This is a genomic window from Saccharothrix sp. AJ9571 (genome assembly GCF_021725495.1).
GTDB classification, from domain to species: domain Bacteria; phylum Actinomycetota; class Actinomycetes; order Mycobacteriales; family Pseudonocardiaceae; genus Amycolatopsis; species Amycolatopsis magusensis.
The window spans coordinates 7097101-7154771 of record NZ_CP091382.1; the positions used below are offsets into that span (position 1 = coordinate 7097101).

Sequence of the window (57671 nt, forward strand, 5' to 3'; positions counted from 1 at the left end):
ATCACGTGATGGCGATCATCCACGGCGAGGACAACCCCCACGGGGCGCACGAGGTACTGCTGCAAGCGATGGAGGTCGCCGAGGCCCTCGGCAACGCCCACTACACCACGACGATCACCCAGTTCCTCGGCGCGGCGAAATCGTTCTGCGGTGACACCACCGGCGGGCGGCAACTGCTGGAGACCTCCCTCGACATGGCGAGGCGGTTGAACTACCGCTACCTGGAGACGTTCTCGCTGCTCTACCTTTCGAAGCTGTTCGCCGCGATCGGGGACGAGCGGGCCAGAGCGACCGCCGAACTCACGCTGGCCCACAGCGAAGACGGCAACTTCGGCCACTACCTCGCCGACGCGCTCAGCGTTCTCGGGCAACTCGACCTGGCCGAAGGACACCTGCCCGCCGCCATCGCCACCCTCGAACGCTCGGTCCGGATGTGGCGGACCCGCGGCTCGATCCCCTACCTGGCGCGAACACTCCGCGCCCTCGGCGACGCCCACAACGCCGCCCGCGACCACCACACAGCCAGGACCGTATGGGAAGAAGCCCGCGAACTGTTCCGCGGCATCTCGCACGAAGAGGGCATGAAAACCCTGGACGCCCGACTCGACTGAAAAGCGGTCACGCGCTGACAGGCCGTCACGACAGCCCATCTCCCGGTAACGCCGGAAAGCAGGGTTGCGCGCTGGCGGCGACGTCGAGAACCCGCACCACAGTTACTGCTTTCATGAACCAGTGCGACAAGCCTGGGCTCAGCCCAAGCCACCTGCTGGCCTCCCCGACCGAATCGAGGCCGGTCAGGGCACGCACCTGTCACCCGAGGAGGTTACGGCTCGATCTCCGACCGGACCTCGGACACGTCAGCGCGCTGGATAACTTCACGTCGCCGAACGCCTGGATCGTCGCGATGACCGCGCCACCGATCTCGACCGGCGCGGACACGGGCTTCGCACCTCTGCGCACCGATTCGGCGGAGGCGCGGCGGGCGCCCGAGGTGGAATCGCGATGCCCGCCATGCCGTCGCCGTGGGCCTGGACGTAGGCGGCCGCCGGCGTTTGGTGGGCCATTGGCCCGGTCAGCACCACCGAGATGTCCCGTTCGCCAACGGTGACCGAGTACTCCTTCGCCATTCCTTCGGTACGTCGGACCGCGCACGGATGTCGATCCCGTAGCCATGCAGAACTCCGCGGCACGCGCCTCCGCGTCCGTCACGTTCAACACCGCGTAGTCGATGGGTCACGCGATACCTGTTCTCGGTCTCCGTCGACGAAGGACGGGCGATCCCGTGGGGACTCTTCGAGGAGTCCGGCGTGCTCGAGACAGGCGGTGCCGCCCGAGCGGGCGAACATCGCGGGAGGAGACGAACCGCGGCTGTATTCCATATTCCATCGATATTCCAGCTGTGTACCCGCCGTCCTTAGAGTCTGGATCAACTGCGCCGGCCGGATGGGCGTGGAGATGGAAGGGCTGGAAGCCTTCATGGGGAGAACTCTTGTTGGCGGCATGGGCACCGCCAGCGCGGCGGAGACGACCAGCGCCGCTGGCCTGCCCTCGCGCGAACCAACTACTCGCGCACCCCTTCACACGTTGATCTGTCTTGGCACAGCGTCGACTTCAGGTCGTCCCCGCACCCGTCCCACAAAGGTGGGACGGGTGCTCGGAGCACACGGGGCACTGAGGTCTCGGCACGTGTCCAGCGGCCTCGCCGAACGAGCGCAGCATCGCGAGACGCGTCAGTTCGGCCTTGTTGCCTGCGCCGAGCTTGGCGCGGATCCGTTTGATGTGGGTGTCCACCGTGTAGCGGTTGATGCCCAGCCGCAGCGCACGTCCCGCGGCGATGGCGCGAACGGCCGCGATCAAGGCCTCGCGTGGCTCCAGCTTGCTGACCACCCCACCAGGCACGGAGCCCGCTTCCCCCAGCGCGGCCGCCGCCTCCTCACCCGGTCCGTGTCCGACGACGAGGAGAACGGCGCCCAGCGGGATGGCCGAACTGATGTGCGCCAGCAGGTTTGCCTTCACCGCCATCGGATCGATCGTGAAAACGTCGGCCAGCCACTTCTGCGGGGAGTGATCATCCAGGGTGGTCCGTGCGTCGACGACACGGATGCCGCCGTCGGACAACACCTGGGGCAGGCCTCGAAGGAAGACCGGGCTGCTGTCGAGGATATCGACCCGGATCACGTCAGGTCCCTGATCGCCCGACGACGGGCACGGACAAGACCGACCGGAACGAATCTCGAGAAGCTTCAAGCAGAGGTAGGCCATCGCGTCCCATGTCGTCACTCCGCTCATCCGCATGAACCTTCTGCGTGTTCACTCAGTCACGATCCGTCGATGACGACGGTGACAGCAGGGCCTGGCCGGGACCTGGCCGGAACCTGGCCGGACTCCGGTAGCGACCTGGTCGCCGAGGTCGGCATCGGGGAATCACCGCAGAGAAGACCCGGGGCAGCCGGGACACGAGTGGCCTGGTCCCAGGGAAGCGAGGCGGAGTTTCGACTTTTGGGTCCCGTCGAGGTCCGTAGCGGTGGCCGCGCGTTGCCTCTTGGCACGTCCCGCGAGCGGACGATCCTGTTGATCCGGCCGGGCGCTTTGACCGGCATCGCCCAGATCATCGACGAGCTGTGGCCCCACGATCCCCCGGCCGACGCACGAACGCTGGTGCACGAATACGTGTCGCGCTTGCGGCGAAGTTTTCGCGGGGACGGTGAGGCCGCTGGACAACTCCTCAGCCGAAAGCCTGGCTCCCTGCTTCGAGCCGACAGCTTCGAGCTGGGCCTCAGCCGATTCAACCGCTTGTGCGCCGACGCCCGCGCGGCACGGCGAGACGGGAAACCTCGGCTTCGCCATTCCTTGCTCAGTCAGGCCCATCAGCTCTGGCGGGGCGGACCGTACGCCGGCATCACCACGATCCCCGCCAGCGCTGCGACCGTCGCCAGGCTGACCGGGCTCCGGTTGACGATGCTCGAAGAGCTGTTCGACGTGGCGCTCGACTTCGGGCAGGACGCGGAGGTGACTGCCGAGCTCACCGAGCTGGTCGCTGTGCATCCGTTCCGAAAACGTCTGGGCGGCCAGCCTCGGGCGGGGCGGACCGCTGACGCGCTCACCATCTATCGCGAAGCCAGACACCGGCTGACGACCGCGCTCAGCATCGAACCGGGAACCGAACTCGTCAACCTTGAGAGCACTCTGCTGAACGGTGGCCAAGAGCAGAAACGGACGACCACCGTGCCAGGTGCGCCAGATCATTCCACCACGGCGCTCGGGCACCTTCTGCGCGGCCGGGGTGCCCGACGACCGAATGCCCGTCGGCCGGACCGCGCGGGTCGCGTTGTACCGCAGCCAGGTCGCCAACCGGCATCCGCTCCTGCTCTTCGACAACGTCGGGACGAGTGGCAGGTCCGGGATCTGATCCACGCCTCCGCGAGGAGCCTCGCCGACCGTGGCTCGGCTTACACCGACTTCTGTCACAACCTCGATACCCGGCAATCGATGGGTTGCCGATTTGTTCTACTTTGCATTCAGTCGCCAAGTATTGGTCCGATATTACTTTCAAATCCAAACCGAACAGCAATCAGTTGTTGTCGATTGGGTCGCCGATTTCCATAGTCGACGGCCCATGGTTCCGGTTGCTTTTAGTACGTGAACCGCTCCGAGGTCAAGTGTGTGGATAGTCGGGTCGCATGGAGGAGTTCTCTGTGATCCGAGGGGGTTCAACTGCGCGGTCGAATAAACTACGCGACACGCTGCTCAGTCTGGAAGAAGGTAGAAATTCGTGCTTCCGTTGTCGTTTGCGCAGCGTCGGTTGTGGTTTTTGCATAAGTTGGAGGGTAGTTCGGCGACGTACAACATGCCGTTGGTGTTGCGGTTGTCGGGTGGGCTTGATCGGGTGGCGTTGCGGGCTGCGCTGGTGGATGTGGTGGGCTCAGCATGAGTCGTTGCGGACGGTGTTTCCCGAGGTGGGCGGGGAGCCGTATCAGTTGGTGCTGGGTGCGGATGAGTGTGTGCTGGGGTGGGAGGAGCGGGCTGTTCCGGCTGGCGAGCTGGATGGCATGCTGGATTTAGCAGTGCGGTATGAGTTTGATCTGTCGGTGGAGTTGCCGGTTCGGGTGTGGTTGTTTGAGTGTGGGCCGGATGAGCATGTTCTGTTGGTGTTGTTGCATCACATTGCTGGTGATGGGTGGTCGATGGGGCCGTTGTCGCGTGATGTGCTGGTGGCGTATTCGGCTCGTCGGGATGGGGTTGCTCCGTCGTGGGCGGATCTGCCGGTGCAGTATGCGGATTATACGTTGTGGCAGCGTGAGTTGCTGGGTGACGAGTCTGATCCGGACAGTGTTTTCACCAGGCAGGTGGGGTACTGGCGGGAGCGGCTGGCGGGATTACCGGAGTTGGTGAGTGTGCCGGCGGATCGGCCGCGTCCGCCGGTGTCGTCGTATCGGGGTTCGGTGGTGCGGTTCGATATTGGTGCGGGGTTGCACGCTCGGCTGGGTGAGCTGGCGCGCCGGTCGAATGCGACGGTGTTCATGGTGTTGCAGGCGGGGATGGCGGCGTTGCTGAGCCGGTTGGGTGCGGGTATGGATGTTCCGCTGGGTAGTGGTGTGGCGGGGCGGACGGACACGGCACTGGACGATTTGGTCGGGTTTTTTGTGAATACGTTCGTGTTGCGCACGGATGTGTCGGGTGATCCCTCGTTTGCGGAGTTGGTGGCTCGGGTTCGGGAGGCGAGCCTGGAGGCGTATGCGCATCAGGATGTGCCGTTCGAGCATTTGGTGGAGGTTCTCAATCCGCAGCGGTCGGCGGCTTATCATCCGTTGTTCCAGGTCGCGCTGGTGGTGCAGAGTGCGCCGCGAGGGGAGTTCAGCCTGCCTGGGCTGGATGTGCGTGCCGAGATTCTGAGTACTGGTGCCTCGCGTTTCGATTTGCTGTTTTCGTTGGTGGAAAACCACGACGATACTGGTGCCGCGGCCGGTATTGACGCTTTTATCGAGTATTCGACGGATTTGTTCGATCAGTCGACGGTGGAAACTGTGCTGGCGCGTTGGGTGGGTTTGCTGGAGCAGGTTGTGGTGGCGCCGGAGCGTCGGGTTGGTGCGCTGGAGATTTTGGTGGGTGGTGAGCGGGAGCGGTTGTTGCTGGAGTGGAATGACTCTGCGGTAGACGTTGCCGACGTGGGTGAGACCGCGGTGGGTGGTGCTGTGGTGGATAACGCCGCGGTGGGTGACTCGGCGGTGGGTGTTGCGGGGTTGTTCGCGGAGTGGGTTGTGAGGTCGCCGGGTTCGGTGGCTGTGGTGGGTGGTGGTGGGTGGTTGTCGTATGGGGAGTTGGATGTTCGGGCGAATCGGTTGGCGTGGTGGTTGGTGGAGCGGGGTGTGGGCCCGGACGTGGTTGTGGGGGTGGGCTTCGCACGGTCGGTGGAGTGGGTCGTAGCGGTGCTGGCGGTGTTGAAGGCTGGTGGCGTGTATTTGCCGTTGGATCCGGCGTATCCGGCGGAGCGGATCGGGTTCATGGTCGCTGATGCCGCGCCGGCCTTGGTGCTGGATGCGGACGTCCTGGCCCAGGATTTCTCGCGGTTCCCGGGTACTGCTCCGCCGGTTCGGGCGGGGTCGGGCAGTGCGGCGTATGTGATTTATACGTCGGGTTCGACTGGGGTGCCGAAGGGTGTGGTGGTGTCGCATTCTGGTGTGGCGAGTTTGGTGTTGTCTCAGCGGGAGCGGCTGGGGGTGGATCAGGCCAGTAGGGTGTTGCAGTTTGCGTCGCCGAGTTTTGATGCGGCGGTGTGGGAGTTAGTGATGGCGTTGTGTTCGGGTGCGGCGTTGGTGCTTGCTGACGATGCGGATGGTCCGGATGCTCTGGTGGGCGCGGGGCTGGTGGGGCTGCTGGAGCGGTGTGAGGTTACGCATGTGACGGTGCCGCCTTCGGTGTTAGCGACGGTCCCAGTTGAAGCGGCAGCGTTGTCTGGGTTGGGCACGGTGGTGGTTGCGGGTGAGGTGTGTTCGCCGGAGTTGGTGGCGCGGTGGTCTTCGGGTCGGCGGTTGGTGAATGCGTATGGGCCGACGGAGACGACGGTGTGCGCGACGATGAGCGATCCGCTGTCACTGGATGCGGTGACTGGTGGTGTGGTGCCGGTGGGTGGGCCGGTGGCTAATTCGCGGGTGTATGTACTGGATTCGGGGTTGTGTCCGGTGCCGGTGGGTGTGGTGGGTGAGTTGTATGTGACTGGCGCCAGTCTCGCGCGCGGTTACCTGGGGCGTCCTGCCCTCACGGCGGAGCGGTTTGTGGCGTGTCCGTTTGAGGTGGGTGTGCGGATGTATCGCACGGGTGATGTGGTGCGGTGGCGTGTGGATGGGCAGTTGGAGTTTGTGGGTCGGGCGGATGAGCAGGTGAAGGTGCGGGGTTTCCGGATCGAGCCTGGAGAAATCGAAACTGTTCTCGCTGAGGATCCCGCCGTGCAACAGGCGGTGGTGATCGCCAGGGAAGATACCCCCGGGGATGTTCGCCTGGTGGGGTACGTTGTGCCCGATACTGATGTTCTTGCCGTGTCTGCTCCTGCCGTGGAATCTGCTGGTGTGGTGCAGGTGGGGGAGTGGCGGGATATTTATGAGTCCGTGTACTCGGATTCGGACGGGGTTTTGGGGGAGGATTTTGAGGGGTGGGAGTCGTCGTATTCGAGTGAGCCGATTCCGTTGGCGGAGATGGTGGAGTGGCGGGATGCGGTGGTGGACCGGGTCCGGGAGTTCGGCGCCCGGCGGGTGCTGGAAATTGGCGTGGGGTCGGGGTTGCTGTTGGCGAAGTTGGCCCCTGCGTGTGAGGCGTATTGGGGTACTGATTTTTCGGGTGTGGTGATTGATCGGCTGCGTGGTCAGGTGGCGCAGGCGGGCTTGGGTGATCGGGTGCGGTTGCGGTGTCAGGCCGCGGACGTGGTCGATGGGCTGCCGGTGGGTGTGTTCGACACGGTGGTGATCAACTCGGTGGTGCAGTACTTCCCCGATGGTGGGTATCTGGCCAAGGTGGTGTCGGCCGCGGCGGGGTTGCTGGCCCCGGGTGGGCGGGTGGTGGTCGGGGATGTGCGTCATGCCGGGACGGTACGGTCCCTGCATACCGCGGTTCAGCTGGCCCGCCATCCCGGGATGGACGCGGGTCGGGTGCGGGCGGCGGTGGAGCATGCGGTGATGGTGGAGAAGGAACTGGTGGTGGCACCGGAGTTCTTCACCAGCCTCGCGGAATCTGATTCGCGGATCAGCGGGGTCGATATCCAATTGAAGCGTGGCGAAGCGCACAACGAATTGACCCGCCACCGTTACGAGGTCGTCCTTCACACCACCGACACCCTCACCGACCTGTCTGGTGCACCTCAGCTGCAGTGGGGCGACGATGTGGTTGACGAGGATGCGCTGCGCCAGTTGATCACCACGGCGCAGGGGTCAGTGCGGATTGGCGGGATTCCGAACGCGAGGCTGGCCAGTGAGGCCGCTATCGGAACCATGGACGTGTGGGGTGTGGATCCCGAGGCCATTGTCGAGTGGGGCGAGCGGCAGGGGCGACGGGTGCTGGCGACCTGGTCACCGCAGGCGTCCGATCGGTTCGACGTTGTGGTCATACCTCACGACGACGACGGTGTGGTGGGTGGGGTGTATGTGCCCCGGGATGGTCGTGGTCCGTGGGTGAACAACCCCGCCGGCGCTCGGGGTATCGGCGCGTTGATGACGGCGGCCAAGGCCCGGGTGGCGCGGCAGCTGCCGGAGTTCATGGTGCCCTCGGCGGTGGTCGCGATCGGCGCGGTGCCGCTGACTCCGAACGGCAAACTCGACCGCCGGGCCCTGCCCGCACCCGACTACACGCCCACCCAAGGTGGGCGGGCACCACGCACCCCGCGTGAAGAAATTCTGTGCGGGCTGTTCGCCGAAGTCCTCGGCATCGACCACCTCACCATCGACGACAACTTCTTCGACCTCGGCGGACATTCGTTGCTGACGACCCGGCTCGTCAGCCGCATCCGGACCGTTCTCGGAGCGGAGGTTCCGATCGGTGGAATCTTCGAAAATCCGACCGTCGCGGATCTGACCGAGCACATTGACAAAGTAGGCAAAGCGCGAACCGCCCTGGTGCGAGTGCAACGCCCGGATCTGGTCCCCTTGTCGTTCGCTCAGCAGCGGTTGTGGTTTCTGTACAAGCTCGAGGGTCGTTCGGCGACCTATAACATGCCGCTTGCGCTTCGCCTGAGTGGGGTTCTTGATCGGGAGGCGTTGCGGGCTGCTCTGGTCGATGTGGTTGATCGGCATGAGAGTCTTCGGACGGTGTTTCCCGAGGTTGATGGGGTGCCGTGTCAGAGGGTTCTTGATGTTGGGTGTGGTGAGCTGGTGTGGGAGGCTCGGGCGGTATCGGAGGTGGAGCTTCCGGGAGTGTTGGAGTCTGCCGCGCGGTATGGGTTTGATTTGTCGGTGGAGTTGCCGGTTCGGGTGTGGTTGTTTGAGTGTGGGCCGGATGAGCATGTTTTGTTGGTGTTGTTGCATCACATTGCGGGTGATGGGTGGTCGATGAGGCCGTTGTCGCGTGATGTGCTGGTGGCGTATTCGGCTCGTCGGGATGGGGTTGTTCCGTCGTGGGTGGGGTTGCCGGTGCAGTATGCGGATTATGCGTTGTGGCAGCGTGAGTTGCTGGGTGATGAGTCTGATCCGGATAGTGTGTTCGCGCGGCAGGTGGGGTATTGGGCGGAGCAGTTGGCGGGGTTGCCTGAGCAGATTGTTTTGCCGGCTGATCGGCCGCGTCCGGCGGTGGCGTCGTATCGGGGTTCGTATGTGACGTTTGAGTTGGATGCGTCGTTGCATCGGGGTTTGGCTGGGTTGGCGCGGGAGTCCGGTGCGACGGTGTTCATGGTGTTGCAGGCGGCGATGGCGGCGTTTTTGACCAGGTTGGGTGCGGGTACGGATATTCCGTTGGGGTCGCCGATCGCGGGTCGGATGGATGACGCTCTTGATGATCTTGTCGGGTTTTTTGTCAATACGCTGGTGTTGCGGACCGATACTTCGGGGGATCCGACGTTCGCTGAGCTTGTTGAGCGTGTGCGTCAGACCAGTCTTGCTGCGTATGCCAATCAGGATGTGCCTTTCGAGCATCTGGTCGAGGTACTCAACCCCGCACGGTCCACCGCACACCACCCCCTCTTCCAGGTGATGTTCGCCCTGCAGAACGCGCCAGGTACGAGTTTCCAGCTGCCTGGATTGGACATCACCGCCGAAGGCATCGACCTCGGTGTATCCAAAGTCGACCTCTCGATTCACGTGACCGAGCGCGAGGGCGGCGACGGCGATCCGGCAGGTGTCGCGGTCTTGGCGGAATACGACACGGACCTGTTCGACGAGGAGACGGTGAAGGGATTACTGATTCGGTGGGCCCATTCGATCGAACAGTTCGCCGCGTCCCCTGGACAGCCGATCGGGCGGGCCGACCTCTTCATTGCGGACGAGCGAAACCAAATACTTTCAGCCTGGAACAATACGACGGCCGAGCTGACTCAGAACTCGCTGCTGGGCTTGTTCGCGGAACGAGTTAACCGTGCGCCGGGCGCGACCGCGCTGGTGTGTGGCCCGGATTCGCTGACGTACGGAGAACTGAACACCAGGGCGAACCAGGTCGCGCACTGGCTCATCGACCAGGGCGTGGTGCCCGAGGACGTGGTGGCGGTCCTGCTGCCGAGGTCGGCAGACTTGGTGGTAGCGGTGCTCGCGGTGTTGAAATCCGGTGCCGCCTATCTGCCGGTAGACCCCGGATACCCCGCAGAGCGCATCGAGTTCATGCTCGCCGACGCTAAACCGGTTCTCACACTAGATGAGGCGTCGATCCATCAGGATCTCACTGACTATTCGAACATCGATCCGTCGGTGCCGACCGAGTTGACGAATCCCGCGTATGTGATCTACACATCGGGGTCGACCGGTATGCCCAAGGGCGTTGTGGTTTCGCACACGGGTATCGCGAGCCTGGCGATCACGCAGATCGATCGACTCGGAGTCACCGAGAACAGCCGGATCATGCAAGCGTCATCGCCGAGTTTCGATGTCTCGTTCGCGGATCTGTGCACGGCGTTGTGTGCCGGTGCGGCGCTGGTTCTCCCAGAGTCGGCTTGGGCGGCAGGCGAAGAACTCACGACGACGCTGGCGGACCAGTCAGTGACCCACGTGCAGCTGCCGGTGTCTTTGCTAGCCACGATTCCCGCGGGGGTCGCTCTGCCCGATCTGACGACCGTGGTCATGGGCGGCGAAGTGTGCCCGCCGGACTTGGTGGCGCGATGGTCGGCTGGGCGCCGGCTGGTCAACGCGTACGGGCCGACCGAGACCACGGTGTGCGTGACGATGAGTGAGTCGCTGGCGGGTATGGCGGCGCCGATCGGCCGGCCGGGTGTCAACTGCCGGGTGTACGTGTTGGATTCGGGGTTGTGTCCGGTGCCGGTGGGTGTGGTGGGTGAGTTGTATGTGGCTGGTGTGCAGTTGGCTCGCGGTTACTTGGGCCGTGCTGCGCTGACGGCGGAGCGGTTTGTGGCGTGTCCGTTTGAGGTGGGTGTGCGGATGTATCGCACGGGTGATGTGGTGCGGTGGCGTGCGGACGGGCAGTTGGAGTTCGTGGGTCGGGCTGATGATCAGGTCAAGGTGCGCGGTTTCCGGATCGAGCCTGGGGAAGTCGAAGCGGTTCTCGCTGAAGACCCCACCGTGCGCCAGGCGGTGGTGATCGCACGAGAAGACACCGTCGGTGATGTCCGTCTGGTGGCGTATGTGGTGCCGGAGTCGGGGGTGGGTGTGGATGGGCGGGGGCTGTTGGGGTCGGTGGCGGGTCGGTTGCCGGAGTACATGGTGCCGTCGGTGGTGGTGGAGATTGAGTCGGTGCCGTTGACGCCGAACGGGAAGCTGGATCGGCGGGCGTTGCCGGTGCCGGAGGTTTCCGGCGTGGGTGGGGGTCGTGCGCCGGGGACGCCGCAGGAAGAAGTGCTGTGTGGACTGTTCGCCGAGGTGCTCGGAGTGGACCGCGTTGGTGTGGACGACAGCTTTTTCGACCTGGGTGGGCATTCACTGCTGGCGACGCGGCTGGTGAGCCGGGTCCGTAGCGTGCTTGATACCGAGCTGCCCATCGCCGCGGTTTTCGACACCCCTACCGTCGCTACCCTCGCACCCCGACTCGACTCCGCCAGCCGGGTCCGGACAGCGCTCACCCCGATGCCACGACCGGATCTCATTCCACTCTCGTTCGCTCAGCAGCGATTGTGGTTCCTCCACAAACTCGAAGGCCGTTCGGCGACTTATAACATGCCGCTGGCCCTGCGGCTCTCGGGCGAGGTGGATCGGGAGGCATTGCGGACGGCGCTGACGGATGTGGTTGGTCGGCATGAGTCGTTGCGGACCGTATTCGCCGAAGTTGACGGCGTGTCGCGGCAGGTGATTGTGCCGGCGGGCGAGTTCGAGCTGGATTGGGAGTCCCGGCAGGTGCGCGAGGTCGAGTTGGCCGGAGCGCTGCACGAGGTGGCTGGGTATGGGTTCGATCTTTCTGTTGAGTTGCCGGTGCGGGGCCGGTTGTTCGAGTTGCCCGGTGGGGATTGTGTGTTGTTGGTGTTGTTGCATCACATTGCGGGTGATGGGTGGTCGATGGGGCCGTTGTCGCGTGATGTGCTGGTGGCGTATTCGGCGAGGGTGAGTGGGGTTGCTCCGTCGTGGGTGGGGTTGCCGGTGCAGTATGCGGATTATGCGTTGTGGCAGCGTGAGTTGCTGGGTGATGAGTCTGATCCGGATAGTGTGTTCGCGCGGCAGGTGGGGTATTGGGCGGGGCAGTTGGCGGGGTTGCCTGAGCAGATTGTTTTGCCGGCTGATCGGCCGCGTCCGGCGGTGGCGTCGTATCGGGGTTCGTATGTGACGTTTGAGTTGGGTGCGTCGTTGCATCGGGGTTTGGTTGGGTTGGCGCGGGAGTCCGGTGCGACGGTGTTCATGGTGTTGCAGGCGGCGATGGCGGCGTTTTTGACCAGGTTGGGTGCGGGTACGGATATTCCGTTGGGTTCGCCGATCGCGGGTCGGATGGATGACGCTCTTGATGATCTTGTCGGGTTTTTTGTCAATACGCTGGTGTTGCGGACCGATACTTCGGGGGATCCGACGTTTGCTGAGCTTGTTGAGCGGGTGCGTCAGACCAGTCTTGCTGCTTATGCCAATCAGGATGTGCCTTTCGAGCATCTGGTCGAGGTACTCAACCCCGCACGGTCCACCGCACACCACCCCCTCTTCCAAGTGATTCTTGGGTTGCAGAACGTGCCGGAGGCGAACTTCGAACTTCCCGGTCTGCGGATCAGCGCTGAACCGGTGGATCTGGACATGGCCAAGGTGGACTTGGAGATCAGCGTCGTCGAGCGCCGGGGCGACGCGGGCCCTGCGGGCGTCGAGCTGATGGTGGAGTATTCGTCGGACTTGTTTGATCGGTCGACGGTCGAGGGGTTTCTGGCTCGTTGGGTGGGTTTGTTGGAGCAGGTTGTGGTGGCGCCGGATCGCCAGGTTGGTGCGCTGGATGTTTTGGTGGCGGGTGAGCGGGATCGGTTGTTGTTGGGTTGGAATGACACCGCGGTGGATGTTGGTGGTCGCGGTCTGGTGGGGTTGTTTGGGGAGTGGGTTGTGAGGTCGCCGGGTTCGGTGGCGGTGGTGTGTGGTGGTGGGTGGTTGTCGTATGGGGAGTTGGATGTTCGGGCGAATCGGCTGGCGTGGTGGTTGGTGGAGCGGGGTGTGGGCCCGGACGTGGTTGTGGGGGTGGGCTTCGCGCGGTCGGTGGAGTGGGTCGTAGCGGTGCTGGCGGTGTTGAAGGCTGGTGGCGTGTATTTGCCGTTGGATCCGGCGTATCCGGCGGAGCGGATCGGGTTCATGGTCGCTGATGCCGCGCCGGCCTTGGTGCTGGATGCGGACGTCCTGGCCCAGGATTTCTCGCGGTTCCCGGAGGGTGCTCCGCGGGTGCGGGCCGGTTTGGATAGTGCGGCGTATGTGATTTATACGTCGGGTTCGACTGGTGTGCCGAAGGGTGTGGTGGTGTCGCATTCTGGTGTGGCGAGTTTGGTGTTGTCTCAGCGGGAGCGGCTGGGGGTGGATCAGGCCAGTAGGGTGTTGCAGTTCGCGTCGCCGAGTTTTGATGCGGCGGTGTGGGAACTGATGATGGCGCTGTGTTCGGGTGCGGCGCTGGTGGTCGTCGACGATCCGGATGCTCTGGTGGGTGGGGGGCTGGCTGGGCTGCTGGAGCGGTGTGAGGTTACGCATGTGACGGTGCCGCCTTCGGTGTTGGCGACGGTCCCAGTTGAAGCGGCAGCGTTGTCTGGGTTGGGCACGGTGGTGGTTGCGGGTGAGGTGTGTTCGCCGGAGTTGGTGGCGCGGTGGTCGACCGGACGCAGGTTGATTAACGCGTATGGGCCGACGGAGACGACGGTGTGCGCGACGATGAGCGACCCGTTGTCTCCGGAGACGGCTGGTGTGGTGCCGGTGGGCGCCCCGGTCAGCAACTCGCGGGTGTATGTGCTGGATGCGGGGTTGTGTCCGGTGCCGGTGGGTGTGCTGGGTGAGTTGTATGTGACTGGTGCGAGCCTGGCCCGGGGTTATCTGGGGCGTCCTGCCCTCACGGCGGAGCGGTTTGTGGCGTGTCCGTTTGAGGTGGGTGTGCGGATGTATCGCACGGGTGATGTGGTGCGCTGGCGTGCGGATGGGCAGTTGGAGTTCGCAGGCCGCGCGGACGAGCAGGTCAAGGTCCGGGGTTTCCGGATTGAGCCTGGTGAGGTCGAGGCGGTGCTGGCTGAGGATCCGGCGGTGCGCCAGGCGGTGGTGATCGCACGAGAAGACACCGTCGGTGATGTCCGGCTGGTGGCGTATGTGGTGCCGGAGTCCGGGGTGGGTGTGGATGGGCTGGGGCTGTTGGGGTCGGTGGCGGGTCGGTTGCCGGAGTACATGGTGCCGTCGGCAGTGGTGGAGATCGGTGCGGTGCCGTTGACGCCGAACGGGAAGCTGGACCGGCGCGCATTGCCTGTCCCTGACTTCTCGACCGAGGAGGCGAGTCGAGCCCCTTCGACCGCGGCTGAGAAGGTCCTTTGTGGACTTTTCGCCGAGGTGCTGGGGGTGGAGCGGGTCGGCGTTGATGACAGCTTTTTCGATCTGGGTGGGCATTCGCTGCTGGCGACGCGGCTGGTGAGCCGGGTCCGTAGCGTGCTCGATACCGAACTGCCATTCGGGTTGCTGTTCGAATCACCGACGGTGGGCGAATTGGCCCGCCGGTTGGACCTGGGTGACCGGGTCCGCGCCGCGCTCACCCCGATGCGGCGACCGGAATTCGTTCCACTCTCGTTCGCTCAGCAGCGGTTGTGGTTTCTGTACAAGCTCGAGGGTCGTTCGGCGACCTATAACATGCCGCTTGCGCTTCGCCTGAGTGGGGTTCTTGATCGGGAGGCGTTGCGGGCTGCTCTGGTCGATGTGGTTGATCGGCATGAGAGTCTTCGGACGGTGTTTCCCGAGGTTGATGGGGTGCCGTGTCAGAGGGTTCTTGATGTTGGGTGTGGTGAGCTGGTGTGGGAGGCTCGGGCGGTATCGGAGGTGGAGCTTCCGGGAGTGTTGGAGTCTGCCGCGCGGTATGGGTTTGATTTGTCGGTGGAGTTGCCGGTTCGGGTGTGGTTGTTTGAGTGTGGGCCGGATGAGCATGTTTTGTTGGTGTTGTTGCATCACATTGCGGGTGATGGGTGGTCGATGGGGCCGTTGTCGCGTGATGTGCTGGTGGCGTATTCGGCGAGGGTGAGTGGGGTTGCTCCGTCGTGGGTGGGGTTGCCGGTGCAGTATGCGGATTATGCGTTGTGGCAGCGTGAGTTGCTGGGTGATGAGTCTGATCCGGATAGTGTGTTCGCCCGGCAGGTGGGGTATTGGGCGGAGCAGTTGGCGGGGTTGCCTGAGCAGATTGTTTTGCCGGCTGATCGGCCGCGTCCGGCGGTGGCGTCGTATCGGGGTTCGTATGTGACGTTTGAGTTGGATGCGTCGTTGCATCGGGGTTTGGCTGGGTTGGCGCGGGAGTCCGGTGCGACGGTGTTCATGGTGTTGCAGGCGGCGATGGCGGCGTTTTTGACCAGGTTGGGTGCGGGTACGGATATTCCGTTGGGTTCGCCGATCGCGGGTCGGATGGATGACGCTCTTGATGATCTTGTCGGGTTTTTTGTCAATACGCTGGTGTTGCGGACCGATACTTCGGGGGATCCGACGTTCGCTGAGCTTGTTGAGCGGGTGCGTCAGACCAGTCTTGCTGCTTATGCCAATCAGGATGTGCCTTTCGAGCATCTGGTCGAGGTACTCAACCCCGCACGGTCCACCGCACACCACCCCCTCTTCCAAGTGATGCTGGTGCTGCAGGACAACCCGAGCGGTCAGTTCGAGTTCCCTGGCTTGCGGGTCGGCGAGGAACAGATCGGAATCGACGTCGCCAAGGTCGATCTCTCGGTCAATCTGATTGAGCACTACGACGCCGAGGGCGTGGCCGCAGGGGTCAGCGGCTCGATGAAATACGCCGTGGACCTTTTCGACGAGAAGACGATCGAGGGACTGCTGGCGCGCTGGACGCGTCTGCTCGAGCAGTTCGCGGCGTCGCCTTCGCGACCGATCGGGCAGACGGAAGTCCTGACCATCGCTGAGCAGACGCAATTGATCACCGGCTGGAACGACACCACCGTCGGCACACCGGACGAGTCACTGGCCGAACTGTTCCAGGTGCAGGTTCGGCGCGCTCCGGATGCCGGCGCACTGATCTGCGGCCAGGAGTCGGTGACCTATGGGGAACTGAACGCCAGGGCCAACCGGCTGGCGCACTGGCTCATCGAGCAAGGTGTCGGCCCGGAGCAGGTAGTTGCCGTGCTGCTGCCGCGATCGGTCGATGTGGTCGTCGCCTTGCTCGCAGTGCTGAAGGCCGGTGGCGCCTACCTCCCGGTGGATCCGGCTTACCCGCCGGCCCGCGTGCGATTCATGTTCGAGGACGCGCAACCGGTTCTGGTTCTGGACGAGGACACGCTGCGTCAGGACTTCAGTGGCTATTCGGCAACCAACCCGCCCCGCCGGAGCAGACCGTCGCACCCCGCCTACGTGATCTACACCTCCGGATCGACCGGCACGCCCAAGGGCGTCGTGGTGGAGCACCGCGCGGTGATGAACTACCTCAATTGGTCGGCACATCACTACCCGGCGGCGCGCGGCACCACGTTGGTCCCTTCACCGATCGCCTTCGACCTCACGATCACGGGCTTGTTCACCACGCTCGTCGTCGGCGGGCGGGTTCACCTCGCCGGGCTGGACGAGCGGCCCGCCGGCGACGCGAGTATTCCGTTGTCGCTGCTCAAGGTCACCCCGTCGCACCTTCCGCTGCTGAACGAACTGCCGGACGGCCGATCGCCGGGTGAGACGCTCATTCTCGGTGGTGAGGCCTTGACCGTCGAAATGCTCGCGTCGTGGCGTGAGCGGCATCCGGACGTGACCGTCGTGAACGCGTACGGGCCGACGGAACTGACCGTCAACTGCACCGAATACCGGATCAAGCCACACGAGCGGCTGCCGTCCGGCCGGGTGCCGATCGGCCGCCCGTTCTGGAACATGCGCACCTACGTGCTGGATTCGGGGTTGTGTCCGGTGCCGGTGGGTGTGGTGGGTGAGTTGTATGTGGCTGGTGTGCAGTTGGCGCGGGGTTACCTGGGCCGTGCTGCGCTGACGGCGGAGCGGTTTGTGGCGTGTCCGTTTGAGTCGGGCGTGCGGATGTATCGCACGGGTGATGTGGTGCGGTGGCGTGCGGACGGGCAGTTGGAGTTCGTGGGTCGGGCTGATGATCAGATCAAAGTGCGCGGTTTCCGGATCGAACCTGGGGAAATCGAAGCGGTTCTCGCTGAAGACCCCGCCGTGCGCCAGGTGGTGGTGATCGCGCGGGAGGACGTTCCCGGTGATGTCCGTCTGGTGGCGTATGTGGTGCCGGAGTCGGGGGTGGGTGTGGATGGGCGGGGGCTGTTGGGGTCGGTGGCGGGTCGGTTGCCGGAGTACATGGTGCCGTCGGCAGTGGTGGAGATTGAGTCGGTGCCGTTGACGCCGAACGGGAAGCTGGATCGGCGGGCGTTGCCGGTGCCGGAGGTTTCCGGGGTGGGTGGGGGTCGTGCGCCGGGGACGCCGCAGGAAGAAGTGCTGTGTGGACTGTTCGCCGAGGTGCTCGGAGTGGACCGCGTCGGTGTGGACGACAGCTTTTTCGACCTGGGTGGGCATTCACTGCTGGCGACGCGGCTGGTGAGCCGGGTCCGTAGCGTGCTTGATACCGAGCTGCCCATCGCCGCGGTTTTCGATACCCCTACCGTCGCTACCCTCGCCCCCCGACTCGACTCCGCCAGCCGGGTCCGGACAGCGCTCACCCCGATGCCACGACCGGATCTCATCCCACTCTCGTTCGCCCAGCAGCGATTGTGGTTCCTCCACAAACTCGAAGGCCGGTCCGCGACCTACAACTGGCCGCTGGCCCTGCGGTTGTCCGCGAAGGTCGACCACCAAGCCTTGAGCGAGGCATTGCGCGACGTGGTGGGCAGGCACGAGCCCCTGCGCACCATCTTCCCCGAGGTCGACGGCCAGCCGCACCAGGTGGTACTCGCTCTCGCCGAAGCGCAACCGGAACTGCGGGTTACCACCGTCCACCCGGCCCAGCTCGATAGCGCCGTGCGCCAGGCCTTGAGTCACACGTTCGACCTGCTCACCGAGCCACCCGTGCGCGCCTGGCTGTTCGTGCCGGAGGCGGAAGCGGCCGAGCCCGTGCTCGTCGTGCTCACGCACCACATCGCGGGTGACGGAGCGTCAAGGGCTCCCTTGATGCGTGATCTCGCCGAGGCCTACCGGGCCCGGCTGAGCGGTACCGACCCAACTTGGCCCGCGCTTCCCGTGCAGTACGTCGATTACGCGATCTGGCAACAGGAACTCTTCGGCCGGATCGAGGACGAGGACAGCCTGGTGTCGCGTCAGCTGTCGTACTGGACGAGCGCGCTCGACGGTATCCCGGCGCAACTCGAACTGCCCGCCGATCACCCGAGGCCAACGATCGCGAGCTACCACGGCGATCGGGTGAGCTTCGAACTCGACGCCCGATTGCACACGGCGCTGCGCGAGGTGGCGGCGAAGAACCAAGCCACGGTCTTCATGGTCCTGCAGGCCGGCTTCGCCGCGCTGCTCACCCGCGTCGGTGCGGGGACCGATGTGCCGATCGGCGTCCCGGTGGCGGGCCGGACCGACGACGGTCTTCGCGACATGGTCGGCTTCTTCGTCAACACGTTGGTGCTCCGTTCGGACACCGCGGGCAATCCGCGGTTCACGGAACTCATCGAACGGACCCGGGCGAGAGCCCTCGGTGCGTACGCCAACCAGGACCTCCCCTTCGAATACCTGGTGGAGGCGATCAACCCGACCCGGTCCCTGGCCAGCAACGCCCTGTTCCAGGTGATGTTCGCGCTCCAGAACGTGGACACCCCGGCGGCCGGGACCGGAGACTTCGTGGCCGCGCCCTACCCGCTGGAAAGTGACAACGCCAAGTTCGACCTGTTCTTGAGCATGGTCGAGCGGAACGACGACAGCGGTTCCCCGGACGGCCTGCTCGGTTCACTGGAATACGCCACCGAACTCTTCGAACGCGAAACCGTCGAGCGACTCGTCGAGTGGTTCGGCAACGTCCTCCGCGCGCTGGTGCTGGATCCCTCCACCAGGATCGGGCAGGTCGACCTGCTCTCGCCGGAGGAATGCCACGAATTGCTGGTCGCCAGGAACGCCACCGTCGCCGTGGCACCAAAAGGGTGGACGCACGAGCGGTTCGAGTGGCAGGCGGCGCGGACCCCGGACGCGCTGGCGGTGCGCTGCGGCGGCGAGGAACTCACCTACACCCGACTCAACGATCGAGCCAACCGGCTCGCCCGGTACCTGATCGGCGAGCGGATCGGCAGTGAGCAGATCGTCGCGCTGGCCACGCCGCGGTCGGTGGACATGGTCGTGGCGATGCTGGCCGTGCTGAAGTCGGGCGCCGGCTACCTGCCGATCGACTTCAGCCAGCCCGCCGAGCGACTGGCGTTCCTGCTCGGTGACGCGGCTCCGGCAGCACTGATCACGACCGAGGCCGTGCGTCGCGGACTGCCGGAACTGGCCACCACACCCGCCATCGTGCTCGGTGACGCCGCCATGGAGCGGACCCTGGCCGGGTTCGGCACGGCCGATGTGACCGATGCCGAGCGGTTGATGCCGATCTCGCCCGGTAACGCCGCGTACGTCATTTACACCTCCGGTTCTACTGGACGCCCCAAGGGAGTGGTGATCTCGCACGCGAGCCTCGCCAACTTCCTCGACGGCCTCGATGCCCGCATTCCGTTGACCGCGCGGGACCTGGTGGTGGCGGCGACCACGATCGCCTTCGACATCGCGGCGGTGGAGATCTACTCCCCGTTGCTGTGCGGTGGCAGTGTCGTGGTCGCGGGCACGGAAGTCGTGAAGGACCCGGACGCGCTGTCCGCATTGGTGGCGGACAGCGGAGCGACGGTGTTCCAGGCGACTCCGTCGCTGTACCGGCCGATGCTGGCGACCGCGGCCGAGCGGCTGCGTGGAGTGCGTCTGCTCGTCGGCGGTGAACCTCTGCCGATCGATATCGCCGGACAGCTACGGGCCGTCGGCGCCGAGGTGCTGAACCTGTACGGGCCGACCGAGAGCACTGTCTGGAACACCGTCGGCGAGGTGACCTCGGCGGACCGGGTACCGCTGATCGGCACTCCGATGCGAAACACCCAGGTCTACGTACTGGACCGCGCCCTGCAGCCGGTACCGCCGGGTGTTGTCGGCGAACTGTACGTGGCCGGCGTGGCGCTGGCCCGCGGTTACCTCAACCGTCCTTCGCTGACCGCCGAACGGTTCGTGGCCAGCCCGTTCGGCGGTCCGGGGGCCAGGATGTACCGCACCGGTGACCTGGTGCGGTGGCGCTCGACGGGGCTCGACTTCGTCGGCAGGGTGGACCACCAGGTCAAAGTCCGCGGCTTCCGGATCGAGCTGGGCGAGATCGAGGCGGCCCTCATCCGGCAGGACGGGATCGCCTCGGCGACGGTGCTGGTCCGCGAGGACGTCCCCGGCGACCCGAAGCTGGCAGCTTATGTCGTACCAGAGCGGGAATGGGCCGATGCCGGGGAAGCCGGGGCACAGGACGAGCAGGTCGGAGCCTGGCAGGAGGTCTACGACTCGGCTTACCGCAATCAGGCCGACAACGGCGGGTCCTGGCAGAACTTCGGTATCTGGACCAGCAGCTACGACGGCGGCCGGATCCCGAACGAGGAGATGCTCGAGTGGCGGTCGGCCGCGGTCGAAGAGATCCTTCGGCTGGAGCCGCGGAACGTGCTCGAGATCGGCGTCGGCAACGGGCTGATCCTCGCCGAGCTGGCCCCGCACTGCGCTGTCTACACCGGGACGGACTTCTCGGCTTCGGCGATAGCGGATTTGCGTGCTCATGTGTCGACCATGGATGAGATAGCCGATCGGGTCGATTTGCGGGTGCTGGCCGCGGACGATCTTTCGAGCCTGCCCAAGGGCCTCTACGACACCATCGTGCTGAATTCGGTGGTCCAGTATTTCCCCAGGGCGCACTACCTGCTCGACGTCATCGCAGGCTGCCTGGACCTGCTGGTACCCGGCGGCAAGCTCTACCTCGGTGACATCCGGAACCTGCGCCTGCTGCGGTGCCTGCAGGCGGGGGTGGTGTGCCAGGACCTTCCGGAGGACGCCGACGTGCCCACGCTCCGGGCCCGGGTCGAGCAAAAGGTCGCCGGTGAGGAGGAACTGCTGCTCTCACCGGACTTCTTCGTCGCGTTGAGCGAAACCGTCGCCGAGATCGGCGGCGTCGACATCAGACTCAAGCGGGCCGGTTACCACAACGAGCTTTCCCGGTATCGCTACGAGGTCGTGATCTGCAAGGCACCGTTCGCGCCGGTCGAGGTCGGCCGATTGCCGGAACTGTACTGGAGCGAAACGGAAACCGTGCTCGCGGAGGCGTTGCGATCGAATCCCGCCGGGCTGCGCGTGAGCGGAGTTCCCAACGACCGGACGCAGGCCGACTTCACCGCCATGCGGGGGCTGGACTCCGGGAAGATCCTCGACCGGACCGGCACCGGGGTGGATCCTGAGACGCTGCACGATTTCGCGGCCGAACTGGGCTTCCGCACCGTCACCACCTGGTCGAACACGGGGCACGACAATCTCTTCGACGTGGTCTTCCTGCCCGAGGCCACGACCGGCCCGGTGGCCGCGTACCGCGGCACGGCACCCGGTACGGATCCGATGGCGCACGCCAACAGCCCGGCTAGGTCGCGCTGGCTCGTGGAGCTGAACCGGGACCTGCGCTCGCGGTTACGCCGATGGTTGCCCGAATACATGGTGCCCTCGGCGTTCGTGGTCCTCGACGAATTTCCGTTGTCGCCGATCGGCAAGCTGGACCGGGCGGCGCTGCCGGTGCCGGACTACGGCGCGCTGAGCACCGGCAGGCAGCCGCGAACCGCGCGTGAGGAACTGCTGTGCGGCCTGTTCGCCGAGGTGCTCGGTCTCGACCGGGTCGGCATCGACGACAGCTTCTTCGACCTCGGTGGGCATTCGCTACTGGCGACTCGGCTGGTCAGCCGGATCCGCGTCGCCTTCGACGCGGAGGTCGCCATCGGCGTGGTGTTCGAGGATCCCACCGTGGCCGGTCTCGCCCGGCGGATCGCCGGTGGGGCCAGAACCCGGGGGCCGCTGACATCGATGCCGCGACCGGACGTGGTGCCGTTGTCCTTCGCGCAGCGGCGGTTGTGGTTCCTGCACAAGCTGGAAGGGGTGTCGGCGACCTACAACATGCCGCTGGCGCTGCGCATCTCGGGTGAGGTCGACCGGACCGCCCTTCGCGCCGGACTGGAGGACGTACTCGCGCGGCACGAATCGTTGCGCACGGTTTTCCCGGAGGTCGACGGAGAACCGCGGCAGCGGCTGCTCACCCCGGCGGAGGCCGATCTCTGCTGGACGACGCGCGTGGTGTCCGAGGCCGCTCTCCCGAACGTCCTCGGCGAGGCGGCACAGCACGGGTTCGACCTGTCAGCCGAGATACCCGTCCGCGTGTGGCAGTTCGACATCGAGGGCGGCGACGAGAGCGTGCTGTTGCTGCTGTTGCACCACATCGCGGGCGACGCCTGGTCCGTCGGCCCGCTGATGCGGGACCTGTCCGCGGCCTACTCCGCGCGGTGCGAGTGCACCGCGCCGGAGTGGCCGGAACTGCCGGTGCAGTACGCGGATTACACGCTGTGGCAGCGGGAAGTGCTCGGTACCGAAGACGATCCGGACAGTGTGCTCGCCGGTCAGGTGCGATTCTGGCGGGAGACGCTGGACGGCGCGCCTGAGGAAACGGTGCTGCCGGTCGACCGGCACCGCACGGCCCAGGCCGACTATCAGGGTGGGCTGGTCGACTTCGAGTTGCCCGCCACGCTGCACCGGCGGCTCGCCGCCACCGCGGCGGACTCGGGCGCGAGCGTTTTCATGGTGCTGCAGTCCGCCGTGGCGGTGCTGCTGTCCCGGCTGGGCGCAGGCACTGACATCGTGCTGGGCACGCCCATCGCGGGCCGCGTCGACGCGGCGCTGGAGTCCTTGGTCGGCTTCTTCGTCAACACGTTGCCCCTGCGGACGGATCTGTCCGGGGACCCTGCCTTCGGTGAGGTGATCGCCCGGGTCCGCGAGGCCGACCTCGCCGCGTACGCCAACCAGGACCTGCCGTTCGAGCGGCTGGTCGAGTTGCTCAACCCGCGGCGGGTCCCGGCCCGGCACCCGTTGTTCCAGGTGATGGTGGACGCGGGCACCACCGCGACCGGCACCGCGGCGGCACCGGGGTTCACCGCCGAGGAAACGGTGGCCGAGACCCGAGCGGCCAAGTTCGACCTGGACTTCACCTTCACCGAGCGCTACGCCGAAGACGGCACCCCGGCCGGGGTGGTGTGCGTGCTGCGGTATGCCACCGACCTCTTCGACCACGAGACCGTGATGGCGATCGGGGCCAGGTTCGCCGCGGTGGTCGACGCGGTGATCACCGATCCTCGGCTGCGGCTGAGTCAGGTGGATGTCCTGACTGAAACCGAGCGAGGCCTGCTGCTCACCGGGGAGTGGAACGGCGATGTCCGCCCGGTCCCCGCCGCGACGGTGGTGGATCAGTTCGAAAAGCGGGCCGCGGCGGCAGCGGATCTCATCGCAGTGGTCGCCGGGGACGGTTCGCTGAGCTACCGGGAGCTGAACGGCAGGGCAAACCGGCTCGCCAGGTACCTGATCGGTGCGGGCGCAGGACCGGAACGGCTGGTGGCGTTGGCGCTGCCGAGGACGACAGACCTGGTCGTCGGCTTGCTGGCGGTGCTGAAGGCAGGCGCCGGGTGCCTGCCCGTCGATCCCGGCTACTCGGCCGAGCGAATCCGGTTCGTCCTCGACGACGCGCGTCCCGTTCTCACCTTGACGCACAGCGGTCTCGCCGGTGTCATCAGCGGTGACCGGCAGGCCGTGGTCATCGACTCGGCCATTGTCGTCGGAGCACTGGACCGGTTGTCGCCGGAGGACGTTCGGGACACCGAGCGGACGAGCCCGCTGCTGCCGTCGCATCCGGCCTATGCCATCTACACCTCTGGATCCACCGGGCAGCCCAAGGCCGTGGTTGTCGAACACCACGCGGTGGCCACACTGCTCGCGGGACATCGGGAAGCGCTGTTCTCCCCGGCCGCGGCGCGCCTGGGGCGCCGGTTGCGTGCCGGGCTGACCGCTTCGTTGTCGTTCGACACTTCCTGGGACGCGATCCTGGCGGTGGTCGACGGCCACGAACTACACGTCGTCGGCGAGGACACCCGCAGGGATGCTGACGCGACGGTGGCCTACGCACGTGAGGCCGGCATCGATTTCATGGATGTGACGCCTTCGTTCGCCGAGGCGTTGCTCTCCGCCGGCCTGTTCGAAGACGGTGCAACGCAGCCGTCGGAGTTCATGGTCGGCGGAGAAGCGATCGGCGAGAACCTGTGGCGACGGTTGCGTGAGCTGCCTGCGACCACGGGATACAACTACTACGGTCCGACCGAGTGCACGGTGGATGCTCTGTCCGCACGGTTCACCGACACCGATCGCCCGGTCGTCGGCCTGCCGCTGGCCAACGTCAAGGCTTACCTGCTGGATTCGGCGCTGCGGCTGGTTCCGCCGGGCGTGGCCGGGGAGCTGTACCTCAGCGGACCCCAGCTGGCTCGTGGCTACCTCGGGCGGGCGGCGCTCACCGCGGAGCGCTTCGTCGCCGATCCCTTCGAGCCGGCCGGCGGCGCCCGGATGTACCGTACCGGCGACGTTATGCGCCGAGGAGCGGACGGCAGGCTCGAATTCCTCGGCCGCGCCGACGAGCAGATCAAGATCCGGGGTTTCCGGATCGAGCCGGGCGAGATCGAGAGCGCGCTGACCGCGCGTCCCGAAGTGATGAGTGCCGTGGTCGTGGCACGCGAGGACACTCCTGGCGACAAACGGCTCGTGGCCTATGTGGTGGGCACCGGGGAAGGGCCGGAACTGCGGTCGTACCTGGCGGAGCGGCTGCCGGAGCACCTGGTGCCGTCCGCCGTCGTGCCGATCGAGCGAATCCCCCTGACCGTCAACGGCAAGCTCGACCGCCATGCCCTGCCGTCGCCCGGGTACGTGAGGCTGCCGGGTGGCCGTGCACCTCGCACGCCGCGTGAAGAGGTGCTGTGCGAACTGTTCGCCGAGGTCCTCGGGCTGCCGCAGGTCGGTGTCGAGGACGGTTTCTTCGACCTCGGCGGTCATTCGCTGCTCGCCACCCGCCTGGTCGAGCGGTTCCGGAGCGTGCTCGGCGTCGACCTGCCGATCAGGGTGGTCTTCGAGGCACCGACCGTCGCCGGCCTGAGCCGGTGGATGGACGGTGACTCCGGGGCGAACGCGCTGGACGTGCTCCTCCCGCTACGGGCGCGGGGAGACCGGCACCCGCTCTTCTGCGTGCACGCGACCAGCGGTATGAGCTGGCCGTATTCCGGGCTGCTGCGTTACCTGGACCGGGGCATTCCGGTCTACGGGCTGCAGGCAAGGGGGCTGACCGGTATCGAGCCGCTGCCGGACTCGATCACGGCGGTGGCCGAGGACTACGTGGAGCAGATCCTCCGGGTTCAGCCGGCCGGGCCGTACTACCTGCTCGGCTGGTCGCTCGGCGGGATCGTCGCGCACACGATCGCCGAACGGCTCGAACGGCGTGGCCACGAAGTCGGCCTCCTCGTGTTGCTCGACTGCAAACCGGCCAGGACCCTCGACCAGGACGAGGTGGAACGCGGTGTGGCGATGATCGAAACGTCCACGATGTACAGAGGGTTGCTGAATCTCTTCGACGTCGACGTCACGGAGGAAGAGGCGAAATCCCTCAGCCACGACACGGTGGCGGAAATCCTGCGGACCAAGAACACCGCGCTGGCCAGCCTCGACGAGGCCGAGATCCAGGCGATGACGGCCGTGACGATCAACAACGTGCGGATGGAACACCGGCACGTGCACGGGCGGATCGCCGCGGAGACCCTGCTCGTGGCCGCGACGGACGAGGTGGCCGACGTCATCACCGCGGACGCCTGGCGTGATCACATCGACGGCGCGATCGAACTGCGTACCGTCGAATGCAAGCACACGCACATGCTGACCCCGGGGCCACTGGCCGATATCGGGCCGATCGTGGCCGAGAAATTGGACCGGGTAATTCCGGAAAACCCATCAATCACCGAAAGAGGTATGCGCTCATGACCAATCCGTTCGAAGACAACGACGCCACGTTCCTCGTGCTGGTCAACGACGAAGGACAGCATTCACTGTGGCCCTTCTTCGCCGAGGTGCCTGCCGGGTGGACGGTCGCCAAGCAGGAGGACAGTCGCGCGGCCTGCCTGGAATACGTCGAGCAGAACTGGACCGATATGCGCCCGGCGAGCCTGATCAGGGAAATGGAAAAGACGGAATCCTGACCCGGCTCCCGCGGGAGCCGGTTATCCACATCGACCATTCAGAGACGGCATGAGACGCGGCGGGGTGTCCTGGTGACTATCGAAGAAGCACACGAGTTGATCGTCCAGCGCGAAGAGGAGGGCGAGCCCTCCGGCACGCTGGTGGCGCTCTTCGAGGCACAAGTGGCTCGCACGCCCGATGCGACCGCGGTGGTCCGCGGGTCGGTCGAGCTGACCTACGCCGAGCTGGACCGGCGGGCCAATCAGCTCGCCAGGCATCTGGTGCGGCTCGGGGCGGCGCCGGAGCAACTGGTCGCGCTGGCCCTGCCCAACTCGGTGGAGCTGCTGGTCGCGTTGCTGGCCACGGTGAAGTCCGGCGCGGCCTACCTGCCGCTGGAGATCGGCCACCCCGAGGAGCGGATAGCCTTCATGCTCCGCGACTCCCAACCGGCGCTGATCCTGACCACGAGCGGCACCCCCATGGCCGACACCACCACGGCGGGTGCCGAACTCATGGTGCTGGACGCCCCGGCAACGCGGGAATCCCTGTCCGCGGAGGACACCAGCCCGCTGAGTGACGGCGATCGGCGGGCCCCGCTGCTGCCATCCCACGCCGCCTATGTCATCTACTCCTCGGGTTCGACCGGGAAACCGAAATGCGTGCTGGTCGAACACCGTTCCATCGCCGCGTACCTGGGCTGGGCGGCTACCGCCTACCCAGGTGCGCGGGGTAGCTCGCTGCTGCACTCGTCGATCGGTTTCGATCTGCCGATCACGGCCTTGCACCTGCCGCTGACCGTGGGCGGCCGGGTGGTCATCGGCGGCCTCCACGACGATTCCGCGGCGGCTCTGCCCACCAACGGCGGTTTGCTCAAGGTGACCCCAAGTCATCTGCGGCTGCTCACCGAGCTGCCCGGGGCGTTCTCGACGGTCAGTGACCTGGTGGTCGGCGGCGAGCAGTTACTCGGCAAAAGCCTGCTGGAGTGGCGTTCGCGGCACCCGTCCGCTGCCGTGATCAACGAATACGGTCCCACCGAGGCCACGGTCGGCTGCATCGGCTACCGCGTCGAACCGGGACAGGAACTGTCGTCCGGCGTGGTGCCGATCGGCTTGCCGATGCCGGGTACGCGGGCGTTGGTGCTTGATCAGAGCCTGCGCCCCATCGCCCCCGGTGAGGCGGGTGAGCTGTATCTGGCGGGCCCTCAAGTGGCCAGGGGATACATCGGCAAGCCGGGCTTGACGGCGGAGCGGTTCATCGCCTGTCCGGTCGGCACCGGGACGGACTCGCCCGCTGGTGAGCGGATGTACCGGACCGGGGACGTGGTGCGCCTGCGGTCCGACGATCAGCTCGAGTACCTGGGGCGCGCTGACGAGCAGGTGAAGATCCGGGGTGTCCGGATCGAACCGGGCGAGGTGGAGCACGTGCTCGCCGCGCACAACGGTGTGCGTCAGGCGGTCGTGGTGGCCAGAGAGGACGTCCCCGGTGACAAACGACTGGTGGCGTATGTCGTACCGCGGGCCGATGCCGCCGAACCCGGCCTCGGGTTACTGATCGCGGACATCCGATCGCACGCCACAAGCGTGCTGCCGGACCACCTGGTGCCGTCCGCCATTCTGCTCGTCGAGTCGGTGCCGTTGACCCACAACGGAAAACTCGACCATGACGCGCTGCCCGCGCCCGAGTACCCGGTATCCGGCACCGGGCGTGCCGCCCGCACCCCGGACGAGGAGGTGCTGTGCGACCTGTTCGCCGAGGTACTGGGAGTTCCCGGGACGAGCATCGACGACAGCTTCTTCGACCTCGGCGGGCATTCACTACTGGCGACCAGCCTGATCAGCCGGGTGCGCACGGTGTTCGGTACGGAGCTGGAGATTTCCACGGTGTTCGAGGCATCCACCGTCGCGGAACTCGCCAACCAACTGGGGCACGGAGGCAAGGTGCGCGCCGCGCTTTCGCCTGCACCCCGGCCGGAAACGTTGCCGCTGTCCTTCGCGCAGCGCCGGCTCTGGTTCTTGCACAAGATGGAAGGCCCGTCGGCGACCTACAACATTCCGCTGGTGCTGCGGCTGTCCGGACAGGTGAACGGCGAGTCCCTGCGGGCCGCGCTGATCGACGTCGTCGGCAGGCACGAGTCCCTGCGAACCGTCTTCGTCGACGCCGCCGATGAGCCCTACCAGCGGATCGTCCCTCCCGAGGAGGTGGAGCTGAACTGGGAGACCCGGACGGTCGGCGAGGAGGCGCTTCCGGAGGAGATCTCGGCGGCTGTTCGCCGGCCCTTCGACCTCGTCGAGGACCTGCCGATCCGGGCCATCCTGTTCCACACCGAGGGCGAGTCGGCGCTGCTGATACTGATGCACCACATCGCCACGGACTACTGGTCCATGCGGCCGCTGGCACAGGACGTGGTGACCGCCTACCGCGCCCGCCGCGAAGGGAACGCCCCTGGCTGGCCGGACCTGCCGGCCCAGTACGCCGACTACACCCTGTGGCAACGGGAACTGCTCGGTGACAGCGACGACCAGGACAGCCTCGCCGCGCAGCAGGTGGGGTACTGGACGGCGCAGCTCGCGAACCTGCCCGACCTGGTCAGTGTGCCCGCCGACCGCCCGCGTCCGGCCAGCCAATCCTACGAGGGCGACGCCCTGTGGTTCGACCTGGACGCGTCACTGCACCAGGGCGTCCACCAGCTCGCGAGAGCATCGAACGCCACCGTGTTCATGGTGCTGCAAGCCGCGCTCGCCGCGTTCATGACCAGGCTCGGCGCCGGAACCGACATCCCGCTCGGGGCACCGATAGCCGGGCGTACCGACGAGGCCCTCGACGACCTGATCGGCTTCTTCGTGAACACCATGGTGTTCCGGACCGACACTTCCGGCGATCCGTCCTTCCAGGAGCTGATCGACCGGGTCCGCGGGACGAGCCTGGCGGCGTATCGCAACCAGGACGTGCCGTTCGAACACCTCGTGGAACAGCTCAACCCGAAGCGATCCACCGCGTACCACCCACTGTTCCAGATCATGCTCGCACTGCAGAACGTGCCGGAGAGCGTATTCGAACTCCCCGACCTCCAGGTGCGCACGGAGTCCGCGAGAACGGGCACGGCCCGGTTCGACATGTTCATCAGCCTGACCGAGACGGTCGACGATGCCGGGACACCGTCCGGTATCGCGGGCATGGTCGAGTACGCCACGGACCTTTTCGACCGGGCCACCGTCGAGGTCCTCACCGCCCGGTGGCGGATGTTCCTCGGTGAACTCGTCGCGGCTCCCCAGCAGCCGATTGGCCACGCCGCGCTGCTGAACGCGGAGGAGCGGCGATGGATGTTCCCGTGCAGGGACGAGACCGTGCCCGAGGAATCCCCGATCGCTCTGTTCGAGGCGAATGCGCGGCGGACGCCGGACGCGATCGCGGTGGAGTCCGAGGGACGGACGGTGTCCTATCGTGAGCTGAACGCCATGGCGAATCGGCTGGCGCACTGGCTGATCGGACAAGGGGCCGGCGCGGAACACCCGGTGCGGATCGAACTGCCGCGGTCGGTGGAATCCGTGGCCGCGGCACTGGCGGTGCTCAAGGCCGGTGGCGCGGTGGCATCGTCCGCCGTCGCGGGTGAGCTGGTGCTGGACGCGACGGCACTCGGACGGGACCTCGGCGGCTATCCGGACACCGATCCGGCGACCGGCGCGGTGCCAGCGCAGCTGGCGGAGCTGCGGGAGGGGGCCGAATGCACCCTGGTTCCGCAGCGCGCGCTCATGAGCAGGGTGCGGTGGCTGCGGGAACGGTGCCAGCTCGAAGCCGGTGACCGTGTGCTGCTCGAGGACGCTGAACCTCCGTTGTGGCGGCTCCTGTGGCCGCTCGCGGCCGGCGCGACGACCGTGCTCGCCGAGTCCGCTGCTTCTTCGCTGGGTGACCTGCTCCGGTCCGAGCGCATCACCGCGGTGTATCTGCCGCCTTCGCCCCTGCGGGCGCTCCTGCGCGAAGGTGAGAACTGCCCGGACCTGCGGTACGTGGTGTGCGGTGGCGAGACCATCCCCCACGATCTGCCGGAACTGGTGAGGACCACGCTCGGGGCGTCCCTGTGCGGAATCTATTCACTCGTCGAAGCAACCGCCGCCCTCGGTGTGCCGGCGGCGAACACCGGCGTGTATGTCCTGGATTCGGGACTTCGCCCGGTGCCCCCAGGGGTGACAGGGCACCTGTACGTGAGCGGCACCGGCCTGGCACGGGGGTATCTCGACCTCGCCGGCCGGACCGCGGCGCGGTTCGTCGCCTGCCCGTTCGAACCCGGTGCGCGGATGTACTGTACCGGCGATCTCGCGCGGTGGCGTGCCGATGGGAGTCTCGAACTGGTCGGCTCAGTCGGCGACGAACTCACTCCCGGCGGCTCACGCGCGGAGATCGAATCGGTTCTGCTGCGCCATCCTTCGGTGAGTGAAGCGTTCGTGACGAAGTGGGACGAACTGCTCGTCGCCTACGTCGTTTCCAGTGGCGTTCCGCTGGGTCCCGAGGAACTCCGCACTTACGCGTCCGAGGCGATAGCGGACTACCTGGTGCCGTCCGTGGTCGTGATCGGCGCACTGCCGCTGGATTCCGAAGGGAAGGTCGACCGGAGCGCGCTGCCCGCACCCCACGAGGCGGCCGCGCCCGCCGGGCGCACGCCGCCGACCCCGGCCGAGGAAATCCTCTGCGGTTTGTTCGCGGAGGTCCTCGGCGTGCCGAGGATCGGTCTGCACGACAACTTCTTCGATCTCGGCGGCCACTCCCTTTCCGTGGTCCGGCTGCTGGCGCGCATTCGTGTGATCCTCGGCGTGGAATTGCCGATCAAGGTGATGTTCGAAGCGCCGACGGTCGCGGCTGTCGCGAAGCGGCTCAGCAGTGGCGGCAAGGCCAGAGTCGCACTGGTGCCGTCAGCCCGTCCGGAAATGCTTCCGCTGTCGTTTGCGCAGCGCCGGTTGTGGTTTTTGCATAAGTTGGAGGGTCGTTCGGCGACGTACAACATGCCGTTGGTGTTGCGGTTGTCGGGTGGGCTTGATCGGGTGGCGTTGCGGGCTGCGTTGACGGATGTGGTGGGTCAGCACGAGTCGTTGCGGACGGTGTTTCCCGAGGTGGGCGGGGAGCCGTATCAGTTGGTGCTGGGTGTGGACGAGTGTGTGCTGACCTGGGATGAACAGACTGTTCCGGCTGGTGAGCTGGATAGTGTGCTCGCGTCCGCGGTCCGGTACGCGTTTGATTTGTCGGTGGATACGCCATTGCGGGTGTCGTTGTTCGACATTGGTGGCGGCGAGTTCGTCGTGTTGCTGTTGCTGCATCACATTGCGAGTGACGGGTGGTCGATGGGGCCGTTGTCGCGTGACGTGCTGGTGGCGTATTCGGCTCGTCGGGATGGTGTTGCTCCGTCGTGGGCGGAGCTGCCGGTGCAGTATGCGGATTATACGTTGTGGCAGCGTGAGTTGCTGGGTGACGAGTCTGATCCGGACAGTGTTTTCACCAGGCAGGTGGGGTACTGGCGGGAGCGGCTGGCGGGATTACCGGAGTTGGTGAGTGTGCCGGCGGATCGGCCGCGTCCGCCGGTGTCGTCGTATCGGGGTTCGGTGGTGCGGTTCGCTATTGGTGCGGGGTTGCACGCTCGGCTGGGTGAGCTGGCGCGCCGGTCGAACGCGACGGTGTTCATGGTGTTGCAGGCGGGGATGGCGGCGTTGCTGAGCCGGCTGGGTGCGGGTACGGATGTTCCGCTGGGTAGCGGTGTGGCGGGGCGGACGGACACGGCACTGGACGATTTGGTCGGGTTTTTTGTGAACACGTTCGTGTTGCGCACGGATGTGTCGAGTGATCCCTCGTTTGCGGAGTTGGTGGCTCGGGTTCGGGAGGCGAGCCTGGAGGCGTATGCGCATCAGGATGTGCCGTTCGAGCATTTGGTGGAGGTTCTCAATCCGCAGCGGTCGGCTGCGTATCATCCGTTGTTCCAGGTGGCGTTGGTAGTGCAGAGTGCCCCGCGGGGTGAGTTCACCCTGCCAGGCCTGGACGTACAGGCCGAGATCCTCACCACCGGCGCCTCGCGTTTCGATGTGCTTTTGTCGTTGGTCGAAAACCACGACGACTCCAGTGCTGCGGCTGGTATTGAAGCATTCATCGAATATTCCACGGATCTGTTTGATCGGTCGACGGTCGAGGGGTTTCTGGCTCGTTGGGTGGGTTTGTTGGAGCAGGTTGTGGTGGCGCCGGATCGCCAGGTTGGTGCGCTGGATGTTTTGGTGGCGGGTGAGCGGGATCGGTTGTTGTTGGGTTGGAATGACACCGCGGTGGATGTTGGTGGTCGCGGTCTGGTGGGGTTGTTTGGGGAGTGGGTTGTGAGGTCGCCGGGTTCGGTGGCGGTGGTGTGTGGTGGTGGGTGGTTGTCGTATGGGGAGTTGGATGTTCGGGCGAATCGGCTGGCGTGGTGGTTGGTGGAGCGGGGTGTGGGCCCGGACGTGGTTGTGGGGGTGGGCTTCGCGCGGTCGGTGGAGTGGGTCGTAGCGGTGCTGGCGGTGTTGAAGGCTGGTGGCGTGTATTTGCCGTTGGATCCGGCGTATCCGGCGGAGCGGATCGGGTTCATGGTCGCTGATGCCGCGCCGGCCTTGGTGCTGGATGCGGACGTCCTGGCCCAGGATTTCTCGCGGTTCCCGGAGGGTGCTCCGCGGGTGCGGGCCGGTTTGGATAGTGCGGCGTATGTGATTTATACGTCGGGTTCGACTGGTGTGCCGAAGGGTGTGGTGGTGTCGCATTCTGGTGTGGCGAGTTTGGTGTTGTCTCAGCGGGAGCGGCTGGGGGTGGATCAGGCCAGTAGGGTGTTGCAGTTCGCGTCGCCGAGTTTTGATGCGGCGGTGTGGGAACTGATGATGGCGCTGTGTTCGGGTGCGGCGCTGGTGGTCGTCGACGATCCGGATGCTCTGGTGGGTGGGGGGCTGGCTGGGCTGCTGGAGCGGTGTGAGGTTACGCATGTGACGGTGCCGCCTTCGGTGTTGGCGACGGTCCCAGTTGAAGCGGCAGCGTTGTCTGGGTTGGGCACGGTGGTGGTTGCGGGTGAGGTGTGTTCGCCGGAGTTGGTGGCGCGGTGGTCGACCGGACGCAGGTTGATTAACGCGTATGGGCCGACGGAGACGACGGTGTGCGCGACGATGAGTCATCCGTTGTCTCCGGAGACGGCTGGTGTGGTGCCGGTGGGCGCCCCGGTCAGCAACTCGCGGGTGTATGTGCTGGATGCGGGGTTGTGTCCGGTGCCGGTGGGTGTGCTGGGTGAGTTGTATGTGACTGGTGCGAGCCTGGCCCGCGGCTACCTGGGTCGTGCGGGGTTGACGGCGGAGCGGTTTGTGGCGTGCCCGTTCGAGTCGGGTGTGCGGATGTATCGCACCGGTGACGTGGTGCGCTGGCGTGCGGATGGGCAGTTGGAGTTCGCAGGCCGCGCGGACGAGCAGGTCAAGGTCCGGGGTTTCCGGATCGAGCCTGGAGAAATCGAAGCCGTTCTCGCTGAAGACCCCGCCGTACGCCAAGCGGTGGTGATCGCACGAGAAGATGTTCCCGGGGATGCTCGTTTGGTCGCGTATGTGGTGCCGGATACCGATGCTCTTGCCGCGTCCGCTCCTGACCTGGAACCCGATGGCGTGGTGCAGGTAGGGGAGTGGCGGGATACTTATGATTCGGTGTATTCGAACCCAGATGTTGGCGCGTTGGGGGAAGATTTCCGGGGATGGGAGTCGTCGTATTCGGGTGAGCCGATTCCGCTGGCGGAGATGGTGCAGTGGCGGGATGCGGTGGTGGATCGGGTCCGGGAGTTCGGTGCGCGCCGGGTGCTGGAGGTTGGTGTGGGGTCGGGGTTGTTGTTGGCGAAGCTGGCTCCGGGGTGTGAAGAGTATTGGGGTACCGATTTTTCGGGTGTGGTGATTGACCGGCTGGGTCGTCAGGTGGAGCAGGCGGGCTGGGGTGATCGGGTGCGGTTGCGGTGTCAGGCCGCGGATGTGACCGACGGACTACCCACAGGGTTGTTCGACACCGTGGTGATCAACTCGGTGGTGCAGTATTTCCCGGACGGTGAGTATCTGGCCGGGGTGCTGACCGCGGTGGTGGGGTTGCTGGCGCCGGGCGGGCGGGTATTGATCGGGGATGTGCGTCACGCGGACACGGTGCGGGCGTTGCACACCGCGGTTCAGCTGGCCCGCCACCCCGGTGTTGACCCTGTCCGGGTGCGGGCGGCGGTGGAGCATGCGGTGATGGTGGAGAAGGAACTGGTCGTGGCACCAGAGTTCTTCACCCACCTCGTCGACAACGACCCTCGAATCAGCGGGGTTGACGTCCAGCTCAAGCGCGGGTCTGCGCACAACGAACTCACCCGCCACCGCTACGAAGTCGTCCTCCACACCACCGACAACGTCACCGATCTGTCCGCAGCACCCCCACTGCACTGGGGCACTGACCTGGCTAACGAGCAGGCACTCCGGGAACTGATCACCGCGGCCGAGGGGCCGGTGCGGGTCGGCGGGATTCCGAACGCGAGGCTGGCCAGTGAGGTCGCCACCGGAACTATGGATGTGTCGGGTGTGGATCCCGAGAGCATCGTCGAGTGGGGTGAGTCGCGGGGCCGCCGGGTGCTGGCGACCTGGTCACCACAAGCGTCCGATCGATTCGATGTGGTGATACTCCCCAGCACTAGTGATGGTGTGCTGGGTGGAGTGTATGTGCCCAGGCCCGGTCGGGGCCCGTGGGTGAACAACCCCGCCGGTGCCCGGGGTATCGGACCGCTGATGGCAGCGGCCAAAGTCCGGGTGGCGCAGCAGTTGCCGGAGTTCATGGTGCCCTCGGCGGTGGTCGCGATCGGGGAGGTGCCACTGACCCCGAACGGCAAACTTGACCGCCGGGCCCTGCCCGCTCCCGACTACACACCCACCACCCACAGCGGCCGGTTACCTCGCACCCCACGTGAGGAAGTCCTCCGCGGGCTCTTCGCCGAAGTCCTCGGCACCGACCACCTGACCATCGACGACAACTTCTTCGACCTTGGCGGACACTCACTACTCGCCACCCGCCTGACCAGCCGCATCCGCACCGTCCTGGGTACTGAAATCCCCATCAGCGGAATCTTCGAAAATCCGACCGTCGCCGATCTGGGCGCGCGATTCGACCACGACACCCGAACCCGCACTACCCTGACCCGCACGCCACGTCCGGACCTCGTCCCTCTCTCGTTCGCGCAGCAGCGATTGTGGTTTCTTCACAAACTTGAGGGTCGTTCGGCGACGTACAATATGCCGCTTGCGCTCCGTCTGACGGGCACTCTGGACCGGGGTGCGTTGCGGGCTGCTTTGGTTGATGTGGTTGATCGGCATGAGAGTCTTCGGACGGTGTTCCCCGAGGTTGATGGGACGCCGTATCAGAAGATCTGTAGTGCTGGGCGTGGCGAGCTGGTGTGGGAGTTCCGGGCGGTGTCGGAGGCCGAGCTTCCGGACGCGTTGGAGTCTGCCGCACGGTACGGATTCGACCTCGCGACAGAGCCACCCGTGCGGGCCTGGTTGTTCGAGTGCACACCGGACGAGCACGTTTTGCTGGTGTTGTTGCATCACATCGCGGGTGACGGTTGGTCGATGGGGCCGTTGTCCCGGGATTTGCTGACTGCGTACTCGGCTCGACGGGATGGTGTTGCTCCGTCGTGGGCGGAGCTGCCGGTGCAGTATGCGGATTACACGTTGTGGCAGCGCGAGCTACTGGGTGATGAGTCCGATCAGGACAGTGTGTTCGCGAGGCAGGTGGGGTACTGGACGGAACAACTGGCCGGGTTGCCCGAGCAGATCACTCTGCCGACCGACCGACCGCGCCCACCCACTGCCTCATACCGCGGAGCGGACATCGCTTTCCGGCTGGATGCCGCACTGCACCAGCGGATGGAAGCTTTCGCGCGGCGGTCGAACGCGACGGTGTTCATGGTGTTGCAGGCGGCGATGGCGGCGTTGCTGAGCCGGATGGGTGCGGGCACGGACATCCCGCTGGGTAGTGGCGTCGCTGGGCGGACCGACGAGGCGTTGGACGATCTGGTCGGTCTGTTCGTGAACACGTTCGTGCTGCGTACCGATGTCTCGGGTGATCCCACGTTCACCGAGCTGCTGGGGCGGGTCCGGGAGACCAGCCTCGCTGCGTACGAGCACCAGGACGTGCCTTTCGAGCATCTCGTGGACGTACTCAACCCACAACGATCCACCGCGCACCACCCGCTTTTCCAAGTGGCACTCGTGCTCCAGAACACCCCCGACGGCGCCTTCCAGCTACCCGGCCTACGAGTCGGAGTCGAAAAGTCCGAAACCGGAACCTCCCGGTTCGATATGCTCCTTTCGCTCACCGAGCGGCACGACGGCGGTGGAAATGCCGCAGGCATCGAAATGGCCGTCGAATACGCTACGGACCTGTTCGACCGGACCACCGTCGAAAGCCTCATAGCCCGGTTGACCCGGTTGCTCGATCAGTCACTCGTCGCACCGGACCAGCGAATCGGCCAGGTGGAGATCCTCGCCGGAGACGAGCGGGCGTCGCTGCTCGCCGGCTGGAACGACACCACGGTCGGCACCGAGCCAGACACCCTGGTGGCACTGCTCGAAGCCCAGGTGCGAAGGACGCCGGACGCGGCCGCGGTGATGTTCGGCGACACCACATTGACCTACGCCCAGGTGAACGCGGCGGCCAACCGGCTGGCCCGGTACCTGGCCGGTCGCGGCATCGGGCCGGAGAACCTGGTCGCGGTGGCACTGCCTCGTTCCGCGAACACGATCATCGCGTTCATGGCGGTGCTCAAGGCAGGGGCTGCGTACCTGCCCCTGGATCCCGTCGATCCAGCTGATCGGCTGGAGTTCGTCATCCGGGACGCCAAGCCCGTGCTCATCCTGACAACCGGCGACACAGACTTGTCCACCGTGGACACCAAAACGCCGGTACTGGTTATCGATGAGGAGGAGGTCGTCAGTGGCCTTGAATCGATGGCGGCCGAGGACCTCCTGGACAGCGAGCGTACGAGTTCGCTGACTACGGCCAACGCGCACTATGTCATCTACACGTCGGGTTCGTCCGGTCGTCCCAAAGGTGTCCTGGTCGAGGGCCGGGGTCTGGTCAACAACCTGCAGTGGATGCAGGACGCCTATCCCGTCGGACCCGGCGACATCCTGTTGTTCCGCACCTCGGTCCGGTTTGATTCCGTCGGCCTCGAGATTTGGTTCCCGCTACTGGCCGGCGCGGCGATCAGGGTGACTCCGGCAGATGTGCTCCGTGACCCGGAACGACTGGCTTCCTTCATCGCGGACAACGGCGTCACGGTCGCGCAGTTCTCGCCTTCGCTGCTGGCCACTCTGCCTTCTCCGCCGGAAAACCATTCGGTCACCCGCATGTGGTCGAGCGGCGAGGCGTTGCGGCCCGACCTTGCCACCGAGATCGCCACGACGTGGCGCAGTTCCCTGTTCAACCTGTACGGCCCGACCGAAACGACCATCCAGGTCGCCTCGGCCGTGTGGTCCGGCGAGGAACAGTACGGCGCGCTCGGCGTCCCGATCGGCCGTCCCACTTGGAACACCCGGTTGTACGTATTGGATTCGGGGTTGTGTCCGGTGCCGGTGGGTGTGGTGGGTGAGTTGTATGTGGCTGGTGTTCAGTTGGCGCGAGGTTATCTGGGTCGTGCGGGGTTGACGGCGGAGCGGTTTGTGGCGTGTCCGTTCGAGTCGGGTGTGCGGATGTATCGCACGGGGGATGTGGTGCGGTGGCGTGCGGATGGGCAGTTGGAGTTCGCAGGCCGGGCGGATGAGCAGGTGAAGGTTCGGGGTTTCCGGATCGAGCCTGGTGAGATCGAAGCCGTTCTCGCTGAGGATCCCGCCGTGCAACAGGCGGTGGTGATCGCACGGGAAGACACTCCCGGGGACACCCGTCTGGTGGCGTATGTGGTGCCGGATACCGATGTTTTGGCTGAGTCTGCTCCGGACGCCGGCACGGGAGTCGAGGTTGAGTCTGCTGGTGTGGTGCAGGTGGGGGAGTGGCGGGATATCTACGAGTCGGTGTATTCGGGGGCAGACGGTGTGTTGGGGGAGGATTTTGGGGGGTGGGAGTCGTCGTATTCGGGTGAGCCGATTCCGTTGGCGGAGATGGTGGAGTGGCGGGATGCGGTGGTGGATCGGGTCCGGGAGTTCGGTGCCCGGCGGGTGCTGGAGGTTGGTGTGGGGTCGGGGTTGTTGTTGGCGAAGCTGGCTCCGGGGTGTGAAGAGTATTGGGGTACCGATTTTTCGGGTGTGGTGATTGACCGGCTGGGTCGTCAGGTGGAGCAGGCGGGCTGGGGTGATCGGGTGCGGTTGCGGTGTCAGGCCGCGGATGTGACCGACGGACTACCTATAGGGTTGTTCGACACGGTGGTGATCAACTCGGTGGTGCAGTATTTCCCTGATGGTGAGTATCTGGCCGGGGTGCTGACCGCGGTGGTGGGGTTGCTGGCGCCGGGTGGTCGGGTGGTGATCGGGGATGTGCGTCATGCGGGCACTGTGCGGGCGTTGCACACCGCGGTCCAGCTGGCCCGTCATCCCAGTGCTGATCTTGCCCGGGTTCGGGCGGCGGTGGAACACGCGGTGATGGTGGAGAAGGAACTGGTCGTGGCACCAGAGTTCTTCACCCACCTCGTCGACAACGACCCTCGAATCAGCGGGGTTGACGTCCAGCTCAAGCGCGGGTCTGCGCACAACGAACTGACTCGTCACCGCTACGAAGTCACCTTGCACACTGACGATAACGCCACCGATCTGTCCAGCGCACCCCGCCTGCAATGGGGCTCAGACGTTATCGATGAAGACGCGTTGCGCCAGTTGATCACCACCGCGGAACGGGTGATACGGGTCGGCGGGATTCCGAACGCGAGGCTGAGCAGTGAGGCCGCCACCGGATCCATGGATGTGTCGGGTGTGGATCCCGAGAGCATCGTCGAGTGGGGTGAGTCGCAGGGACGTCGGGTGCTGGCGACCTGGTCACCACAGGCGACCGATGAGTTCGATGTGGTGGTAGTCCCCAGCGCGAGCACGGACGATGTGCTGGGTGGGGTGTATGTGCCCAGGGCCGGTCGGGGCCCGTGGGTGAACAACCCCGCCGGCGCGCGGGGTATCGGACCGCTGATGGCAGCGGCCAAAGCCCGGGTGGCGCAGCGGTTGCCGGAGTTCATGGTGCCTTCGGCGGTGGTCGCGATCGGTGCGGTGCCACTGACTCCGAACGGCAAGCTTGACCGCCGGGCGCTGCCCGCACCTGATTACACCCCCACCACCCACGGTGGTCGGGTGCCACGTACTCCGCGTGAGGAAGTTCTGTGTGGGCTCTTCGCCGAGGTCCTCGGCATCGACCACCTCACCATCGACGACAACTTCTTCGACCTCGGCGGGCATTCGTTGCTGACGACTCGGCTTGTGAGCCGTATCCGCACGGTTCTCGGAGTGGAGGTGCCGATCGGCGGGGTCTTCGAAAATCCCACCGTGGCGAGTTTGAACGAGAGCATCGACGAAGAGGGTGAAGCGCGAGCCGCACTGGTGCGGATGGAACGCCCGAATATGGTTCCGCTGTCTTTCGCTCAGCAGCGACTGTGGTTTCTTCATAAGCTTGAGGGTCGTTCGGCGACGTATAATATGCCGCTTGCGCTCCGTCTGACGGGCACGCTTGATCGTGATGCGATGCGGGCCGCTTTGGCAGATGTGGTTGATCGGCATGAGAGTCTTCGGACGGTGTTTCCCGAGGTTGATGGGACGCCGTATCAGAAGATTTGTGGTGCTGGGCGTGGCGAGCTGGTGTGGGAGTTTCGGGCGGTGTCGGAGGCTGAGCTTCCGGATGCGTTGGAGTCCGCCGCGCGGTATGGGTTTGATCTTTCCGTGGAGTTACCGGTCCGGGTGTGGTTGTTCGAGTGTGGGCCGGACGAGCACGTGCTGATGGTGTTGTTGCATCACATCGCGGGTGATGGGTGGTCGATGGGGCCGTTGTCGCGTGATGTGCTGGCGGCGTATTCGGCGAGGGTGAGTGGGGTTGCTCCGTCGTGGGCGGAGTTGCCGGTGCAGTATGCGGATTACACGTTGTGGCAGCGGGAACTGCTGGGTGATGAGTCCCATCAGGAAAGTGTGTTCGCGAAGCAGGTGGCCTACTGGACGGGACAGCTGGCCGGGCTGCCTGAGCAGATCAGCCTGCCGACTGACCGCCCACGCCCACCCATCGCCACCTTTGACGGAACCCATGTCAACTTCACAGTCGACGGGGATCTCTACGGCAACATCGCCCGACTTGCGCGGCGGTCGAACGCGACGGTGTTCATGGTGTTGCAGGCGGCGATGGCGGCGTTGCTGAGCCGGATGGGTGCGGGCACGGACATCCCGCTGGGTAGTGGCGTCGCTGGGCGGACCGACGAGGCGTTGGACGATCTGGTCGGTCTGTTCGTGAACACGTTCGTGCTGCGTACCGATGTCTCGGGTGATCCCACGTTCACCGAGCTGCTGGGGCGGGTCCGGGAGACCAGCCTCGCTGCGTACGAGCACCAGGACGTGCCTTTCGAGCATCTCGTGGAAGTACTCAACCCACAACGATCCACCGCGCACCACCCGCTCTTCCAAGTGGCACTCGTGCTCCAGAACACCCCCGACGGCGCCTTCCAGCTACCCGGCCTACAGGTACGCCAAGAAGGGGTCGGTCTCGGGAAATCACGTTTTGATCTGTTGTTCAGCATTGCCGAGGGCTCTTCGGAAAACGGGCTGAATGTGCTCGTGGAGTATTCGTCGGACCTGTTCGACCAGGGCACCATCGACGACCTTCTTGCTCGTTGGGTCGGTTTGTTGGAGCAAGTTGTGGTCGCGCCGGATCTGCGGGTGGGTGCGGTGGAGTTGCTGGTGGCGGGTGAGCGGGATCGGTTGTTGCTGGGTTGGAATGACACCGCGGTGGATGTTGGTGGTGACGGTCTGGCGGGGTTGTTCGGAGAACGGGTGGGGGTGTCGCCGGGCGCGGTGGCGGTGGTGTGTGGTGGGGTGCGGTTGTCGTATGGGGAGTTGGATGTTCGGGCGAATCGGTTGGCGTGGTGGTTGGTGGAGCGGGGTGTGGGCCCGGATGTTGTGGTGGGGGTGGGGTTGGGGCGGTCGGTGGAGTGGGTGGTGGCGGTGCTGGCGGTGCAGAAGGCTGGTGGCGCGTATTTGCCGTTGGATCCGGCTTATCCTGCGGAGCGGCTCGAGTTCATGGTCGCTGATGCCGCCCCGGCCTTGGTGCTGAACGCGGACACCATGGGGCAGGATCTCTCGCGGTTCCCGGGTACTGCTCCGCCGGTTCGGGCGGGGTCGGGCAGTGCGGCGTATGTGATTTATACGTCGGGTTCGACTGGGGTGCCGAAGGGTGTGGTGGTGTCGCATTCTGGTGTGGCGAGTTTGGTGTTGTCTCAGCGGGAGCGACTAAGGGTGGACCAGACCAGTAGGGTGTTGCAGTTCGCGTCGCCGAGTTTTGACGCCGCGGTGTGGGAACTCATCACGGCGTTCTCCGCTGGGGCGGCTCTTGTGGTGCCGTCCCAAGGACGGGTGGTCGGGGACGAACTGCGGACGATACTCGTCGAGAACCGGATCACTCACGCGTTGATCCCACCGTCGGTGCTGTCAACACTGCCGCCGAATTCATCGGAAGCGTTGTCGGAACTCCGAGGCCTGGTTGTCGGTGCCGAGGCCTGTTCGCCGGAGTTGGTGGCGCGGTGGTCGTCGGGTCGGCGGATGGTGAATGCGTATGGGCCGACGGAGACGACGGTGTGCGCGACGATGAGCGATCCGCTGTCACCGGATGCGGTGGCTGGTGTGGTGCCGGTAGGCGCTCCGGTTAGTAATTCGCGGGTGTATGTGCTCGATGGCGGGTTGTGTCCGGTGCCGGTGGGTGTGCTGGGTGAGTTGTATGTGACTGGCGCCAGTCTCGCCCGGGGTTACCTGGGGCGTCCTGCCCTCACGGCGGAGCGGTTTGTGGCGTGCCCGTTCGAGTCGGGTGTGCGGATGTATCGCACCGGTGACGTGGTGCGCTGGCGTGCGGATGGGCAGTTGGAGTTCGCAGGCCGGGCGGATGAGCAGGTGAAGGTTCGGGGTTTCCGGATCGAGCCTGGTGAGGTCGAGGCGGTGCTGGCCGAAGACCCGGCTGTGCGCCAAGCGGTGGTGATCGCCCGGGAAGATGCTCCTGGGGATGCTCGTCTGGTGGCGTATGTGGTGCCGGATACCGATGTTCTTGCCGCGTCTGCTCCTGCCGTTGAGTCTGCTGGTGTGGTGCAGGTGGGGGAGTGGCGGGATATCTACGAGTCGGTGTATTCGGGGGCAGACGGTGTGTTGGGGGAGGATTTTGGGGGGTGGGAGTCGTCGTATTCGGGTGAGCCGATTCCGTTGGCGGAGATGGTGGAGTGGCGGGATGCGGTGGTGGATCGGGTCCGGGAGTTCGGTGCCCGGCGGGTGCTGGAGGTTGGTGTGGGGTCGGGGTTGTTGTTGGCGAAGCTGGCTCCGGGGTGTGAAGAGTATTGGGGTACCGATTTTTCGGGTGTGGTGATCGACCGGCTGGGTCGTCAGGTTGCCGAGGCGGGCTTGGGTGATCGGGTGCGGTTGCGGTGTCAGGCCGCGGATGTGACCGACGGACTACCTATAGGTTTGTTCGACACGGTGGTGATCAACTCGGTGGTGCAGTACTTCCCGGACGGTGAGTATCTGGCCGGAGTGCTGACCGCGGTGGTGGGGTTGCTGGCCCCGGGCGGGCGGGTATTGATCGGGGATGTGCGTCACGCGGACACGGTGCGGGCGTTGCACACCGCGGTCCAGTTGGCCCGCCACCCCGGTGTTGACCCTGCCCGGGTGCGGGCGGCGGTGGAGCATGCGGTGATGGTGGAGAAGGAACTGGTCGTGGCACCAGAGTTCTTCACCAGTCTGGCTGATGCTGATCCGAGGATCAGCGGTGTCGATATTCAGCTCAAGCGCGGGTCTGCGCACAACGAACTGACTCGCCACCGCTACGAAGTCACCTTGCACACTGCCGAACACGTCGCCGATCTGTCCGGGACACTGGAACTTCAGTGGGGCACGGAGGTGGGGGACGAAGACTCGCTGCGTGAGTTGATCACCAGTGCAAACGGCGTGGTCCGGGTTGGGGGGATCCCGAACGCGAGGCTGGCCAGTGAGGTCGCCACGGGAACCATGGACGTGTCGGGTGTGGATCCCGAGGCCATCGTCGGGTGGGGTGAACGACACGGTCGGCGAGTGTTGGCGACCTGGTCACCACGAGCGTCCGAGGAGTTCGATGTGGTGGTACTCCCCAGTGCGAGCATGGACGATGTGCTGGGTGGGGTGTATGTGCCCAGGGTCGGTCGGGGTCCGTGGGTGAACAACCCCGCCGGCGCCCGGGGTATCGGACCGCTGATGGCAGCGGCCAAAGCCCGGGTGGCGCAGCGGTTGCCCGAGTTCATGGTGCCTTCGGCGGTGGTCGCGATCGGTGCGGTACCGCTGACTCCGAACGGCAAGCTTGACCGCCGGGCCTTGCCCGCCCCTGACTACACACCCACCCAAGGTGGGCGGACACCCCGTACTCCGCGTGAGGAAGTCCTGTGTGGGCTCTTCGCCGAGGTCCTCGGCATCGACCACCTCACCATCGACGACAACTTCTTCGACCTGGGCGGACACTCACTACTCGCCACCCGCCTCATCAGCCGCATCCGCGTCGCATTCGGGGTGGACCTGCCGATCGGGACCGTCTTCGAAGCGCCGTCCGTGGCGGAAATGGTCGACCGGCTGGACGCCGGATCGCAGACAAGCAGGCCGGTCCTCCGACGGATGGCGCGGCCGGCGAACCCGGCCAGGCCGGACGGGGTGGCGGGCCAATGACCGAATACGAGTGTGGTGTTCCCGGCGAACTGGTTGGGGCGCTCGGCAGGCTGGGAGCCCCGATCGAGACGGTGCTGCTGGCCGCACACGCCAAGGTCCTCGCGGCGTTGACCGGCGAGAACGAGGTCCTGACGGGACTGGTGACCGAGGATTCGCCAGTGCCGTGCGAGGTATCGGTTGCCGAGGGTGACTGGCATTCCCTATTCCGTGCCGCGACGAAAGCGAGGGACGCGAGTGCGTCGCCGGGGGCCGCGTACGAGGTCGTCCTCGATCTTGCGGGCCGGAGCCTGCCAAACGCGGGAACCCTGTTGTGCATTGGTTTCGAGCGCGCCGAAGACGGCGGTTTGACGCTGTGGGTGAGTGGCCGCGCCGACGTGGTGGATCCGGGGTACGCCGAGCGAATTGCCGGTTACCACCGCACCTGTCTTGAACTGATGGCCGATGACCCGGATTCGGAGCACCATCGGCAGGTCCTGCTCTCGGCCGCCGAACTGCGTCACCAGCTCGAGGGGCTGTCTGGGCCTCGCCGGGAACTGCCTGCCAGACGGACCCACGAGCTGTTCGAAGAGAATGTTCGGCGGCACCCCGACCGGATCGCGGCCGTCTTCGGCAGGCGGGAATGGAGTTACGACGAGCTGAACCGGCGGGCGAACCGGATCGCGCACGTCCTGCTGAGCAGGGGGACGCGGGCCGAAGATGTCGTCGCCGTGGTCACCGAACGGAACCTGGACTGGATGGCGGCGGTACTCGCGATCTTCAAGGCGGGCGCGGTCTATCTCCCGGTGGAGCCGGATTTCCCCGCCGGCCGGATCGCCGCGATGCTGTCCAGGGGTGAATGCCGATTCGTGCTCACTGAGCCGGGCTGCACCAGGACGCTCGAGCGAGCGCTCCCGATCACGGCCGTCCAGGACGTGATCACGATCGCCGATGCCTACCGGGAAGGTCGCCGGGACACCGACCCCGCTGTCCCGGTCGGTGCCGGTCAGCTGGCGTACGTGTATTTCACGTCGGGATCCACCGGCGAGCCGAAGGGGGCGATGTGCGAGCATGCAGGCCTGCTCAACCACCTGTACGCCAAGATCGACGACCTGGAGATCGAGGCGGAGCAGGTGGTAGCCCAGACCGCGCCGCAGTGTTTCGACATCTCGTTGTGGCAACTCGTTGCTCCACTGCTCGCCGGTGCGCGGACGCTGATCGTGGAACAGAAGGATATTCTCGACATCAAGCGATATCTGGACACCATTGTGGACGGTGGTGTCGAGGTGTTGCAGGTGGTGCCTTCCTATCTCGAGATGTTGCTGTCGCACCTGGACGAACATCCGCGCTCGCTCGGCAGGCTGCGCTGTGTCTCGGCGACTGGTGAAGCGTTGAAGAAAGAGCTTGTTGAACGGTGGTTCGATGCTTACCCGGAAATCAAGCTGGTCAACGCCTACGGTCTCACCGAGACGTCGGACGACACCAACCACGAGGTGATGGAACGGGTCCCGGAACACGACCGGGTGCCGCTCGGGCGGGCGATCGGGAACGTGTCCGTGTACGTGGTGGACAGTGAACTCAATCCCGTGCCGCTCGGCGCGCCGGGGGAGATCGTGTTCTCCGGGATCTGTGTCGGCCGTGGCTACATCAATGATCCGGAGCGGACCGTGGCTGCGTTCGGTTCGGATCCGCATCGTCCGGGGGAACGGCTCTATCGCTCCGGCGACATCGGCCGCTGGCTGCCCGGCGGCAAGCTCGACTTCCTGGGAAGAAAGGACTCGCAGGTCAAGATCAGGGGGCTGCGGATCGAGATCGGCGAGATCGAGAACCGGCTTCTGCACGCGCCTGGTGTTCGTGATGCCGCGGTTGTCGTCGCCGAAGACACCGGTGGCGGCAAGGATCTCGTCGCGTTCTATGCCGCCGACGACGAACTGCCCGCGAGCGAACTCGAAAAAGTGCTCGCCGAAGCCTTGCCCGAGTACATGATCCCGCAGCGCTTCCGGCACCGGTCCACGTTGCCGTTGACCGGCAACGGCAAGATCGACAAGAAGAAGCTGGCTGCCGAACTGCGGGAGGCGGCGGACGAAGAAACCGCCACCGGTGCGATCGAACCACCCGCCACGCCGACCGAGTCGCGATTGGCGGCAGCATGGGCGAGGGTGCTGAACATCGATGTCGGCCGAATTGGCCGGAGCAGCAATTTCTTCGACATTGGCGGTACCTCGCTGTCCGTGGTGCGGCTCGGTGTCAGCCTCGGGCGGCAGGTTTCACTGCGTAAGCTGGTCGAACATCCGGTTCTGAGGGATCTCGCCGTTGTGCTCGACGTCATTGACCAGGCGGGAGAGAAAGAAGAGGAATGACCGATAAATCCGAAGCGATGCTGCTCGATGGCATCGAGCTGCGGCAGGAACAGGGATCGCCGCCGATATCCGAGGTCGCCGAGTCCCCTTCGTCAGCCGAACTGCCCAGCTGGATCGGCGTGCACCGGGCCGACCTGGAGCGGGCACTCCGCCAGTATGGTGCGGTGGTGGTGCGCGGGCTCGACGTGCGGACCGCCGAGGCGCTCACCGCGATCAGTGAGCAGCTGATCGAGACCGTGACACCCGACAGGGAAGCGTTCGCTCGTCGCCGGTCGCTCGGCGGGGAGGTCCTGTCCTCCTTGGAATGGCCGCCCGACCAGCCGATGTGCATGCACCACGAGCAGAGTTACCTGCTCGAAGTTCCCCGCTTGCTCGTCCTCGGCTGCTTCCGTGCGCCAGCCCAGGGTGGCGTCACCGGACTGGCTGACGCCTCAGCGGTGCTGGCCGCGTTGCCGGATCGCGTGGTGGACCGCTTCGAGCGCGACGGCTGGCTGGTCACCCGTTCCTACAACGAACTGGTCGGCATCTCCTGGCAGGAAGCCTTCGGGACGCAAGAGCGTGAAGCGGCCGAGGAATACCTCACTGCCAACGACATCACGTTCGAATGGCAGCCGGACGGCGGACTGCGAACCAGCCAGCGCCGGTCCGCGATCGTCGAGCACCCGGCGACCGGCGAACCGATGTGGTTCAACCAGATCGCCTTCCTCAACGAGTGGACGCTCGACCCCGAGGTCCGGGACTACCTCGTCCTCCAGTTCGGCGAACTCGGCCTCCCGTTCAACAGCCGCTACGGTGACGGCGCGCCGATCGAGCCGGAAACCGTGCAGGCGATCAACGACGTGTACGACGCACTGACGCTGCGGGAGCCCTGGCGGACCGGAGACGTGCTGCTGGTGGACAACATCCGGATGGCGCACAGCCGGGAGCCGTACCAGGGCGCGCGGGAGATAGGCCTGGTGCTGGGAGAACCCGTCCGGCTCACCGGCCGATCAGCTCGAAACCGACCTCGTCCATGAGCGGAGCAGCACAAATGCCATCCCAGACGCAGATCCCGCCGTTCGCCGTGATCCCCGGCGCGCAGGTGCACAACGTGCTCTCGGGGCAGGAGACGCGGGTGATCGAACTGGTCGAGGACGCCTACCGCCTGCACGGCCGAGGCGACACCGTCAACCCACCCTCGTACTTCCTCCGCTTCCCGGATCGACCGAAATCCCGGATCATCGCCCTGCCCGCGTCCATCGGCGGACCGTCGAGAGTCGACGGTCTGAAGTGGATCTCGAGTTTTCCGGAGAACGTCGAGTCCGGTATTCCACGCGCCTCCGGGGTGCTGGTGCTGAACGACTACGAGACCGGCTACCCGATCGCCTGCATGGAGAGTTCCATCATCAGCGCCATGCGCACCGCGGCGTCGGCGGCGCTGGCGGCGGACTGGCTGACCAGGGCGACGGCCCGTCCTCGGACGATCGGTTTCGTCGGCGGCGGTTTGATCGCCCGGTACATCCACACCTTCCTCGCCGGGGCGGGGTGGGTGTTCGACGAACTGGCCGTGCACGACCTCAACCCGGCGCACGCCCGTGATTTCCGTTCCTACCTCGAGAAGGCGAGCCATGGCACGCGGGTCACCGAGTACGGGCGCGCTGAAGCACTGATCTCCTCGGTGGACCTCGTGGTTTTCGCCACGGTCGCGGCCAAGGCCCATGTCACCGATCCGGCCGCTTTCGAGCACAACCCACTGGTGCTGCACGTGTCACTCCGCGATCTCTCGCCGGAGATCGTGCTCAACGCCGCCAACGTGCTCGATGACGTGGACCATTGCCTCAAGGCCGAGACGTCCCCGCACCTGGCCGAGCAGCAGGCGGGGAACCGGGACTTCATCGACGGGACGCTGTACGACGTGATGACGGGGGCGGTGGACCTGCGCCGTGACCGGCCGGTGTTGTTTTCGCCGTTCGGCCTCGGGGTCCTCGATCTCGCGCTCGGCAAGTACGTATACGAGGAGCTGCGCGCCGGCGGCAGTATCTCCTACGTTGACGGTTTCTTCCACGAGACCAGCAGATACGGCGATGCGCCGCCCGATGGCGCACGGCGTTGAGACGAGCGATCACGATGCCGGTGATCACCACCCCAGGTGAATTCAACGTCGAAGACCTCTACGTCGACCTGAAACCGATTCTCGGCGGGTCTCTGTACCTGAAGTGCGAGGGGTTCAACTTCGCGGGCTCGATCAAGTTCAAGGCGGCGGCGGAGATGGTCGCCGCGGCGGAACGTTCCGGTGTGCTCACCGAAGGCTCGATCCTGGTGGAATCCTCCTCCGGGAACCTGGGGGTCGCCCTGAGCATCATCGCCGCCAGCAAGGGGTACGGCTTCCTCTGCGTCACCGACTCCCGCTGCAACCTCAACTCGAGGCAGCTCATGCGGGCGATGGGGACGGAGGTGCAGGTCGTCACCGAATCCGACGAGGCGGGCGGTTTCCTCGCCGCCAGGATCGAGCACGTGCGACGGCTCTGCGCCTCGGACGGTCGTTTCGTCTGGCTCAACCAGTACCGCAACGAAGACAACTGGATGGCCCACTGGCGGACCACCGCGCCGGCCGTTGCCCGCCAGTTCCCCGAGCTGGATGTCCTGTTCGTGGGTGCGGGTACCACGGGAACCCTGATGGGCTGTGCCCGGTACTTCCGGGAATCGGAACGTCAGGTGCGGGTGGTCGCCGTCGATTCCGCCGGCTCGGTCACCTTCGGCGGGGAGGCCGGACCCAGAATGATCCCAGGACTCGGCACGAGCGTCCGGCCCGCGTTGCTGGACGAATCCTATGTGGACGACGTCGTGCACGTGACGGAAACCGAGACGATCCGGGTATGTCGTTTGCTGGCCGCCGCGGGCTTCGTGTTCGGAGGTTCGACCGGCACGGTCATCGCGGGAGCCCAGCGGTGGCTGGCCGCCCGAGCCGGCCCAGGCGAGCTCACCGCGGTGGCGATCGCACCGGATCTCGGGGAGCGATACCTGGACACGATCTACAACGACACCTGGGTGACCGAGAGTTTCGGCGGTGACGCGCTGCGCGAGACCGAGTTGGATCGGATCGTGTCCGGCGCGGGGAACGCGAACGGCGCCCGGCCGAGGAGTGACCGGGTATGAGCGACATCGCGATCAGGACGGAAGGCCTGACCAAGCGCTTCGGTCCAGTCCAAGCTCTGGACGGCGTGGACATCGAGGTGCCGCGCGGCACTGTTCTCGGGCTCCTCGGACACAACGGCGCGGGCAAGACGACGCTGGTCAACATTCTGTCCACGGTTTCGCCGCAGACGAGCGGTACCGCCGAGGTCGGCGGGTTCGACGTCCGAAAGCAAGCCGGACAGGTACGCAAGAGGATCGGGCTGACCGGGCAGTTCGCCGCGCTCGACGGCGAACTGCCCGGCTTCGACAACCTGGTGTTCATCGCCCGGTTGCTGGGGGCGAGCCGGAAACAGGCGAAACTGCGCGCGACCGAACTGATCGAGGCGTTCGCGCTCACGGCGTCGGCGGGCCGACCGGCGCGGACCTACTCGGGCGGCATGCGCAGGCGGCTCGATCTCGCGGTCGGCATGGTTGCCCGGCCCGCCGTCCTGTTCCTCGACGAGCCGACCACCGGGCTGGACCCGGAAAGCCGGATCGGGTTGTGGGAACTTGTGGAACAACTGGTCGACGAGGGCACCACCGTGCTCCTGACCACCCAGTACCTCGATGAAGCCGATCGGCTGGCGGACCTGATCACCGTGCTGGGTGCGGGGCGGGTCATCGCGTCGGGCACGGCGGAAGAGCTGAAGGCGGAGGTCGGCAGCCGGTCCATCCGCATAACACTGGCGGGGCACTCGGACGCTTTGCTCGTCGTGGCGGCGCTCAGCCAGGCGGGCTTCCAGCCGTCGACGGACGAACTGCCACAGACGGTCACCGTGCCGGCTGGCAGTTCCACCGACCTGGCGGCTGTCATCCGGGCGATAGACGGTGTCGGGGTGGAGTTCGGTGCGCTCAGTCTCGCCGAACCGACTCTCGATGACGTCTATCTCTCGCTCACACGGAAGAAGTAGGGGAACGACGATGGCGATCCAGGAACGCACATCGATCCGCGAGGCCGCCGAGCCGGGGCGGGACACCGGCCGGTGGGGGCGTTCCAGCGTGGCAGGCCAACTGTGGGTGCTTACGGTGCGCCAGGTACGCGTCGTCTACGCGGACCGCCGGATCGTCCTGTTCAACCTGCTGCAGCCCTTGATCATGCTCGTGCTGTTCAGCCAGGTGTTCGGCAGCATGGCCGATCCCGCTGTGCTGCCGCGGAGCACCAGCTACGTCGACTTCCTGATGCCCGCGCTGCTCGTCACCACCGGGATCGGGTCCGCGCAAGGGGCGGGCACCGGCTTGATCGGGGATATGGACAGCGGCATGGTGTCCCGGTTCCGCTCGATGCCGGTGAATCCGTTCTTGGTGCTGCTCGCTCGTTCGCTGACCGATTTGACCCGGGTGATTTCGCAACTGCTCGTCTTGGTGGTGTGCGGGGTGGTCCTGCTGGACTTCGCCCCATCGGGTGGCTTTCTCGGGCTCACCGCCGCGCTGGTGCTGGCAGTTGTCCTCGTCTGGTCGCTGATCTGGGTCTTCATCGCGCTGGCAGTGTGGCTGCGCAGCGTGGAGGTGCTCTCGAGCATCGGTTTTCTCGTCACCTTCCCACTCATGTTCGTCTCCAGCGCGTTCATTCCAGTGGAGGCCATGCCGGACTGGTTGAGGGTGGTGTCGGCGTTCAACCCGGTCACCCACGCGGTGGACGCATGCCGTCGCCTGGCTCTCGGGTGGGATGGGAGCGGCCAGGTTGCGCTCGCGCTCGCGGCGAGCATCGGGCTGGCCTGCGCCGCCGCCGTATCGGCAGTCCGTGGTTTCAAACGGCCGCCCGGAGAATAAAGCTTTGAACGCTAGCAGGTGAGGCACGCGCACGATCCCCGAGATCGACACTGAAACCAAACCGGCCCCGTGACCGGATGCCAGGACCCCGCCGGGGCGATCATGACCAGGAAGCCAGGTGCGTTTGTGGGTGATGCCGGTGGTGGTGAGGGCCTCGCGCCAGGCTCGGGACCGGTAGCAGGCCCCGTTGTCGGTGAGTACCCGTGTGACGGTGATGCCGTGCGCGGTGAAGAAGGCGTGGGCGCGGCGCCAGAACGCGACCGCGGTGTCTTTCTTTTCGTCGGGCAGGATCTCGGTGTAGGCCAGCCGGGAATGGTCGTCGACGGCGTTGTGCAGGTAGTGGTAGCCGATCCGGGGTTGCCGTGCGGGTAGCGGGCGGTGGTGGTGGCGCGTTTGTGGACATCACCGGCTTGTCGTCCGTGCACGCGGTGTCCGCCGCCGTCGGGGATGTTGCCCAGTTTCTTGATGTCGACGTGGATGAGCTCCCCGGGGGTGGCGCGTTCGTAGCGCCGGATCGGCCGGCCGGTGGCGCGGTTGAGGTGAGCCAGGCGGGCCGGACCGGACCAGCACACGATGGACCGTGGCGGGGTTGAGTCCGAGCAGGTAGCCGATCCGGGTCGGCCCCCACCGCCGCAGCACCCGGACCTTGACGATCCGCCGTTCGGTGCGCGTCGGGTCCGGCGCGGGCTGGAATGCGGGTGTGAGAACCGGTCGGTCATGCCCGCCTCGCCCTCGGCGCGGTACCGGCCGGCCCAGCGCTGCGCGGTGGACACCGAGACCGGGAACCGCTCAGCGGCCCGCCGTAGCGGACATTCCTAGTGACCGCCGCCGCGTCGGCGAACAATGCGCCCCGCCGGGTGAGGTGAAACGCGTTGGCGATCGGTGCCCCGGCGATGGGTGTTCGGACTGCGGACGCTGCCCGCGGGCGGTGAGCCGGCGAGCAGCGTTCGGGAGCGGTGGTTTCAGCGTGTGTTGTGCCACCAGCTCACGTAAGCCGGCCAGGTTGGGTAGGGCCAGATGTAGCTGTGGACTTCGGGATTGGGCTCACCGTATTGGGCGGTGGCGCGTTCGTGCTTGTCGCGGACGCCGTGGTCTCGGAAGCGCGGCGAGGCGCAGTGCCCGTACTTCGAGTTGTAGGCGCGTCCCCGTGTCCAGTCGTGGGAGCATTTGTAGACCGCTCCGCAGGCGTAGTGGATGGTCGGGTGGTAGCCGGTGTCACGGAAGTACTTTTCCGCCTGTTCCTTGGTCTTCATGTTCACCGCGACGACCCGTTTCGGGTTCGTGGCGGGGAGTGGGTTCACCTTCTCGCCGCAGGCGTTGAGCGCCGCCAGGCTGAGTTCGTCGGTTTTCGGGCGTGCCGCCTGCGCCGCGGCGATCTCGGGATCCTCGAGCAGTGCGGTGACCAGTGTGAACTGGGACAGGTCGATGTCGGTGAGTCGCACGCCGCGCGCGATCTGCGACATCATGAAATTGTTCGCGGACACCACGTCCTCGGTGAGGAGCACGATTTCGTACGGGACGTCGCGGGCGGCCGCTTGCTGGTCGAAGCTGTGTCGGCCCTGCTCTCCGGTGATGTGTTCGGCGGCCTCCGCGATCTGCCGGTCGAGGTCTCCCGCGCGGGCGATCGTCGTGAGCCTCTCGACGGTTTCCGCATAGGTTAATGCTGATGTGGCTGCCGCCGGTGCCACTGCCGATCCCGTGACGATGGCGACGGCGAACCCCAGCACGATGACAGGTCTGCGCAGCACGCGCAGTGAGCGTTTCCGCATGGGTGATCCCCGATCGATTTCCTGGAATGAAGGTGAATTCAACGTAAGGACGGGGAAGGTGAGCGGCAATGGCCGGACGGTGTGAACTTCCGGCGCGGACGCGGAATCCGGCTTGGCCAGGAGATCGGGGTGCAAGTTCGGACGAAGTCGCACAGGGCGTGCTCACTATCCGATACCGTTCAGCTACGCGAAATGACCGCCAGGAGCTGGCAAGGGGAGGTGCTCTGGTGGGGGATGAGGATGTCGACCCGGCCTCGGTGGATTCGATGGCGGCTTTCGGAGCCGCGTTGACGCTGCTGAAGGAGCGGTCGGGCAGGTCGCTGAGCCAGCTGGCGAGCGCGACCACCGGGCGCGACGCTGAAGGCGGGCACGGGTTGAGCCGGAGCACGCTGAACGGCTATTTCAAGGGCAGGCACTTACCGCAGCAGGGGGTGGGGCGGGAGTTCCGATTGCTGCTGCGCGAGCTGGGCGTGTGCGGTGACGAGCAGTGGGAGGCGTGGTGGGCGGTGGTGGAGCGGCTGCGCCGCCGCGGCCGCAGCGGAGCGGGGAAAAAGCGCAATCCGTACCCGGGCCTGCGGTCGTTCGATACCGCCGACGCCGCGCACTTCTTCGGCCGGTCCGCGCTGACCGAACACCTCGTCGACAAGGTCACGGTGCAGGCGGGCAGCGGGAAACCGGTCATGGTGGTGGGCCCGTCCGGGGCGGGGAAGTCCTCGCTGCTGCGGGCGGGGCTGTTGCCCCGAATGATCGACGCGGGCTGGCCGCCCGTCGTGGTGTTGCCGGGACGATCACCGTCGGCGGAGCTGAAGGCACGGCTGGCCGCGGCCAGTGTGGGCCCGGGGGGCCGGTGCCTGCTCGTGGTCGACCAGCTGGAGGAGATCTTCGCGGCTGACGTCGAGGACGGCGAGCGGCGCGCATTTCTGACCGCGGTGTGGTCGACAGCGCGGACGGGAGCCGTGGTGCTGGGGTTGCGCGCCGATTTCTACGGCCACGCCCTGCGCCATCCGCAGCTAGCCGCGGCGTTGCAGGACGAGCAGGTCGTGGTCGGCCCCTTGACCGGACCGCTACTGCGAGCGGCGATCACCGAGCCGGCCCGCGCCGTGGGGATGGCCGTGGACGACGGTCTCGTCGAGCTACTGGTCCGCGAGGTGTCGCCGGGCGCGGTCGGCGACGCGGACGCCGCACACGACCCGGGGGCACTGCCGCTGCTCTCGCACACCTTGCAGGCCACTTTCGATGCGGCTGTCGAGCGTGGGCAGGGCGGGCTCGGCATCGCTGACTACCGCGCGGTCGGCGGTCTCCGGCACGCTATCGCCGGCTCCGCCGAGGCGGCCTACGGCAACCTCGACCCGCAGGCACGGCCGGTGGCGCGGCGGATCTTCCTGCGCCTGGTGCACGCCGGGGAAGCCGCGGTCGACACGCGACGGCGGGCCGAGCGTGACGAGTTGACCGGCGACCGGTCCGATGCCGAGGCCGAGCAGATCGACGACATCCTCGACACCCTGATCGCGCACCGCCTGCTGACCGCCGACGACACCTCGGTGCAGATCAGCCACGAGGCACTGCTGCAGGCCTGGCCGCGGCTGCGGGCCTGGCTCGAGGAGGACCGCGCGGGCAGGCAGGTGCACCGACGGCTGACCGTGGCCGCCCGCACCTGGCGAGACCACGGGCGCACCGAGGACGACCTGTTCCAAGGCGGGACCCTCGCGGTGGCGCTGAGCTGGGCCGAGGAACACCGACACGACCTCAACCCGCTCGAACGCGAGTTCCTCGACGCCGCGGCCGCCCGGCGCGCCGCCGAGCTGGCGGCCACCCGGCGCCGGGTCCGGCGCCGGTATCAGCTCCTCAGCGCGGCCGTGGTCATGGTCGTCGTGGCGGCGAGCGCGCTGCTCTACGCCTGGCGCACGCAGGACGCGGCTGCACGCGAGGGCAGGGTGGCGCTCTCGCGCGATATCGCGATCAAAGCCGAGCGGTTGCGCGCGTCGGATCCGGCGATGGCCGCGCAGCTGGCTGCGGTGGCCTATCGCAGCGCCCCCACCGCCGAAGCCCGGTCCGCCCTGCTGGATTCGGCGGCGCACCCGGTGCCCGCCAGGCACCTCGGCGTGGGCAGTCCCAGCCACGTCGTGGCAGCCACGGCCGGGGTGCTGGCCACCGGTGCCGACGACGGCACCGTGGCCCTGTCGCGGGCCGGACAGCACACCCCGGCCGGGCCGCCGCTGAGCGTGGGCAGCCGTGCCGCGGCCATCACGCTCAGCGCCCAGGGCACCTTGCTGGCAGTGGTCGGTGAGCGAGGCACGGTCCGCGTGTGGAACATCGGCGACCTCGCGGCTCCGGTCGAGCTGGCCACGATGGCCGGGCCGGTCGGGGAGGTCGCGTCGGTGGCCTTCTCCCCGGACGGTCGTACGGTCGCCGCGGGCGGCGCCGACGCGAAGATCCACCTGTGGGATCTCGCCGACCCCAGCCGGAACACGGTGCTGGCCGGCCCGCAGGGCGCGATCACCAGCGTCGCCTTCGCCCCGGACGGCACGACACTGGCCGCGGGCAGCCGGGATCGCGCCGTGCACCGCTTCGCCCTGGGCGACCCGGGCGGGCCACGGGCACTGCCGGTCCTGACCGGACCGAGCGGCCAGGTGTTCTCGGTGGCATTTTCCCCGGATAGTCGCATGCTCGCCGCGGGCACCAGCAGCGACCGCTCGGTGTTCCTCTGGGATGTCGCCGACTCCGCCACGCCTGTGCCACGTGGCACGCTCACCGGCCCGGCCAGCTGGGTGACGTTCATCGATTTCAGCCCCGGCGGCGACCGGATCATCGGGGCCAGTTCGGACCGCAAGCTCTGGGAATGGGACGTCGCGTCCGGGAAGGTCCAGCGCACGCTGCCGCACGCGGGTGTGCTCACCACGGCCCACTACGTCGACGAGCACACGATCGTGACCCTCGCCGAGGACGGCGTCACCCGCACCTGGACGGTCCCGGGCCCCGTCATCGACGGCTTCGGCGACACGGTGTACGCACTGGACTTCACCGGGCAGGGCACCACACTCGCCGTCGGTCCGGGAAGTCAGGACAACGCGATACACCTCGTCGACGCCGCCGACCCTGCCCGCCCCGCGCGCATCGGCGAACCCCTCGCCGCAACGGGTGGCCTGGGCAAGCTGAGCGGTCCCCTCGCGATCGACTCCGGCGACCGGCTGCTCGCGGCCGGGACCGGTACCGGCGGGGCCCACCTGTGGGACATCGGCGACCCGGCCCGCCCGGCACCGGTCGCGGATCTCGGCGTGGCCGGTTCGACGGTGGCCTGGGTGGAGTTCCAGCCCGGCGGCACCGGACTCGCGGTGGCCACCAAGGACGGCACCGTCACGCTGCTCGACCTGACTGCCCCCAGCCACCCCGTGCGGCTGGCCGCGTTGCGCGAATCCGGCAGCGCGCTCAACGACGTGCGCTTCAGCCCGGACGGCAAGCTGCTCGTGATGGGCAGCGACGACGGCAACGCCTACCTCTACGACATCACCGACCGCCGCCAGCCACGCCTGCTCACGACGTTGCCGACCGGGGAAGCCGCGACCTCGGTGGCGTTCAACTCCAGCGGCACGCTGCTCGCCGTCGGAGCCGCCGCCGACGACAACGTCCACCTGTGGCGGCTGAGCGCCTCCGGCGAGGCGACACCGGCAGGCGGATCGCTGGACGGCCCGGTCGCCGACCTGCACCACATCGCCTTCCACCCGCACCGCGACCAACTCGCGGCCGCGAGCATCGACGGCACGATCTGGCTGTGGGACCTCAGCGACTCCGGCGAACCCGAGCACGACGCCACCGTCACCGCGTCCGACGACGCGGCGATGTCACTGGCCTACAGCCACGACGGCGCCCTGCTCGCCGGCGGCAACCGCGACGGCACCGTGCGCCTGTGGCCCACCGACCCCGAGACCGCCCTCCGCCGGCTCTGCGCCACGACCGGCGCCGGAATCACCGCCGAGGAATGGAATCAGTTCATCCCGGACGCGCCCCACACCCCACCGTGTTCCTGACCGGGTGTGCGAGTTCGTCCGAACTTCGGTGCTCGTGATCGAGTTCGTCCTGGTCAACGGGTTCGAACCGCCGTGGGGGGCGGCTCGGGGCGTTGACCGGGATCCGGCGATCTCCCCAGGATGAATTCATTCAGCCGCACCAAACAAGGGGAGCTATCGATATGCGAAAGATCATCACCGCCATTGCCATGACGCTGACGGTCGCTGTTTCCGGGGCAGTCGCGGCCGCGCCGGCATCAGCGGCGAAAGGACCGCGCGTCAAAGGCACCTCGGCGCAGAACTCGGCCGTGTACATCAAAGGCGGAGACCTGGTGTACATCCCAGGCGGTACCACCCTCAAGATGATCTGCTGGTGGGACGCCGTCGGGCGGATGTTCTACGTCCAGATCACCTCTGGTGAGTACAAGGACAAGTACGCCGACATCCACTCGAAGGCCGTTGCCGGTCAGGTCACCGTTCCGCACTGCGACTGACCGCGGGCACGGGGCTCACCACACCATCGAGGGGATCGAATGGGATTCACGGCGAACGAAGCCGATATCGGGAAGCTCGGCGAGCTCGTCAGAGCATGCGGAGACGATCTGGGGCGCCTGGTCGACAGCACCGGTATGGGGGCCGGCACCAACGGCGGCGTGTTCGGCACCGCGCTGGGCGGGATGCTCGAACAGGCACAGGGCCCCTACAACGCGATCTGCGACACCGCGAAGGCTGACACCGC

At 66.2% G+C, this 57671-nt stretch carries 17 protein-coding genes and 1 pseudogene (2 of these 18 only partly in view); 15 read left to right on the forward strand and 3 right to left on the reverse strand.

All coding sequences use genetic code 11. The features are described 5' to 3' along the window. A protein-coding gene (locus tag L3Q67_RS32330) for an AfsR/SARP family transcriptional regulator (protein WP_499185216.1) crosses the window boundary here: on the forward strand, positions 1–611 show its 3' end. 2431 nt of this gene lie to the left of the window's left edge; 611 of the gene's 3042 nt are visible here — the last part of the coding sequence; its start codon lies beyond the left edge, outside the window; it ends in the stop codon at positions 609–611. Positions 612–1611: 1000 nt separating this feature from the next. On the opposite strand, the gene L3Q67_RS32335 is transcribed toward L3Q67_RS32330, so the two are convergent. Continuing rightward, the gene (locus L3Q67_RS32335; protein ID WP_499185217.1) at positions 1612–2178 is read right to left on the reverse strand and encodes a helix-turn-helix domain-containing protein; all 567 of its coding nucleotides are present in this window, start codon (positions 2176–2178) and stop codon (positions 1612–1614) included. A 153-nt stretch (positions 2179–2331) separates the two neighbouring features. Between L3Q67_RS32335 and L3Q67_RS32340 the strand changes: the two genes are divergently transcribed. From L3Q67_RS32340 to L3Q67_RS32390, 11 genes are all read left to right on the forward strand, one after another. Next, positions 2332–3606 (forward strand): AfsR/SARP family transcriptional regulator, encoded by a 1275-nt coding sequence (locus L3Q67_RS32340; protein WP_499185218.1) that lies wholly within the window; start codon positions 2332–2334, stop codon positions 3604–3606. A 166-nt stretch (positions 3607–3772) separates the two neighbouring features. After that, a complete protein-coding gene (locus tag L3Q67_RS32345) occupies positions 3773–3931 on the forward strand; it encodes a condensation domain-containing protein (RefSeq protein ID WP_499185219.1) in 159 nt (52 codons plus the stop codon). Positions 3932–3944: 13 nt separating this feature from the next. Next, on the forward strand, positions 3945–25826 hold the full coding sequence (locus tag L3Q67_RS32350; protein ID WP_499191694.1) for a non-ribosomal peptide synthase/polyketide synthase: 21882 nt from the start codon (positions 3945–3947) through the stop codon (positions 25824–25826). Next, a complete protein-coding gene (locus tag L3Q67_RS32355) occupies positions 25823–26041 on the forward strand; it encodes an MbtH family protein (protein WP_499185220.1) in 219 nt (72 codons plus the stop codon). Before L3Q67_RS32350 ends, L3Q67_RS32355 begins: the two co-directional genes overlap by 4 nt. Before the next feature lie 72 nt (positions 26042–26113). Next, positions 26114–43900 (forward strand): amino acid adenylation domain-containing protein, encoded by a 17787-nt coding sequence (locus tag L3Q67_RS32360; RefSeq protein WP_499185221.1) that lies wholly within the window; start codon positions 26114–26116, stop codon positions 43898–43900. After that, positions 43897–46236, forward strand: coding sequence for a non-ribosomal peptide synthetase (locus L3Q67_RS32365; RefSeq protein ID WP_499185222.1), 2340 nt, complete (start codon positions 43897–43899; stop codon positions 46234–46236). The genes L3Q67_RS32360 and L3Q67_RS32365 overlap by 4 nt, the downstream gene beginning before the upstream one ends. After that, complete coding sequence (locus L3Q67_RS32370; protein WP_499185223.1) at positions 46233–47252, forward strand: TauD/TfdA family dioxygenase; 1020 nt, start codon at positions 46233–46235, stop codon at positions 47250–47252. Before L3Q67_RS32365 ends, L3Q67_RS32370 begins: the two co-directional genes overlap by 4 nt. A 14-nt stretch (positions 47253–47266) precedes the next feature. Next, positions 47267–48328 (forward strand): 2,3-diaminopropionate biosynthesis protein SbnB, encoded by a 1062-nt coding sequence (gene sbnB, locus L3Q67_RS32375; protein WP_499185224.1) that lies wholly within the window; start codon positions 47267–47269, stop codon positions 48326–48328. Between the two features lie 14 nt (positions 48329–48342). Then, positions 48343–49371, forward strand: a complete 1029-nt coding sequence (sbnA, locus tag L3Q67_RS32380) for a PALP domain-containing protein (protein ID WP_499185225.1) — start codon at positions 48343–48345, stop codon at positions 49369–49371. Continuing rightward, positions 49368–50300 (forward strand): DrrA family ABC transporter ATP-binding protein, encoded by a 933-nt coding sequence (locus L3Q67_RS32385; RefSeq protein WP_499185226.1) that lies wholly within the window; start codon positions 49368–49370, stop codon positions 50298–50300. Before sbnA ends, L3Q67_RS32385 begins: the two co-directional genes overlap by 4 nt. 10 nt (positions 50301–50310) lie before the next feature. Then, the gene (locus tag L3Q67_RS32390) at positions 50311–51159 is read left to right on the forward strand and encodes an ABC transporter permease (protein ID WP_499185227.1); all 849 of its coding nucleotides are present in this window, start codon (positions 50311–50313) and stop codon (positions 51157–51159) included. 117 nt (positions 51160–51276) lie between these two features. Here the strand turns inward: L3Q67_RS32390 and L3Q67_RS32395 are convergent. Next, positions 51277–51968 (reverse strand): annotated as a pseudogene (locus L3Q67_RS32395) (DDE-type integrase/transposase/recombinase); the annotation flags it as partial. Between the two features lie 153 nt (positions 51969–52121). Further along, positions 52122–52928 carry a hypothetical protein gene (locus L3Q67_RS32400; protein WP_499185228.1) on the reverse strand — a complete coding sequence of 269 codons (807 nt, stop codon included), beginning with the start codon at positions 52926–52928 and terminating at the stop codon, positions 52122–52124. A gap of 227 nt (positions 52929–53155) precedes the next feature. On the opposite strand from L3Q67_RS32400, the gene L3Q67_RS32405 reads away from it, so the two are divergent. The 3 genes from L3Q67_RS32405 to L3Q67_RS32415 form a co-directional block, all read left to right on the forward strand. Further along, positions 53156–56953 carry a WD40 repeat domain-containing protein gene (locus L3Q67_RS32405; protein ID WP_499185229.1) on the forward strand — a complete coding sequence of 1266 codons (3798 nt, stop codon included), beginning with the start codon at positions 53156–53158 and terminating at the stop codon, positions 56951–56953. Between the two features lie 161 nt (positions 56954–57114). Then, a complete protein-coding gene (locus L3Q67_RS32410) occupies positions 57115–57426 on the forward strand; it encodes a hypothetical protein (protein WP_499185230.1) in 312 nt (103 codons plus the stop codon). Between the two features lie 39 nt (positions 57427–57465). Then, positions 57466–57671, forward strand: the 5' portion of a protein-coding gene (locus tag L3Q67_RS32415) for a WXG100 family type VII secretion target (protein ID WP_499185231.1). The gene runs 943 nt beyond the window's last position; 206 of the gene's 1149 nt are visible here — the first part of the coding sequence; its start codon is at positions 57466–57468; its stop codon lies off the right edge, out of view.

Coding starts and splice junctions, on each gene's coding strand:
- L3Q67_RS32385 (WP_499185226.1), top strand. CDS start 49,368: ATGAGCGACATCGCGATCAGGACGGAAGGCCTGACCAAGCGCTTCGGT.
- L3Q67_RS32410 (WP_499185230.1), top strand. CDS start 57,115: ATGCGAAAGATCATCACCGCCATTGCCATGACGCTGACGGTCGCTGTT.
- L3Q67_RS32355 (WP_499185220.1), top strand. CDS start 25,823: ATGACCAATCCGTTCGAAGACAACGACGCCACGTTCCTCGTGCTGGTC.
- L3Q67_RS32400 (WP_499185228.1), bottom strand. CDS start 52,928: ATGCGGAAACGCTCACTGCGCGTGCTGCGCAGACCTGTCATCGTGCTG.
- L3Q67_RS32340 (WP_499185218.1), top strand. CDS start 2,332: ATGACGACGGTGACAGCAGGGCCTGGCCGGGACCTGGCCGGAACCTGG.
- L3Q67_RS32390 (WP_499185227.1), top strand. CDS start 50,311: ATGGCGATCCAGGAACGCACATCGATCCGCGAGGCCGCCGAGCCGGGG.
- L3Q67_RS32370 (WP_499185223.1), top strand. CDS start 46,233: ATGACCGATAAATCCGAAGCGATGCTGCTCGATGGCATCGAGCTGCGG.
- L3Q67_RS32365 (WP_499185222.1), top strand. CDS start 43,897: ATGACCGAATACGAGTGTGGTGTTCCCGGCGAACTGGTTGGGGCGCTC.
- sbnA (WP_499185225.1), top strand. CDS start 48,343: ATGCCGGTGATCACCACCCCAGGTGAATTCAACGTCGAAGACCTCTAC.
- sbnB (WP_499185224.1), top strand. CDS start 47,267: ATGCCATCCCAGACGCAGATCCCGCCGTTCGCCGTGATCCCCGGCGCG.